At 69.7% G+C, this 43,914-nt stretch carries 3 protein-coding genes; all 3 read left to right on the top strand.

Annotated elements, in window-relative coordinates; translation table 11 throughout:
- Positions 1-2: 2 nt before the first annotated feature.
- Positions 3-17,996, top strand: a complete 17,994-nt coding sequence (locus D7V77_RS10060) for a non-ribosomal peptide synthetase (RefSeq protein WP_147452031.1) — start codon at positions 3-5, stop codon at positions 17,994-17,996.
- Positions 17,997-18,331: 335 nt separating this feature from the next.
- Complete coding sequence (locus tag D7V77_RS10055) at positions 18,332-41,347, top strand: non-ribosomal peptide synthetase (RefSeq protein ID WP_120576047.1); 23,016 nt, start codon at positions 18,332-18,334, stop codon at positions 41,345-41,347.
- Positions 41,348-41,771: 424 nt separating this feature from the next.
- On the top strand, positions 41,772-43,914 hold a 2,143-nt coding region (locus D7V77_RS10050), incomplete at its 3' end, for a condensation domain-containing protein (protein ID WP_147452030.1).

Here is a 43,914-nt window from a genome sequence, read left to right as displayed (position 1 = left end):
TGATGCCCGTGGGCCCGGAGGATTTGGCCTACGTCATCTACACCTCCGGCAGCACCGGACGGCCCAAGGGCGTCGCTGTCCACCACCGCGCGTTGATGAACCTCGTCTCCTGGCACCAGCGCACCTACGCGCTGACGCCCAAGGACTCCACGGCCCTCACCGCGGGCGTCGCCTTCGACGCCTCCACCTGGGAGGTGTGGCCTTCCCTCGCCTCTGGCGCCAGCCTCGTCGTCCCGCCCGACGCCGTGCGTGCGGAGCCATCCCAACTGCTGCAATGGCTGGCACGCGAAGCCATCACCACCTGCTTCATGCCCACGCCTCTGGCCGAGGCCGTGCTGCGTGAGGAGTGGCCTCGCCCCATCGCCCTGCGCGCACTGCTGACGGGCGGAGACGCCCTGCACCACGGGCCACCTCCTTCAGTGCCCGCCGCCCTCTTCAACCACTACGGGCCCACCGAGAGCACTGTCGTCGCCACCTTCACCCCCGTCATGCGCGACGACGGCACGCGGCCCCCCATCGGCCGGCCCATCGCCAACACCCGCACCTACGTCCTCGACGCCAACCTTCAGCCGGTGCCCGTGGGTGTCCCCGGTGAGCTCTTCCTCGCCAGTGAGGGCCTCGCCTGGGGCTATCTGGGCCAGCCTGCGCTGAGCGCTGAGCGCTTCATCCCGCACCCCTTCTCCTCCACGCCGGGTGCCCGCCTCTACCGCACCGGTGACGTCGTGCGCTGGCGCGCCGACGGACAACTGGACTACCTCCAGCGGCTCGACTTCCAGGTGAAGGTGCGTGGTTTCCGAATCGAGCTGGGCGAAATCGAAGCCTCCCTCCTCGCTCACGCTTCCGTGCGCGAAGCCGTCGTCCTCGCTCGTGAGGACGTCCCCGGGGACAAGCGCCTCGTCGCCTATGTCGTAGGTGAGGCGCTCGATGTCTCCGTCCTCCGCGCCCACCTCAAGCAGCACCTGCCCGAGTACATGGTGCCCGCCGCCTTCGTCCCCCTGGACGCGTTGCCTCTCAACGCCAACGGCAAGGTGGATCGCAAGGCCCTCCCCGTCCCGGACGCTTCGCCGCTCGCGGACTTCGTCGCTCCTCGCGACGCCACCGAAGAGAAGCTCGCGGGCGTCTTCGCCCAGGTGCTGCGCGTGGAGCGCGTGGGCATCCACGACGACTTCTTCGCGCTCGGAGGCCACTCCCTGCTGGCCACCCAGCTCGTCTCTCGCATCCGCGCCACCTTCGATGCGGAGCTGCCTCTGCGCTCTCTCTTCGAAGCCCCTACCGTCGCCGCCCTTGCTGAGCGCCTGCGTACCGCCACGTCCGGCTCACGCCTGCCACCGCTCACCCGCGCCACCCACGACGGCCCGCCGCCACTGTCCTTCGCCCAGCAGCGCCTGTGGCTGCTGGACCAACTCCAGCCAGGCAGCGCCGCGTACAACATCCCCGCGGCCCTTCGCCTGAAGGGCCAGGTGGACATCGAATCCCTGCGCCGTGCGTTCGAAGCGCTGGTCGCCCGGCACGAGACGCTGCGCACCACGCTCGTCCAGCATCAGGGCCAGCCCGCGCAGCACATCCACGCGCCCACTGCGTGGACGATGCCTCTGCTCGACGTGTCCTCACTGCCCGAGCCCCAGCGGGAAGAAGAGGCGCGGCGCCTCGCGAACGTGGAGGCCCTGCGGCCCTTCGACCTGGAAGCCGGTCCGCTGCTGCGCACGTCCCTGGTGCACCTGGGCGATGCGGAGCACCTGCTCCTCGTGACGATGCACCACATCGTCTCTGACGGCTGGTCCATGGGCGTCCTCGTTCGTGAGCTCACGGCGCTCTATGCGGCGTTCGACGCGGATCAGGTGCCTGCCCTCGCGCCGTTGCCCGTGCAGTACGCGGACTTCGCCGTCTGGCAGCAGGCATGGCTCCAGGGCGAAACACTGGAGGCCCAGCTCGCCTACTGGAAGGAGAAACTCGCGGGTGCTCCCGCCGCGCTGGAGCTGCCCACGGACCGTCCGCGTCCGCCCGTGCAGTCGCATCGGGGTTCGACGGTCCCCTTGCGGCTCGCACGGCCCGTGTCCGATGCGCTCAAGGTCCTGGCCCAGCGTGAAGGCGCTACCCCCTTCATGCTGCTGCTGGCCGCCTTCCAGGTGCTCCTGTCGCGCTACTCCGGACAGGACGACATCAGCGTGGGCACGCCCATCGCCGGCCGCACGCAGGCGGAGACCGAAGGCCTCATCGGCTTCTTCATCAACACGCTGGTGTTGCGCGCCCGCGTCCAGCCGGAATCCACCTTCCGCGAGCTGCTGGCCCAGGTGCGAGGCACCACACTCGCCGCCTACGAGCACCAGCATCTGCCCTTCGAGAAGCTCGTCGAAGCGGTGCAGCCCGTGCGCGACCTGAGCCGCAGCGCGCTCTTCCAGGCGATGTTCGTCTTGCAGAACGCGCCCACCGAAGCCCTGAGCGTGCCGGGACTGTCGTTCGAACAGCTCCCGCTCGAATCGGCTTCGGCGAAGTTCGACCTGACGCTGACGCTGCAGGAGTCGCCCCAGGGCTTCATGGGCGTCCTGGAGTACAGCAGCGATCTCTTCGACGCATCGACCGCCCAGCGCATGGTGGGCCACTTCGGCGTCCTGCTGGAGGCCATTGCCGCTCAGCCGGGCTCGACACTCTCTCGCCTGCCGCTGCTCACCGCTCCGGAGCGACAGCAACTGCTCGTCGATTGGAACAGGACGGACGCGGAGTTCCCGCGCGACACCTGCTTCCACGAGGCCTTCACGGCCCAGGCCCTTCGCACGCCTGCGGCCCTGGCCGTCGTCTGCCTCGACCAGCAGCTCACCTTCCAGGAGCTGGACGCGCGCTCCAACCAACTGGCGCACCGGCTGGTGAAGCTGGGCGTCGGCCCCGACGTGCGCGTGGTGCTGTGCGTGGAGCGCTCCGTGGAGGCCCTCATCGGCATCCTTGGCATCCTCAAGGCCGGCGGCGCGTACGTGCCGCTCGACTCCCGCTATCCGCGCGAGTGGCTCGCCCACGTCCTCACGGATACCGGCGCGCCCGTGGTGCTCACCCAGCAGCGCTTGCGCGACGCCCTGCCGCCGCACACGGCGCACGTCGTCTGCCTTGACCTGGACGTGGCGGACTTCGACGGGGAATCCCGCGAAGCGCCCGGCGTGGCCGTGTCTTCCGAGCAACTCGCCTACGTCATCTACACGTCCGGCAGCACCGGCCGCCCCAAGGGCGTGATGATCCAGCACCGCTCCGTGATGAACCTGCGGCAGGGGCTGGCCACCACCGTGCACCAGGGCCGAAGCACGGCGGAGCGGGTCAGCGTCAACGCCCCGCTGTCCTTCGACGCCTCCGTCCAACAGCTCGTGCAGGTGCTCGACGGCCACACCCTCTGCATCGTCCCCGACGAGGCCCGCGCCGACGCCAGTGAGCTGGTGAAGCGCATCGGTCACGACGCGCTGGACGTCCTCGACTGCTCTCCCGCGCACCTGCGCCTGCTGGTGGATGAAGGCCTGTTGGAGAAGGACACCCTCCCCCGGCGCGCGCTGGTGGGCGGCGAGGCGGTGGATCCCGGCACCTGGAGCCGCCTGGCCCAGCACCCGCGTCTGCGCGCCTTCAACGTCTACGGCCCCACCGAGTGCACCGTCGACGCCACCGCCTGCGCCTTCGACGCCTCTCCCATTCCCACCATCGGCCGGCCCCTGCCCAACGTCCGTGCGTACGTGTTGGACAAGTCCCTGCGCCCGGTGCCCGTGGGCGTCGCGGGTGAGCTCTTCCTCGGCGGTGAAGGCGTGGCGCGCGGCTACCTCAACCGCCCCGACCTGACCGCGGACCGCTTCATTCCGGATGCCTTCACCTCCACGCCCGGTGCACGCCTCTACCGCACGGGCGACGTGGTGCGCTGGCGCGTGGACGGGATGCTCGACTACCTGGGCCGCGCCGACTTCCAGGTGAAGGTCCGCGGCTTCCGCATCGAGCTGGGTGAAATCGAGTCCACGCTCCTCAAGCATCCCCAGGTGCATGCCGCCGTGGTTCTGGCCCGCGAGGACATCCCCGGCGACAAGCGGCTCGTGGCCTACGTGGTGCCTGCGGAAGGCACGGACTCCGCACTGACGGCGGACGTCCTCAAGGACTGGCTCAAGCAGTTCCTGCCGGAGCACATGCGGCCCTCCACCTTCCTGGTGCTGGAGGCCCTGCCGCTCAACCCCAACGGCAAGGTGGACCGCAAGGCCCTGCCCGCGCCCCAGGGCACCGCGCTCGCCTCCACCTACGTCGCGCCGCGCACCGCCGCCGAGGAGCAGCTCGCCGCCCTCTTCACGCAGGTGCTGCGCGTGGAGCGCGTGGGCATCCACGACGACTTCTTCGCGCTCGGAGGCCACTCCCTGCTGGCCACCCAGCTCGTCTCTCGCATCCGCGCCGCCTTTCGCACGGAGCTGCCGTTGAGGGCCCTCTTCGAGGCCCCCACGGTCGCCGCGCTCGCCCAGCGCCTCCAGGTCCAGACGCCGAGTCTCCGCCTGCCCCCACTCACCCGGACGGCCGAAGAGGGGCCGCGGCCGCTGTCCTTCGCCCAGCAGCGCCTCTGGTTCCTGGATCAGCTCACTCCAGGAGATGCGTCGTACAACCTCCCGACGGCGCTCCGGCTGACGGGCCAGGTGGACGTGGAGTCCTTGCGCCGCGCCTTCGAGGCGCTCGTCACCCGTCACGACTCCCTGCGCACCACCTTCCGCGAGCACCAGGGACAGACCGTCCAGCACGTCCATGCGCCCGCTACGTGGGGCTTGCCGCTCGTGGACCTGTCCGCGCTGCCCGAGGCCCAGCGGGAAGCCGAAGCCCGGCGGAAGGTCGAAGAGGATGCGCACCAACCCTTCCACCTGGAAGCGGGGCCGCTGCTGCGCACCGCCCTCGTGCGGCTGGCGGCCGAGGAACACCTGCTCCTGGTGACGATGCATCACATCGTCTCCGACGGCTGGTCCATGGGCGTGCTCGTCCGGGAGCTGGTGACGTTCTACGAGGCCTTCACCCAGGGCATCGCGCCGGACCTGTCACCGCTGCCCGTGCAGTACGCGGACTTCGCGGCGTGGCAGCGCCAGTGGCTCCAGGGCGAAACGCTGGGGACCCAGCTCGCCTACTGGAAGCAGCAGCTCGCGGGGGCGCCCTCCGCGCTGGAATTGCTGACGGATCATCCGCGTCCGTCCATCCAGTCGCATGAAGGCGCGGCCCTCTCCATCCAGATTCCGAGGGAGACGTCCGAAGCCCTCAAGGCGCTGGCCGGACGCGAAGGCGCCACGCCCTTCATGGTTCTGCTCGCGGCGTACCAGGTCTTCCTGTCGCGCTACGCCGGCCAGGATGACATCAGCGTGGGTTCCCCCATCGCCGGACGCACCCAGGCGGAGACCGAGGGCCTCATCGGCTTCTTCGTCAACACGCTCGTCCTGCGCGCACGCGTGGAGCCGATGGCGACCTTCCGCGAGCTGCTGGCCCAGGTGCGAGGCACCACGCTCGCCGCCTACGAGCACCAGCACCTGCCCTTCGAGAAGCTCGTCGAAGCCGTGCAGCCCGCGCGCGACGCGAGCCGCAGCCCGCTGTTCCAGGTGATGTTCGCGCTGCAGAACGCGCCCACGGAGGAGCTGCGCGTCCCGGGCCTCGCCTTCCGGCAGGTGGCCGCAGAGGCGCGCTCCGCCAAGTTCGACCTCACCCTGACGTTGCAGGACTCGGCGCAGGGGTTCGTCGGGTGGCTGGAGTACAGTACCGCGTTGTTCAAGCAGGGCACGGTGGAGCGGATGGCCCGCCACCTGCGCACCCTGCTGGAGGCCGTGGCCTCAAGGCCCGAGCAGTCCGTGGCCGAGCTGACGCTGCTCTCTCGCGAGGAACGCCAGCGCATCCTCGTGGACTGGAACGACACGACCGCCGCCAGTCCCACGGACGTGCCCGTCCACGTCCACTTCGCCCGGCAGGTCCAACGCACTCCTGACGCAGTGGCCCTCGAACAGGGTGACGCCACGCTGACGTACGCGCAGCTCGAAGCCCGTGCCAACCAGCTCGCCCATCACCTGCGCGCGCTGGGCATCGTCCCGGGTGCGCGCGTCGGCGTCGCCATCGAGCGCTCGTTCGAGCTGGTGACGGCGCTCCTCGCCATCCTCAAGGCGGGCGCCGCCTTCGTGCCCGTGGACCGCAATGCGCCCGTGGAGCGCATCGCCACCTTGCTGGAGGACGCGGACGTCGGCGTCGTCCTCACCCACCAGCCCTTCGCCTCCAAGCTGCCCGCTTCCGGCACTCGCGTCTGGCTGGACGCGCAGCAGGACGTCATCGCCGCACGGCCCACGCATGCGCTCGACGTCTCCGTGGAGGGAGAGTCTCTCGCCTACGTCATGTTCACCTCGGGCTCCACGGGGCGTCCCAAGGGCGTCTGCGTGCCGCACCGGGGCATCACCCGACTGGTGCTCGGCAGCACCTTCATGCGCTTCGGGCCGGATGAGGTCTGGCTCCAGTTCGCGCCCGTCGCCTTCGACGCCTCCACGCTGGAGATGTGGGGCGCGCTGCTGCATGGCGCGAAGCTCGTCCTCGCTCCGCCCCATGCGCTCTCCCTGGAGGAACTGGCCACGCAGCTTCGCCGCCACCGGGTGTCGGCGTTGTTCCTCACGACCGCGTTGTTCGAACAGATGGCCCTGCACCAGGGTGAAGTGCTCGCGGGCGTGAGTCAGCTGCTCACCGGCGGTGAGCTGATGCCCTGGGCTCGCTTGCGCGACCACCTGGCGCGGCTCCCCGATGACGCGACGCTGATGCACGCGTACGGCCCGACGGAGAACACGACCTTCTCCACCACGCTGCCGTTGCATCGGGGAGCGGTGGTGGAAGGTCCGGTGTCCATCGGCCGGCCCATCCCCAACTCCACCGCCTACGTCCTGGATGCCCACCTGCACCCGGTGCCCGTGGGCGTCGCGGGCGAGGTGTACGTCGGTGGCCCGGGCCTCGCCTGGGGCTACCTGCACCGCCCCGACCTGACCGCGGAGCGTTTCGTCCCCCACCCCTTCACTTCCATTCCGGGCGAGCGGCTCTACCGCACGGGCGACAAGGCCCGCTGGTTGGAAGACGGCACGCTCGACTTCCTGGGCCGCGTCGACTTCCAGGTGAAGGTGCGCGGCTTCCGCATCGAGCCAGGCGAAATCGAGACCGCCCTTCACGCGGCGCCAGGCGTCAACGAGGCGGTGGTCGTCGTCCGAGGTGTCGACACGGACAAGCGCCTCGTCGGCTACGTCACCGCGCACGACGGGCACGCCCTGGAGGCGGATGACCTCAAGGCCCACCTGCGCCGGCACCTGCCCGAGTACATGGTGCCGTCGGCCCTCGTGGTCCTGGAGGCCCTGCCCCTCAACGTCAACGGCAAGGTGGACCGCAAGGCCCTGCCCGAGCCGGAAGACACGTCGCGCTCTGTCGGATTCGTCGCGCCGCGCACCGCCACCGAGGAGCAGCTCGCGGCCCTCTTCGCCGAAGTGCTCCGCGTGGAGCGAGTGGGCATCCAGGACGACTTCTTCGCGCTCGGAGGCCACTCCCTGCTGGCCACGCAGCTCGTCTCACGCGTGCGGGCCACGTTCGCCGTGGAACTGCCCCTGCGAGCCCTCTTCGAAGCACCGACCGTCGAGGGCCTCGCGCCGAAGCTGGACGGAGACGGGGCCGCGACGCTCCGCGCACCGCCGCTGCGGCCCGTCGCGCGTGAAGGAGCCATTCCGCTCTCCTTCGCCCAGCAGCGCCTCTGGCTGTTGGATCAGCTCCAGCCGGGTGATGCGTCTTACAACATCCCCACGGCGCTGCGGCTGACGGGCCAGGTGGACGTGGAGTCGTTGCGCCGCGCCTTCGAGGCACTCGTCGCCCGCCACGAGTCCCTGCGCACCACGCTCTCCGCTGCGCACGAAGAGCCGTCGCAATGCATCCAGCCGCCCTCTGGCTGGGAGCTGCCCGTCATCGACCTGACGTCCCTCCCCGAATCGCAGCGTGAGGAGGAGGCCCGGCGCGCGGCGGCGACGGAGGCCCATCGTTCCTTCCGGCTCGCCACGGGCCCGCTGCTGCGCAGCACGTTGGTGCGGCTGAATGAAGCGGAGCACCTGCTGCTGGTGACGATGCATCACATCGTCTCCGACGGCTGGTCCATGGGTGTCCTCGTCCGCGAGCTGGCGGCCTTCTACGAAGCCTTCAGCGAGGGGAAGGCGCCCTCGCTCGCGCCGCTGCCGGTGCAGTACGCGGACTTCGCGATGTGGCAGCGCCAGTGGCTCCAGGGTGAAGCGCTGGACGCACAGCTGGGTTACTGGAAGCAGCAGCTCTCCGGGGCCCCCGCCGCGCTGGACCTGCCCACGGATCGCTCGCGGCCGCCCGTGCAGTCACACCGCGGTGCCACGCTGGACGTGCGCATCCCCACCCAGCTCTCCGAGTCCCTCAAGGCCCTGGCCCAACGCGAAGGCGCCACGCCCTTCATGCTGCTGCTGGCGGCCTTCCAGGTGCTCCTGTCGCGCTACTCGGCGCAGGACGACATCAGCGTGGGTTCGCCCATCGCGGGCCGCACCCAGGCGGAGACCGAAGGCCTCATCGGCTTCTTCGTCAACACCCTGGTCCTGCGCGCCCAGATGGATCCGCGCGCGACGTTCCGCGAGCTGCTGGCCCAGGTGCGAGGCACGACGCTCGCGGCCTACGACCATCAGCACCTGCCGTTCGAAAAGCTCGTGGAAGCCGTGCAGCCCACGCGCGACCTGAGCCGCAGCCCTCTGTTCCAGGCCATGTTCGTCCTGCAGAACACGCCCACCGAGACACTGCGTCTGCCGGGATTGTCCTTCCAGACCCTGCCGCTGGAGTCCCACTTCGCGAAGTTCGATCTCTCCCTCGGTCTGCGTGAAAACCGGAACGGATTCGCCGGCACGCTGGATTACGCAACGGACCTGTTCGACGCGGCGACCGTCCAGCGGATGGCCGGACACTTCGGTGTGTTGCTGGAAACCATCGCGAAGCAGCCGGACACGCGACTGGGCGACTTGCCGCTGCTCACGGACGCTGAGCGCCAGCAACTCCTCATCGAATGGAACCCGCCTGCCTCGCAGGTGCCTCGGGAGTCCAGCATCCCCGCGATGGTGGAAGCGCAGGTGCATCGCAGTCCGGATGGACTGGCCGTCATCACGCCGGAGCGGCAGCTGACGTACCGGGAGCTGGACGCGAAGGCGAACCAGCTCGCGCACCGGCTGCGCGGCCTGGGCGTCGGGCCCGAAGTCCGTGTCGGCCTCTGCGTCGATCGCACCGAGGACCTTGTCATCGGAGCACTCGGCATCCTCAAGGCTGGCGGCGCCTACGTGCCGCTGGACCCCAGCTACCCGCGTGAGCGCTTGGGCTGGCTGCTGGAGGACGCCCAGGGCCCTGCACTCGTCGCGCACTCCCATCTGCTTTCCGCTCTGCCCGAGACCACCGCCACGCCGGTGTGCCTCGACTCGGACGCGGAGCTACCCACGCAGCCGACGACGTCTCCGCTTGTGGACATCCACGCCGGCCACCTCGCCTACCTGATCTACACTTCCGGCAGCACCGGCCGTCCCAAGGGCGTCGCCATCTCCCACGGCAACGCCGTCTCCTTCCTCCACTGGGCCTTGGAGACCTTCTCGCCGGAGGAGTTGAAGGGGACGCTCGCTGCGACGAGCCTCAACTTCGACCTCTCCGTCTTCGAGCTCTTCGCGCCGCTCTCCAGTGGTGGTGCGGTGGTCGTGGCACGCAACGCCTTGCACCTGGCGGAGCTGCCTACGGCCTCCCACGTCACCCTCGTCAACACCGTACCCTCCGCCATGGCTCAGCTGCTGCGTCTGGGCGCGGTGCCGCCGAGCGTGCGCGTCATCAACCTCGCCGGTGAAGCCCTGCCGGAGACGCTGGCGAAGCAGGTCTACGCAGTGCCCACGGTTGAGAAGCTCTTCAACCTCTACGGGCCTTCCGAGGACACCACCTACTCCACTGCCTCCCTCGTCGGTCGGGACGAAGTGCCACTCATTGGCCGCCCGCTCCCCGCGACGCGTGCCTACGTGTTGGACGCGTCTCTCCAGCCGGTGCCCGTGGGTGTCGCAGGTGAGCTGTACCTCGCGGGTGAAGGCCAGGCTCGTGGCTACCTGCTTCGCCCGGAGCTCACCGCGGAGCGCTTCGTCCCCGAGCTCTTCGGGCCTCCCGGCGGCCGCATGTACCGCACGGGCGACCGCGTCCGTTACCGCCTCGACGGGCGCCTGGAGTACCTGGGCCGCATCGACTTCCAGGTGAAGGTGCGCGGCTTCCGCATCGAGCTGGGCGAAATCGAAGCCGCGCTCCGCCGCGCCCCGGGACTCAAGGACGTTGTCGTCGTCGCCAAGGGTGAGGCCGCCGACAAGCGCCTCGTCGCCTACGTCACGCCCAAGGCCGAGGCCTCCCTGGAGGTCGAGTCCCTCAGGGCCCACCTGCGCCAGTGCCTCCCCGAGTACATGGTGCCCGCCGCCTTCGTCGTCCTTCTCTCCCTGCCCCTCAACTCCAATGGCAAGGTGGACCGCAAGGCCCTGCCGGAGCCGGAGGCGCAGCAGGCAGGCAGCACCTACGAAGCACCGCGCACGCTCACCGAGGAGCAGCTCGCGAACCTCTTCGCCGAAGTCCTCCGCATGGAGCGAGTCGGTGTGCGGGACGACTTCTTCGCCATGGGAGGCCACTCCCTGCTGGCCACCCAGCTCGTCTCGCGCGTGCGGGCCACGTTCGAGGTAGAGCTGCCGCTGCGGGCCCTCTTTGAAGCCCCCACCGTTGAAGCGCTCGCACCGAAGCTCGCGGGCGCCCGGTCCGCCGCGCTCCGTGCACCTCCGCTGCAGCCTTCGCCGCGCGAAGGCGTCATTCCGCTGTCCTTCGCCCAGCAGCGACTCTGGCTGTTGGATCAACTCCAGCCGGGAGACATCTCCTACAACATCCCCACCGCCCTGCGGCTGACGGGACAGGTGGACCTGGAGTCCTTGCGCCGCGCATTCGAGGCGTTGGTGGACCGCCACGAATCGCTGCGCACCACGCTCTCCGCGGCGCACGAAGAGCCGTCGCAATGCATCCAGCCTCCCTCCGGTTGGGAGCTGCCCGTCATCGACCTGACGTCCCTCCCCGAGTCGCAGCGTGAGGAGGAGGCCCAGCGCGCTGCGGCCACGGAAGCCCTGCGTGCCTTCGACCTCTCCACGGGCCCGTTGCTGCGCAGCACGCTGGTGCGGCTGGGACAGGATTCGCACCTGTTGCTGGTGACGATGCACCACATCGTCTCCGACGGCTGGTCCTTGGGCGTCCTCGTCCGGGAAGTGGCGGCCTGCTACGAAGCCTTCAGCACCGGCCGCGCTCCCGTCCTCCCGCCACTGCCCGTGCAGTACGCGGACTTCGCCATGTGGCAGCGAGGCTGGCTCCAGGGTGAGTCCCTGGACGCGCAGCTGGGCTACTGGAAGCAGCAGCTCGCGGAGGCTCCGTCCGCGCTGGACCTGCCCACGGACCACCCGCGTCCGCCGGTGCAGTCTCGTCGGGGCGCCACGGTGGACGTGCGCATCCCGTTGGAGGTCTCCCAGGCCCTGAAGGCCCTGGCCCGGGATGAAGGCGCCACGCCCTTCATGCTGCTGCTCGCGGCCTGGCAGCTGCTCCTGTCTCGCTACTCCACGCAGGACGACATCAGCGTGGGCACGCCCATCGCGGGCCGCACGCAGGCGGAGACCGAGGGCCTCATCGGCTTCTTCGTCAACACGCTGGTGCTACGCGCCCACGTGCAGCCGCAGGACTCGTTCCGACAGCTGCTCTCCCAGGTGCGCGGTACGACGCTCGCGGCCTACGAGCACCAGCACCTGCCCTTCGAGAAGCTGGTGGAGGTCCTCCAGCCCGCGCGAGACCTGAGCCGTAGCGCGCTCTTCCAGGCGATGTTCTCCCTGCAGAACACGCCCATGGAGACGCTCCGACTGCCTGGACTCTCCTTCCAGACCGTCCCGGTGGACACGCGGTCCTCCAAGTTCGACCTCACGCTGACGTTGCAGGAGTCGCCCCAGGGCTTCGGCGGAACATTGACGTACGCCACGGACCTCTTCGATGCGTCCACCATTCAGCGCATGGCGGGCCACCTGGGCGTGTTGCTGGAGGCCATCGCCGCCCAGCCGGACGCGACGCTCGCGAGCCTGCCGCTACTCACCGCTCCGGAGCGGCAGCGGCTCCTCGTGGATTGGAATGGCCCCAGCGCTGAGTTCCCTCGCGACCTCTGCCTCCATGACGCCTTCAGCGCCCAGGCACTCCGCACGCCTGACGCGCTGGCCGTCATCTGCCGCGAGGAACAGCTCACCTTCCGTGAGTTGGACACGCGCGCCAATCAGCTTGCGCACCGGCTGGTGAAGCTGGGCGTCGGCCCCGACGTGCGCGTCGTGCTCTGCGTGGAGCGCTCCGTGGAGGCCCTCGTCGGCATCCTCGGCACTCTCAAGGCCGGTGGCGCCTACGTCCCCATCGACCCCAGCTACCCGCGTGACTGGCTCGCCCACGTCCTCCAGGACACCGGCGCTCCCGTCGTCCTCACCCAGCAGCGCCTGCGCGACTCGCTTCCTCCTCACTCCGCGCACACCCTCTGCCTGGACTCCGACTCCGCGGACCTCTCACGTGAGCCCGCGCACGCGCCTGTGACGCATGTCACGCCGGAGCACCTCGCCTACATCATCTACACCTCCGGCAGCACCGGCCGCCCCAAGGGCGTGATGATTCAGCACCGCTCCGTGCTCAATCTTCGCGTCGCTCTCGCCGCCACCGTGCACGCGGACGCACGGCCAGGGGAGCGCGTCAGCGTCAACGCGCCGCTGTCCTTCGATGCCTCCGTCAAGCAGCTCATCCAGGTGCTCGACGGCCACACCCTCTGCATCGTCCCAGACGAGGCGCGCGCCGACGTCGGTGAGCTGGTGAAGCGCATCGGTCACGACGCGCTGGACGTCCTCGACTGCTCTCCCGCCCACCTGCGCCTGCTGGTGGATGAAGGCCTGCTTGAGCGCAAGGCCATCCCCCACCGCGTCCTCGTGGGCGGTGAAGCCGTGGACCCCGCCACCTGGCGCCACCTCGCCCAGGCCCCTCGCCCGCGCGTCTTCAACGTCTACGGCCCCACCGAGTGCACCGTCGACGCCACCGCCTGCGCCTTCGATGCGTCTCCGACTCCCACCATCGGCAGGCCCCTGCCCAACGTCCGCGTCTATGTGCTCGACCGCACGTTGCGCCCCGTGCCCGCGGGCGTCGCCGGGGAGCTCTTCATCGGCGGTGAGGGCGTCGCGCGCGGCTACCTCAATCGGCCGGAGCTGACCGCGGACCGCTTCATCCCGGATGCCTTCTCCTCCACGCCCGGTGCACGCCTCTACCGCACGGGCGACGTGGTGCGCTGGCGCGCGGACGGGATGCTCGACTACCTGGGCCGCGCCGACTTCCAGGTGAAGGTGCGTGGCTTCCGCATCGAGCTGGGTGAGGTCGAAGCCGCGCTCCTCAAGCATCCCCAGGTGCACGCCGCCGTGGTGCTGGCGCGCGAGGATGTGCCCGGCGACAAGCGGCTCGTCGCCTACGTGGTGCCTCCGGAAGGCACGGAGTCCGCGCCCACGCCCGAGTCCCTCAAGGACTGGCTCAAGCAGCTCCTGCCCGAGCACATGCGCCCCTCCGCGCTCCTCGTGCTGGAAGCGCTGCCGCTCAACACCAACGGCAAGGTGGACCGCAAGGCCCTGCCCGCCCCCCAGAGCGGCGCACTCGCCTCCAGCTACGTCGCCCCGCGCACTCCCACCGAGGAGAAGCTCGCGTCCATCTGGGCAGGAGTCCTACGCCTGCCTCAGGTGGGCGTGACGGATTCCTTCTTCGAACTGGGCGGGCACTCACTGCTGGCTACCCAGGTCGTGTCGCGCGTGCGCGCCGGGTTCAACGTGGAGCTCCCGCTGCGTGCCCTCTTCGAGTCCCCCACCGTGGAAGCACTCGCGGTTCGCCTCTCGGGACTCACCCGCACGAGCACTTCGCCGCTCACCCGCGTCTCGCATGACGGTCCGCTGCCGCTGTCCTTCGCCCAGCAGCGGATGTGGCTCATTGATCAGCTCGAACCGGGCAGCCCCCTCTACAACATGCCCGTCGCCGTCCGGCTGGAGGGCCACCTGCGCGCGGACATGCTCGATCGCGCGCTGCAGGAAGTCGTGCGCCGACACGACGCCCTGCGCACCACCTTCACCCAGGTGGCCGGAGAGCCGGTCCAGCGCATCCACTCCGACAGTCCGGTGCCCCTGGGGCTCGTGGACCTCTCGGATCTGCCGGAGGCGCAGCGCGAGCCCGAGACGCGGGACCGAGTGGACGCGGAGATGCGCCGGCCCTTCGACCTGCGCACCGGTCCGCTCATCCGCACGCTGCTCTTCAAGCTTTCCGAGCGTGAGCACATCCTCGTCGTCACGATGCATCACATCGTCTCCGACGGCTGGTCGCTGGGTGTGCTCGTGCGGGAAGTCACCGCCCTCTACGCGGCCTTCTCCGCTGGGCTGCCGTCGCCCCTGCCTGCGCTCTCCGTGCAGTACGCGGACTACGCGGACTGGCAGCGCCGCACGCTTTCGGGTGAGACGCTGCGTCAGGAGATGGCCTACTGGGAGGGGAAGCTCTCCGGTGCGCCAGCCGTGCTGGAGTTGCCCACCGACTTCCCCCGCCCGGCCGTCCGGAGCACCGCGGGTGCGACCCTCGGCTTCACCCTGTCGCGTGAGTTGACGGAAGCCCTGCGGAGCCTGGGCCACCGTGAAGGCGGTTCGCTCTTCATGGTGCTGCTCGCCGCCTGGCAGGGCCTGATGTCGCGCTACACGGGCCAGCAGGACCTCAGCGTGGGCTCGCCCATCGCGGGCCGCACGCGCGCGGAGACGGAAGGCCTCATCGGCTTCTTCGTCAACACCCTCGTCCTGCGCGCGAAGGTGGACGAAGGCCAGTCCTTCCAGGCGCTGCTCCAGCAGGTGCGCGCCACGGTGCTGGAGGCCTACGAGCACCAGGAGGTGCCCTTCGAGAAGCTGGTGGAGGTCCTGCAGCCGACGCGCAGCCTCAGCCACACGCCGCTGTTCCAGACGCTGCTCGCGCTCCAGAACGTGCCCACGGAGCACGTGCATCTGCCGGACCTCCGGCTGCGAAGGCTGGAGGCCACCCACTCGACGTCGAAGTTCGACGTGAGCGTCTTCTTCACGGAGACGTCCGAAGGGCTGCTAGGCACGCTGGAGTACAGCACCGCCCTCTTCAAGCAGAGCACCGTGGAGCGGATGGCCCGCCACCTGCGCACGCTGCTGGAGGCCGTGGCCGCGAAGCCCGAGCAGCCCATGGCCCACCTGCCGCTCCTCTCCAACGACGAGCGCCAGCGCCTCCTCGTGGAGTGGAACGACACGGGCGTCACCAGCCCGACGGAGGTTCCCGTCCACGTCCACTTCGCCCGGCATGCCCAGCGCACGCCCGACGCAGTGGCCCTGGTGCTGGGCGACGTGACACTGACGTATGGGCAGCTGGACGCACGCGCGAACCAACTGGCGTGGCACCTGCGCGCCCTGGGCATCGCCCCGGGTGCGCGCGTGGGCCTCGCCGTCGAGCGTTCCTTCGACCTGGTGACGGCGCTCCTCGCCATCCTCAAGGTGGGCGCGGCCTTCGTCCCCGTGGACCGCAATGCTCCCGTGGAACGCATCGCCATGCTGCTGGAGGACGCGGACGTCGGAGTGGTGGTCACGCATCAGCCCTTCGCTTCGTTGCTCCCTGCCACCGGCACCCGCGTCTGGATGGACTCCCAGTCCGAGGAGATCGCCGCGCGGCCCACGCATGCGCCCGACGTTGGCGTGGACGGCGAAGCCCTGGCCTACGTCATGTTCACCTCGGGCTCCACGGGCCGTCCCAAGGGCGTCTGCGTGCCTCACCGGGGCATCACCCGCCTGGTGCTCGGCAACACCTTCATGCGCTTCGCGCCCGACGAAGTCTGGCTCCAGTTCGCACCTGTTGCTTTCGATGCCTCCACGCTCGAAATCTGGGGCGCGCTGCTGCACGGCGCGAAGCTCGTCCTCGCTCCGCCGCACTCCCTCTCCCTGGAGGAACTGGCCGCCCAGCTGCGCCACCACCGCGTGACGTCCCTGTGGCTCACCGCCGCCCTCTTCGAGCAGATGGCCCTGCACCAGGGCGAAGCGCTCGCGGGCGTGCGCCAGGTCCTCGCCGGTGGCGATGTGCTGCCCGCCGCCCGTGTGCGCGAACACCTCGCGCGTCTTTCGGACGGTGCGACGTTCATCAACGGCTACGGCCCAACGGAGAACACCACCTTCTCCACCACCTTCTCCATGCAGCACGGCACGCGCGTGGAAGGAGCCATCCCCATTGGCCGGCCCCTCTCCAACTCCACTGTCTACGTGCTCGACGCGCACCTGCACCCGGTGCCCGTGGGCGTCGCGGGTGAGGTGTACGTCGGAGGCCACGGCCTGGCCTGGGGCTACCTGAATCGTCCCGAGCTGACCGCGGAACGCTTCTTCCCCCACCCCTTCGCGTCCACGCCGGGTGAGCGCCTCTACCGCACGGGCGACCAGGCCCGTTGGAGGGAGGACGGCACCATCGACTTCCTGGGCCGCGTCGACTTCCAGGTGAAGGTGCGTGGCTTCCGCATCGAGCTGGGCGAAGTCGAAGCAGCTCTGCGCTCCGCCGCCGGCGTCAACGAGGCCATCGTCGTGGCTCGGGGCGCCGACGCGGACAAGCGCCTTGTCGCCTACGTCACCGCGAGCGAAGGCCACTCGCTGGAAGCGGACACCCTCAAGGTAAGCCTCAAGCAGCGGCTGCCCGAGTACATGGTGCCGTCGGCCGTCGTGGTGCTGGACGCCCTGCCCCTCAACGCCAACGGCAAGGTGGACCGCAAGGCACTGCCGGAGCCCGACGCCCACGCCGTCGAGGCCCGGGACTTCGTCGCTCCCCGCGACGCGCTTGAAATGCAGCTCGCTCGCATCTGGGAGGACGTCCTCGGCGTCCGCTCCGTCGGCGTCCGCTCCAGCTTCTTCGAACTGGGCGGCCACTCCCTTCTCGCCGTGCGCATGCTCGCGTCCATCCGTGAGCGTCTCGGCCTGAGCCTCCCTCTGTCCGTCCTCTTCCAGCAGCCCACCATCGAGCAGCTCGCGCAGGTGCTCCGCGATGACTCACAGGACTGGACGCCCCTCGTCCCGCTGGAGCGCGGAGAGCCCGGGCACCGGCCGCTCTTCCTTGTCCACCCGGGCGGCGGCAACGTCCTCGCGTACTCGGAACTGGCGCGCCGCCTGGGGCCCTCGCTGCCCGTCTACGGCCTCCAGTCGCGTGGCCTCGACGGACGGCCCGTCGCCGAATCCATCGAGGAGATGGCCACCCTCTACATCGACGCCATCCGCACGGTGCAGCCTCACGGCCCCTACCAACTGGGAGGCTGGTCTCTCGGCGGCGTCATCGCCTACGAGATGGCCCGTCGCCTGCGCGAGGCCGGTGAAGCCGTGGACCTGCTCGCCCTCATCGATGCCCACGTCCACGGCCTGACGAAGCCCACTCAGGAAGCCACGCACCTCGACTCCGAGGCCCGCGCAAGGCTCGCCTTCGCCCATGCCACCGCCACCGCCTTCGGCCAGATGCTCTCCGTCCCGGACGAAGCCCTGGCACAGGGCGACGACGTGATGCTGGACCACCTGCTGCAGGAAGGACTCCGGGCGCGCATCCTCGACGCGCAGTCCGGCCCGGCCCAGCTGCGTGCCCTCTTCAACGTCTTCCGGGCCAACCTCTTCGCCCACGAGAAGTACGTGCCCCAGCCGTACGACGGCACCGCCCTGCTCCTGAGCGCCAGCGAAGCCGCTGCCGATGTCCCGCGTCACCGCGGGTGGGAGCCCCTGGTGCGAGGCGGGCTGGAGGTGCACGACGTCGCCGGTGGCCACCACGAGCTGATGCAGGACCCGCACCTCGGGTCTGTCGTCGAGCGCCTGCGTGAGGCGCTCGCGCGGGTCTCCGGTACCGCGCCCCGGCAGTCCACGGGGAGCTGACTCAGGGGGTTGGAGTGAAGCGAGCCAGGGAGGAGACGCTGGGTGCAGGTCTCACCCCGGAGGACATCTGACGTCCTTCCCTCCCTGGCTTCGGGGAACCAGAACAATCCCGTAAATACTCGAATTCATTCGAGTGGGTGCTTATCCGCCCTCATGACAGGGACGTCTTAGGCGGAATAATCTCACTCATATGAATTTGACCCACCCTCGCGCTTCTTTGGGAAGAGCGGCGCAGGGAGTCAATCCGGCACCAGCAACACGCCCGAGTTTCGCGAGCGCCACGGCCTCCAGTGGTGCTCGTACGCAGTGGCGGCCCCCAGTGCGGAGTACACGAGATGAGCCACGAGCTGTCGAAGCGGATCGCCAACCTCTCACCGGAAAAGCGCGCCGAGTTGCTCAAGAAGGTGGCCGCGCAGAAGGCCATCGCGGGCAACTCCGTCCAAGGCCTCATCCGGGTGCAGGACCGCACGCGCCCGCTGCCGCTGTCCTTCGCGCAGCAGCGCCTCTGGTTCATTGATCAGCTTCAACCCGGCACCTCCCTCTTCAACGTGCCCATGGCGGTGCGTCTGGAGGGTGCGCTCGACGTGGCCGTGCTGGAGCGCGCGCTTCGCGAAGTCGTGCGCCGTCATGAGGTGCTTCGCACCGTCTTCCGCGAGGACGTCTCCGGCCCCGTGCAGGTGGTGTCCCCGGAGCCGATGCTCACCCTGGAGCGCAAGGACCTCACGGGCTCGCCGACGGAAGAAGCGTGGCGACTGGCGCGTGAAGCCGCGGCCCAGCCCTTCGACCTCGCGAAGGGCCCGCTGCTGCGCGCGCTGCTGCTGACGTCGGCACCGGGAGAGCACCTGCTCGTCGTGGTGGTCCACCACATCGTCTCCGACGGTTGGTCCATGACGCTGCTGGTGCGCGAAGTGGCGCTGCTCTACGGCGCGCTCGCGCGAGGACAGGCAGCGCCCCTGCCGCCGCTGGGCATCCAGTACGCGGACTTCGGCGTCTGGCAGCGCGAGTGGATGCAGGGCCCTCGGCTGGAGAAGCAGCTCGACTATTGGAAGCGGCAGCTGGCCGGAGTGCCCTCCGCGCTGGAGTTGCCCACCGACTTCCCCCGCCCCGCCACCCGCGACGGACGAGGCGCCCGGCATGACGTGCTGCTGCCGCGCGAATTGACGGACGCGCTCAAGGCCCTCGCCCAGCAGGAAGGCGCCTCTCTCTACATGGCGCTGCTGACGGGCTGGCAGATGCTGATGGCCCGCTACTCCGGCCAGGAGGACGTCACCGTCGGCTCTCCCATGGCCGGCCGCACGCGCGGGGAGGTGGAGAGCCTCATCGGCCTCTTCGTCAACGCCCAGGTGCTTCGCACGCGGGTGACGGACACGGCGTCCTTCCGCACGCTGCTGCGTCAGGTACGGGAGACGGTGCTGGGGGCGCAGGAGCACCAGGAGTTGCCCATCGAGCGCCTCGTGGAGGAGTTGAAGCCCGAGCGCATCCCGGGCCGTACTCCCTTCTTCCAGGTGATGCTCACCTACCAGGCCTCCTTCCGCGGCTCCGCCTCCGTTGAAGGCGTGAAGCTGGAGGCCCTGGAGCTCGACACCTTCTCCGCCAAGTTCGACCTCACCCTCCAGGTGCTGGAGACCGACGCCGGCCTCAAGGGCTACCTCGAGTACACCACCGACATCTTCACCGCCTCCACCGCCGCACGCATGGCCGAGCACCTGCGTGTGCTCCTTCAGGAGGCCGTCGCTCAGCCGGATCACCGCGTGTCGTCGCTGCAACTGCTCGCGGGAGCAGAGCGCCAGCAGATGCTGGTGGAGTGGAATGCGACGCGGGCACCCTTCCCCGAAGCGTGCATGCACTCGCTCTTCGAGGAGCAGGTGCGCCTCGCTCCGAACGCGGTGGCCGCTGTCTTCGAGGGGACGCAGCTGACGTACGCGCAGCTGGATGCGCGCGCCAATCAGCTTGCCCATGCCCTTCGCCGTCGCGGCGTGGGGCCCGAGGTCCGCGTTGCACTCAGTGTCGAGCGCTCCCTCGATGTCGTCATCGGTCTGCTTGGCATCCTGAGGGCCGGTGGTGCCTGGGTGCCCGTGGATCCGCTCCTGCCTCGTGAGCGTCTGGCCTTCATGCTGGAGGACAGCGCGGCCCAGGTGCTCGTCACTCAGCAGCCGCTCGTGGACCGCTTCCCCGAAGCACTGCATGCGCGCGCTCTCTGCCTGGACACCGAGCGCGAATCGCTGGCCGAGGAGCCGACGGATGCGCCCGTGACGGGCGTGACGCCCGCGAACATGGCGTACCTGCTCTACACCTCGGGCAGCACCGGTACGCCCAAGGGCACGGCGGTGGAGCACCGCAGCGTCGCCAACCTCGTCACCCACGAGGCGGTGGCCTACGGCATCGGTCCCGGCAGCCGCGTGTTGCAGTTCGCCAGCCTCAGCTTCGACCTCTCCGTGGAGGAGATTTTCACCACGCTCTGCAACGGAGCCACGCTGGTGCTCGCGCCGCTGGAGAAGCTGATGCCGGGCGCACCGCTGCCCGTGCTGCTGCGTGAGCAGGAGTTGAGTGTCGTCAGCCTCACCCCAGCGGCACTGGCAGCCACGTCGTCCGAGGGGCTGCCCAAGGTGCGCACCGTCATCTCCGGCGGCGAAGCCCTGCCCGCGGACGTCGTCGCGCGTTGGGCACCAGGACGGCGCCTGCTCAATACCTACGGCCCCACCGAAGCCACCGTCATCGCCACCTTCGGTGAGGTGGTGGCGGATGGTGAAGTGCCGTCCATCGGCAAGCCGCTGGCGAACGTGCGCGTCTATGTGTTGGACCCGCACGGACAGCCGGTGCCCGTGGGCGTGCGCGGTGAGTTGCACATCGGTGGCGTCGGCGTCGCGCGAGGCTATGCGGGACGCCCGGGCCTCACCGCCGAGCGCTTCATTCCGGACGCGTTCTCCTCCACTCCGGGCGCCCGTCTCTACCGCACGGGCGACGTGGTGCGCTGGCGGGCTGACGGACAGCTGGACTTCGTCGGCCGCATTGACGCCCAGGTGAAGGTGCGCGGCTTCCGCATCGAGCTGGGTGAGGTCGAGAACGCCCTGCGGGCCGCTCCCTCCGTGAAGGATGCCGTCGTGCTCGCCCGCGAGGATGCCCCGGGCGACAAGCGGTTGGTGGCCTATGTCGTCGGCGACGCCCTTGATGTCACGGCCCTGCGCGCGCACCTCAAGCAGCACCTGCCCGAGTACATGGTGCCCGCGGCCTTCGTCCCCCTGGAAGCGCTGCCCCTGACGTCCAACGGCAAGGTGGACCGCAAGGCTCTCCCTGCTCCGGACGTGAGCGCGCTTCGGGCTTCGCACGCCTACGAGGCTCCGGCGACCCCGCTGGAGGAGAAGCTCGCGGCTCTCTGGAGCGAAGTGCTTCGCGTGCCCACTGTCGGCCGCACGGACAACTTCTTCGAGCTGGGTGGCCACTCGCTGCTCGCCACGCAGTTGGTGGCCCGCGTGCGTGCGGCACTCGACGTGGAGTTGCCGCTTCGCGCCCTCTTCGAAGCCCCCACCATCGAGGCCCTCGCGCAGCGCCTCCAGCTCACGGCGACCGGCACGCGACTGCCGCCCCTCACCCGCATCGCGCACGAAGGCCCGCCCCCGCTGTCCTTCGCCCAGCAGCGCCTGTGGCTGTTGGATCAGCTCCAGCCAGGCAACGCCGCATACAACATCCCCGCCGCCCTCCGGCTGAAGGGCCACGTGGACGTCGAGTCCCTTCGTCGCGCCTTCGAGACCCTCGTCGCCCGGCATGAAACGCTGCGCACCACCTTTGTCGAGCACCAGGGCCAGCCCGCGCAGTGCATCCACGCGCCTTCGACGTGGACGCTCTCCCTGCTCGATGTGTCCTCGCTGCCCGAGCCTCAACGGCAGGAAGAAGCGCGTCGCCTCGCGAACCTCGAGGCCCACCGTCCCTTCGACCTGGAAGCGGGTCCGCTCCTTCGCACCTCCCTGGTGCGCCTGGGCGACGCGGAGCACCTGCTGCTGGTGACGATGCACCACATCGTCTCGGACGGCTGGTCCATGGGCGTCCTCGTCCGCGAGCTCACCGCCCTGTACGCGGCGCTCCACGCGGAGCAGGCGCCCACGCTCGCACTGCTGCCCGTGCAGTACTCGGATTTCGCCGTGTGGCAGCAGGGATGGCTCCAGGGCGAAACGCTGGAGACCCAGCTCGCCTACTGGAAGCAGCAGCTCGCGGGGGCTCCCGCCACGCTGGAGCTGCTCACGGACCGTCCGCGTCCGCCCGTGCAGTCGCACCGGGGCGCGACGGTTCCCGTGCGGCTCGCCTTGCCGCTGACCGAGGCCCTCAAGACCCTGGCCCGGCAAGAAGGCGCCACGCCTTTCATGCTGCTGCTCTCCGCCTTCCAGGTGCTCCTGTCGCGCTACTCCGGCCAGGACGACATCAGCGTGGGTTCTCCCATCGCCGGCCGCACCCAGGCCGAGACCGAAGGCCTCATCGGCTTCTTCGTCAACACGCTGGTGCTGCGCGCCCACGTGGATCCACGCGCGACCTTCCGGGAGCTGCTGGCGCAGGTGCGCGGCACGACGCTCGCGGCCTATGAGCACCAGCACCTGCCCTTCGAGAAGCTGGTGGAGGTCCTCCAGCCCGTGCGCGACCTGAGTCGCAGCGCGCTCTTCCAGGCGATGTTCACCCTGCAGAACGCGCCCATGGATGCGCTTCGCGTGCCGGGGCTGTCGTTCGAACAGCTCCCGCTCGAATCGAACTCCGCGAAGTTCGACCTGTCCCTGACGCTTCAGGACTCGCCTCAGGGCTTCATGGGCGTGCTGGAATACAGCAGCGACCTCTTCGACGCCGCCACCGTCCAGCGCATGGTGGGCCACCTGGACGTCCTGCTGGAGGCCATCGCCGAGCAGCCGGACTCGACGCTCGCGGGCCTGCCCTTGCTCACGGCTCCAGAGCGCCGGCAGCTCCTCGTGGACTGGACCAGGACGGACGCGGAGTTCCCTCGCGACACCTGCTTCCACGAGGCCTTCACGGCCCAGGCCCTTCGCACGCCTGAAGCCCTGGCCGTCGTCTGCCGCGACCAGCAGCTCACCTTCCAGGAGCTGGACGCGCGCTCCAACCAACTGGCGCACCGGCTGGTGAAGCTGGGCGTCGGCCCCGACGTGCGCGTGGTGCTGTGCGTGGAGCGCTCCGTGGAGGCCCTCGTCGGCATCCTGGGCATCCACAAAGCCGGCGGCGCCTATGTGCCCCTCGACTTCCGCTACCCGGGCGAGTGGCTCGCCCACGTCCTCACGGACACCGGCGCGCCCGTGGTGCTCACCCAGCAGCGCCTGCGCGACGTGCTTCCCCAGCACACCGCCCACGTCGTCCTCCTCGATCCGGATGCGGAGGAGCTCGCGGCCGAGTCCCGCGAAACCCCCGGCGTGGCCGTCTCCGCCGAGCACCTGGCGTACATCATCTACACCTCTGGCAGCACCGGCCGCCCCAAGGGCGTGATGATCCAGCACCGCTCCGTGATGAACCTGCGGCAGGGGCTGGCCACCACCGTGCACCAGGGCCGAAGCACGGCGGAGCGGGTCAGCGTCAACGCCCCACTGTCCTTCGACGCCTCCGTCCAGCAGCTCGTGCAGGTGCTCGACGGCCACACCCTCTGCATCGTCCCGGAAGAGGCCCGCTCGGATGCGGGTGAGCTGGTGAAGCGCATCGGGCAGGACGCGCTGGAGGTCCTCGACTGCTCTCCCGCGCACCTGCGCATGCTGATGGATGAAGGCCTGCTGGAGAAGGACGTCCTCCCCCGGCGCGCGCTGGTGGGCGGCGAGGCGGTGGATCCCGGCACCTGGAGCCGCCTGGCCCAGCATCCGCGTCTGCGCGCCTTCAACGTCTACGGCCCCACCGAGTGCACCGTCGACGCCACCGCCTGCGCCTTCGACGCCTCTGCGTCGCCCACCATCGGCCGGCCCCTGTCCAACGTCCGTGCTTACGTGTTGGACAAGTCCCTTCGCCCGGTGCCCGTGGGCGTCGCGGGTGAGCTCTTCCTCGGCGGTGAAGGCGTGGCCCGCGGCTACCTCAACCGCCCCGACCTGACGGCGGAGCGCTTCATCCCCGATGCCTTCTCCGCCATCCCGGGCGCGCGCCTCTACCGCACGGGCGACGTGGCGCGCTGGCGCGCGGACGGGATGCTCGACTACCTGGGCCGCGCCGACTTCCAGGTGAAGGTGCGTGGCTTCCGCATCGAGCTGGGTGAAGTCGAAGCCGCGCTCCTCAAGCATCCCCAGGTGCACGCCGCCGTGGTGCTGGCGCGCGAGGACATCCCCGGCGACAAGCGGCTCGTCGCCTACGTGGTGCCCACGGAAGGCACGGACTCCGCGCCGACGACGGACGTCCTCAAGGACTGGCTCAAGCAGCTCCTGCCGGAGCACATGCGGCCCTCCACCTTCCTGGTGCTGGAGGCCCTGCCGCTCAACGCCAACGGCAAGGTGGACCGCAAGGCCCTGCCCGCGCCCCAGGGCACCGCGCAGGCTTCCACCTATGTCGCGCCGCGCACTCCCACGGAAGAGCAGCTCGCGGCCCTCTTCGCGCAGGTGCTGCGCGTGGAGCGCGTGGGCATCCACGACGACTTCTTCGCCCTGGGCGGACACTCGCTGCTGGCCACCCAGTTCGTCTCCCGCGTGCGCGCCACCTTCCGCGTGGAGTTACCGCTCCGGGCCCTCTTCGAGGCGCCCACGGTGGCCGCGCTCGCCGAAGGCCTCCGGACACGGACACCCGGCCACCACCTGCCTCCACTCATCCGGGCTTCGGCGGACAGCCCGCGACCGCTGTCCTTTGCCCAGCAGCGCCTCTGGTTCCTGGATCAGCTCACGCCGGGAGACGCGTCGTACAACCTCCCCACGGCGCTGCGGCTGACGGGCCCGGTGGACGTGGAGTCATTGCGCCGCGCCTTCGAAGCGCTCGTCACCCGTCACGACTCCCTGCGCACCACCGTGCACGAAGTCCAGGGACAGGCCACCCAGCACGTCCACGCTCCGGCCACCTGGACCTTGCCGCTCATGGACCTGTCCGCGCTGCCCGACGCGCAGCGTGAAGCCGAAGCCTGGCGCAAGCTCGAGGAGGAGGCGCACCAGCCGTTCCATCTGGAAACGGGCCCGCTGCTGCGCACCGCGCTCGTGCGGCTGGCGGCTGAAGAGCACCTGTTGCTCGTGACGATGCACCACATCATCTCCGACGGCTGGTCCATGGGCGTGCTCGTGCGCGACCTGGTCGCCTTCTATGAAGCGTTCAGCGCCGGCCAGACGCCCGCGCTCGCCCCGCTGCCCGTGCAGTACGCGGACTTCGCGGAGCGGCAGCGCCAGTGGCTCCAGGGCGAAACGCTGGAGACCCAGCTCGCCTACTGGAAGCAGCAGCTCGCGGGGGCACCCGCCACCCTGGCGCTGCCCACGGATCATCCGCGCCCGTCCATCCAGTCACACGCGGGCACGTCCCTCGCAGTCCGCATTCCACGGGAGACGTCCGAAGCCCTCAAGGCGCTGGCCGCGCGAGAGGGGGCCACCCCCTTCATGGTGCTGCTCGCGGCCTGGCAGCTGTTCCTGGCGCGCTACTCCGGCCAGGACGACGTCAGCGTGGGCACGCCCATCGCCGGCCGGACCCAGGCGGAGACCGAGGGCCTCATCGGCTTCTTCGTCAACACGCTCGTCCTGCGCGCCCAGGTGAATCCACGCGCGACCTTCCGCGAGCTGCTCGCGCAGGTGCGCGGAACCACGCTCGCGGCGTTCGAGCATCAGCACCTGCCCTTCGAGAAGCTCGTCGAAGCCGTGCAGCCCGTGCGGGACGCGAGCCGCAGCCCGCTCTTCCAGGTGATGTTCGCGCTGCAGAACGCGCCCCTGGAAGACCTGCGCATCCCAGGCCTCACCTTCCGGCAAGTGGCCGCGGAATCGCGCTCCGCCAAGTTCGACCTCACCCTGACATTGCAGGACTCGGCGCAGGGCTTCGTGGGCTGGCTGGAGTACAGCACCGCCCTCTTCGAACGAAGCACGATGGAGCGGATGGCCAGCCACCTGCGCATCCTTCTGGAGGCCGTGGCCTCAAGGCCCGAGCAGTCCGTGGCCGGGCTGTCGCTGCTCTCCCGCGAGGAGCGACAGCGCATCCTCGTGGACTGGAACGACACCACCGTCGCCAGCCCCCTGGACGTCCCGGTCCACGTCCACTTCGCGCGGCAGGCCCTCAGCACGCCCGACGCGGTGGCCCTGGTGCTGGGGGAGGCGTCGCTGACGTACGCCCAGCTCGATGCCCGCGCCAACCAACTGGCCTGGCATCTGCGCGGCCTCGGCATCGTCCCGGGTGCGCGCGTGGGCCTCGCCATCGAGCGCTCGTTCGAGCTGGTGACGGCGATCCTCGCCATCCTCAAGGCGGGCGCCGCCTTCGTGCCCGTGGACCGCAATGCGCCGGTGGAGCGCATCGCGATGCTGCTGGAGGACGCGGATGTTGGCGTCGTCATCACCCATCAGCCCTTCGCCTCCAAGCTGCCCGCCTCCGGCACCCGCGTCTGGATAGATGCGCAGCAGGACGTCATCGCCGCACGGCCCACGCATGCGCTCGACGTCTCCGTGGAGGGCGAATCTCTCGCCTACGTCATGTTCACCTCGGGCTCCACGGGGCGTCCCAAGGGCGTCTGCGTGCCCCACCGAGGCATCACCCGCCTGGTGCTCGGCAGCACCTTCATGCGCTTCGGGCCGGATGAAGTCTGGCTCCAGTTCGCGCCCGTCGCCTTCGACGCCTCAACGCTCGAAATCTGGGGCGCGCTGCTGCACGGTGCGAAGCTCGTCCTCGCTCCGCCGCACTCCCTCTCCCTGGAGGAGCTGGTCGAGCAGCTTCGCCGCCACCGGGTGACGTCGCTGTGGCTCACCACCGCCCTCTTCGAGCAGATGGCCCTGCACCAGAGCGAAGCCTTGGCGGAGGTGCGCCAGGTCCTCACGGGCGGTGAGCTGATGCCCTGGGCGCGTCTGCGCGACCACCTGGCGCGGCTCCCCGAAGGCGCGACGCTGGTGCACGCCTACGGCCCGACGGAGAACACGACCTTCTCCACCACGCTGCCGTTGCATCGGGGGGCAGTGGTGGAAGGTCCGGTGTCCATCGGCCGGCCCATCCCCAACTCCACCGCCTACGTCCTGGATGCCCACCTGCACCCGGTGCCCGTGGGCGTCGCGGGCGAGGTGTACGTCGGGGGCCCGGGCCTCGCCTGGGGCTACCTGCACCGCTCCGACCTGACCGCGGAGCGCTTCGTCCCCCACCCCTTCGCCTCCATTCCGGGCGAGCGTCTCTACCGCACGGGCGACAAGGCCCGCTGGTTGGAGGACGGCACGCTCGACTTCCTGGGCCGCGTCGACTTCCAGGTGAAGGTGCGTGGCTTCCGCATCGAGCCAGGCGAAATCGAGACCGCCCTGCACGCGGCGCCAGGCGTCAACGAGGCGGTGGTCGTCGTCCGAGGTGTCGACACGGACAAGCGCCTCGTCGGCTACGTCACCGCGCACGAAGGGCACGCCCTGGAGGCGGATGACCTCAAGGCCCACCTGCGCCGGCACCTGCCCGAGTACATGGTGCCGTCGGCCCTCGTGGTCCTGGAGGCCCTGCCCCTCAACGTCAACGGCAAGGTGGACCGCAAGGCCCTGCCCGAGCCGGAAGACACGTCGCGCTCTGTCGGATTCGTCGCGCCGCGCAATGCAACCGAAGAGCAGCTCACGGCCCTCTTCGCCGAAGTGCTCCGCGTGGAGCGGGTGGGCATCCAGGACGACTTCTTCGCGCTCGGAGGCCACTCCCTGCTGGCCACGCAGCTCGTCTCGCGCGTACGCGCCGCGTTCGGCGTGGAGTTGCCGCTCCGCGGGTTCTTCGAAGCGCCCACGGTGGAGGCGCTCGCGGCGAAGTTCGACAGCGCCCATGGCTCCGGGCATTACCTGCCGCCGCTGCGGCCCGTCGCGCATGAAGGTGCCGTGCCGCTCTCGTTCGCGCAGCAGCGGCTCTGGTTCCTGGATCAGCTCACCCCGGGCGATGCGTCGTACAACATCCCCACGGCGCTGCGGCTGACGGGCCGCGTGGACGTGGAGTCCCTGCGCCGCGCCTTCGAAGCGCTGGTCGCCCGCCACGACTCCCTGCGCACCACCTTCCAGGAGCATCAGGGCCAGGCCACCCAGCACATCCATGCCCCCGGAGCATGGGCCCTGCCGCTCATGGACGTGTCCAGCCTGCCGGAAGCGCAGCGCGAAGCCGAGGCCCGGCGCCGGGTCGCGGAGGATGCCCGTCAGCCGTTCCGCCTGGAACACGGACCGCTCCTGCGCACGGCGCTCGTCCGGCTGGGCGAAGAGGAGCACCTGCTGCTGGTGACGATGCACCACATCGTCTCCGACGGCTGGTCCATGGGCGTGCTCGTGCGCGAGCTCGTGACGTTCTACGCGGCATTCACCCAGGGCACGGCGCCGGCCCTCAGCCCCCTGCCGGTGCAGTACGCGGACTTCGCGGCGTGGCAGCGTCAGTGGCTCCAGGGCGAAACGCTCGACGCGCAGCTGCGCTACTGGAAGCAGCAGCTCGCGGGCGCGCCCGCCGCGCTGGAGCTGCTGACGGATCATCCGCGTCCGTCCATCCAGTCCCACGCGGGCGCGGCCCTCACCGTCCAGCTTCCGCCCGAAACCAGCCAGGCCCTCAAGGCGCTGGCCCGGCGCGAGGGGGCCACCCCCTTCATGGTGCTGCTCGCGGGCTTCCAGCTCCTGTTGTCACGCTACGCAGGCCAGGACGACGTCAGCGTAGGCACGCCCATCGCAGGCCGCACCCAGGCGGAGACCGAGGGCCTCATCGGCTTCTTCGTCAACACGCTCGTCCTGCGCGCCCAGGTGAATCCACGCGCGACCTTCCGCGAGCTGCTCGCGCAGGTGCGCGGAACCACGCTCGCGGCGTTCGAGCATCAGCACCTGCCATTCGAGAAGCTCGTCGAAGCCGTGCAGTCCGTGCGGGACGCGAGCCGCAGCCCGCTCTTCCAGGTGATGTTCGCGCTGCAGAACGCGCCCACCGGGGACCTGCGAATCCCGGGCCTCACCTTCCAGCAGGTGGCCGCCGAAGCACGCTCCGCCAAGTTCGACCTCACCCTGACGTTGCAGGACTCGGCGCAGGGCTTCGTGGGCTGGCTGGAGTACAGCACCGCCCTCTTCGAACGAAGCACGATGGAGCGGATGGCCAGCCACCTGCGCATCCTGCTGGAGGCCGTGGCCTCAAGGCCCGAGCAGTCCGTGGCCGGGCTGTCGCTGCTCTCCCGTGAGGAGCGACAGCGCATCCTCGTGGACTGGAACGACACCACCGTCGCCAGCCCCCTGGACGTCCCGGTCCACGTCCACTTCGCGCGGCAGGCCCTCAGCACGCCCGACGCGGTGGCCCTGGTGCTGGGGGAGGCGTCGCTGACGTACGCCCAGCTCGATGCCCGCGCCAACCAACTGGCCTGGCATCTGCGCGGCCTCGGCATCGTGCCCGGCGCGCGCGTGGGCCTCGCCATCGAGCGCTCGTTCGAGATGGTGACGGCGCTCCTCGCCATCCTCAAGGCTGGCGCCGCCTTCGTTCCCGTGGACCGCAATGCGCCGGTGGAGCGCATCGCGATGCTGCTGGAGGACGCGGACGTTGGCGTCGTCCTCACCCACCAGCCCTTCGCCTCCAAGCTGCCCGCTTCCGGCACCCGCGTCTGGCTGGATGCGCAGCAGGACGTCATCGCCGCACGGCCCACGCATGCGCTCGACGTCTCCGTGGAGGGAGAGTCTCTCGCCTACGTCATGTTCACCTCGGGCTCCACGGGGCGTCCCAAGGGCGTCTGCGTGCCGCACCGGGGCATCACCCGCCTGGTGCTCGGCAGCACCTTCATGCGCTTCGGGCCGGATGAAGTCTGGCTCCAGGCTGCCCCGGTTGCCTTCGACGCCTCAACGCTCGAAATCTGGGGCGCGCTGCTGCACGGTGCGAAGCTCGTCCTCGCTCCGCCGCACGCACTCTCCCTGGAGGAGCTGGCCACGCAGCTTCGCCGCCACCGGGTGACGTCGCTGTGGCTCACCACCGCTCTCTTCGAGCAGATGGCCCTGCACCAGGGCGAAGCCTTGGCGGAGGTGCGCCAGGTCCTCACGGGCGGAGACGTGATGCCCTGGTCGCGCCTGCGCGCTCATCTCCCCCGCCTCGCCGAAGGGGCGACGCTGGTGCACGCCTACGGCCCGACGGAGAACACGACCTTCTCCACCACGCTGCCGTTGCACCGCCACACGCGCGTGGAGGGTCCCGTCTCCATTGGCCGTCCCATCCCGAACTCCACCGCCTATGTGTTCGATGCGAACCTCCATCCAGTGCCCGTGGGCGTCGCGGGCGAGGTGTACGTCGGTGGCCCGGGCCTCGCCTGGGGCTACCTGCACCGCCCCGACCTGACCGCGGAGCGCTTCGTCCCCCATCCCTTCGCTTCCATTCCGGGAGAGCGCCTCTACCGCACGGGCGACAAGGCCCGCTGGAGGGAGGACGGCACGCTCGACTTCCTGGGCCGCGTCGACTTCCAGGTGAAGGTGCGCGGCTTCCGCATCGAGCTGGGTGAAATCGAAGCCGCCCTGCGCGCATTCCCGGGCGTCAACGAGGCCGTCGTCATGGCCCGGGGCTCGGACGCGGACAAGCGCCTCATCGGCTATCTCACCGCGCACGAAGGCCACACCTTGGACGTGGAGGCGCTGCGGGCCCACCTGCGGCAGCGGCTGCCGGAGTACATGGTGCCTGCCTCGCTCCTGGTCCTGGAGGCCCTGCCCCTCAACGCCAACGGCAAGGTGGACCGCAAGGCCCTGCCCGAACCGGGGGACGCACCGCGCGCGGCCTCCTTCGTCGCGCCGCGCACCGCCACCGAAGAGCAGCTCGCGGCCCTCTTCGCGGAGGTGCTGCGCGTGGAGCGCGTGGGCCTCCACGACGACTTCTTCGCCCTCGGTGGCCACTCGCTGCTGGCCACCCAGCTCGTCTCGCGCGTGCGCGCCGCGTTCGGCGTGGAGCTGCCGCTGCGAGCCCTGTTCGGAGCGCCCACCGTCGAAGCCCTCGCGCCGAAGCTCGACGAGGCCCCGTCCTCCGCGCTTCGTGCTCCGCCGCTGAGGCCCGTGTCCCGCGAGGGGGCCCTGCCGCTCTCCTTCGCCCAGCAGCGCCTGTGGCTGTTGGATCAGCTCCAGCCGGGTGATTCGTCATACAACGTCCCCACCGCGCTGCGGCTGTCGGGCCGGGTGGACGTGGCGGCACTGCGAGGCGCCTTCGAGGCGCTCATCGCCCGCCACGAGTCCCTGCGCACCACGCTCGCCGCGTCCCACGAGGCGCCGTCGCAGCGAGTCCACACCTCCGTGGCGTGGGAGCTGCCCGTCGTCGACCTGAGCGCGCTGCCCCAGGAGCAGCGCGAGGAAGAAGCCTGGCGCATCGTGGCCGAGGAGGCCCGCCGTCCGTTCCAGCTCGCCACGGGACCGCTGCTGCGCGGGCTGCTGGTGCGCCTGGGAGCGGAGGAGCACGTGCTGCTGGTGACCATGCACCACGTCATCTCCGACGGCTGGTCCATGGGCGTCCTCGTGCGCGAGATGGCCGCCTTCTACGAGGCCTTCAGCACGGGCAGCACGCCGGCCCTCCCGCCGCTGCCGGTGCAGTACGCGGACTTCGCGACGTGGCAGCGCGACTGGCTCCAGGGAGAGGTCCTGGACGCGCAGCTGGCTCACTGGAAGCGGCGGTTGGCGGGTGTGCCGGCGGCGCTGGAGCTGCCCACGGACCGTCCCCGTCCGCCCGTGCAGACGCACCGGGGTGCCACGGTGGAGGTGCGGATTCCCGCCCCCCTCGTGGAGGCCCTCAAGGCCCTGGCCCAGCAGGAAGGCGCCACGCCCTTCATGGTGCTGCTGGCGGCCTACCAGGTGCTCCTGTCGCGCTACTCCGCGCAGGATGACATCAGCGTGGGTTCCCCCATCGCGGGCCGAACCCAGGCGGAGACCGAGGGCCTCATCGGCTTCTTCGTCAACACGCTCGTCCTGCGCGCCCACGTGGATCCGCGCAAGACGTTCCGGGCGCTGCTGGTCCAGGTGCGCGACACCACGCTCGCCGCCTTCGAGCACCAGCACCTGCCCTTCGAGAAGCTCGTGGAGGCCGTGCAGCCCACGCGCGACCTGAGCCGCAATCCGTTGTTCCAGGCCATGTTCGTCCTGCAGAACATGCCGGGCGAGGTGCTGCGCGTGCCGGGGCTGTCCATGCGGACGCTGCCGCTGGAGACCCGCTCCGCGAAGTTCGATCTCTCCCTGGGACTGAGGGAGGCCCCCACGGGCATCACGGGCACGCTGGAGTACGCGACGGACCTGTTCGACGCGGCGACCATCCAACGCATGGCCGGACACTTCGGCGTACTGCTGGAGGCCATCGCATCAGAGCCGAACACGAGGCTTGGCGACCTGCCCCTGCTCACCGACACGGAGCGCCAGCAGCTCCTCGTCGAGTGGAATCCGCCTGCCTCGCAGGCGCCGCGGGAGTCCAGCATCCCCGCGATGGTGGAGGCCCAGGTGCGCCGCACGCCGGATGCGCTGGCCGTCATCACGCCCGAGCGGCAGCTGACGTACCGGGAGCTGGACGCGAAGGCGAACCAGCTCGCGCACCGTCTGCGCGGACTTGGCGTCGGGCCCGAAGTCCGCGTCGGCCTGTGCGTCGAGCGCACCGAGGACCTTGTCATCGGAGCACTCGGCATCCTCAAGGCTGGCGGCGCCTACGTGCCGCTGGACCCCAGCTACCCGCGTGAGCGCTTGGGCTGGCTGCTGGAGGACGCCCAGGGCCCTGCACTCGTCGCGCACTCCCATCTGCTCTCGGCGTTGCCCGAAACCAGTGCCACGCCGGTGTGCCTCGACTCGGACGTGGAGCTGGCGAAGCAGCCGACGACGTCTCCGCTTGTGGACATCCACGCCGGACACCTCGCCTACCTCATCTACACTTCTGGCAGTACCGGCCGTCCCAAGGGCGTTGCCATCTCCCATGGCAACGCCGTCTCCTTCCTCCACTGGGCCTTGGAGACCTTCTCGCCGGAGGAGTTGAAGGGCACCCTCGCCGCGACGAGCCTCAACTTCGACCTCTCCGTCTTCGAGCTCTTCGCTCCGTTGAGCAGTGGTGGCGCAGTGGTGGTGGCACGCAACGCCTTGCACCTGGCGGAGCTGCCTACGGCCTCTCACGTCACCCTCGTCAACACCGTGCCCTCCGCCATGGCTCAGCTGCTGCGTCTGGGCGCGGTGCCGCCGAGCGTGCGCGTCATCAACCTCGCCGGTGAAGCCCTGCCGGAGACGCTGGCGAAGCAGGTCTACGCCGTCCCCACGGTGCAGAAGCTCTTCAACCTCTACGGGCCTTCCGAGGACACCACCTACTCCACCGCCTCTCTCGTCGGCCGTGACGAAGTGCCCCTCATCGGCCGCCCGCTACCCGCGACGCGCGCCTACGTGCTGGACGCCTCATTGCAGCCGGTGCCCGTGGGTGTCGCAGGTGAGCTGTACCTCGCGGGCGAAGGCCAGGCGCGCGGCTACCTGCTGCGCCCGGAACTCACCGCGGAGCGCTTCGTACCGGAGCCCTTCGGTCCTCCCGGCGGCCGCATGTACCGCACGGGCGACCGCGTCCGTTACCGCCTCGACGGGCGCCTGGAGTACCTGGGCCGCATCGATTTCCAGGTGAAGGTGCGTGGCTTCCGCATCGAGCTGGGCGAAATCGAAGCCGCGCTCCGCCGCGCCCCGGGACTCAAGGACGCCGTCGTCGTCGCCAAGGGTGAGGCCGCCGACAAGCGCCTCGTCGCCTACGTCACTCCCAAGGTGAATGCGTCGCTGGAGGTAGAAGCCCTCAAAACGCATCTGCGTCAGGGCCTCCCCGAGTACATGGTGCCCGCCACCTTCGTGGTGATGGACGCCCTGCCCCTCAACTCCAACGGCAAGGTCGACCGCAAGGCCCTGCCGGAGCCGGAGGCGCCCCAGTCCGGCAACACCTACGAAGCGCCTCGCACGGAAGCCGAAGCGAGGCTGGCCTCCATCTGGGCGGAAGTCCTGCGCCTGCCCCAGGTGGGCGTGAAGGACTCCTTCTTCGAGCTGGGCGGGCACTCGCTGCTGGCCACCCAGGTGGTGTCGCGCGTCCGCGCGGAGTTCAACGTGGAACTCCCCCTGCGCGCGCTCTTCGAGTCCCCCACGGTGGAGGCGCTCGCCGGGCGGCTGCACGGGACCGCCACCTCCCAGGCTCCGAAGCTCACCCGCGTCTCGCATGACGGTCCGCTGCCGCTGTCCTTCGCGCAGCAGCGACTGTGGCTGTTGGATCAGCTCCAGCCCGGGGACGCGTCGTACAACATCCCCACGGCGCTCCAGCTCTCGGGACACCTGGACATCGAGGCCCTGCGCCGTGCCTTCGAGGCGCTCGTCGCCCGTCACGACGCACTGCGCACCACCTTCCACGAGCATCAGGACCAGCCCATCCAGACCGTCCGCGCGCCCAGCGGTTGGACGCTGCCGCTCGTGGACCTCTCAACCCGGCCTGAGACGCTGCGGGAAGACGAGGCGCGCAGGCTGGCCAACGCGGAAGCGCGGAAGCCGTTCGACCTCGCCAGGGGACCGCTGCTGCGCAGCACGTTGGTGCGGCTGACCGAGGACTCACATCTGTTGCTCGTGACGATGCACCACATCGTCTCCGACGGCTGGTCCATGGGTGTGCTCGTCCGCGAGCTCATCTCGCTGTACGCCGCGTTCCATGACGGCAAGGAGACTTTCCTCACGCCGCTGCCCGTGCAGTACGCGGACTTCGCGGCCTGGCAACGGAACTGGCTCCAGGGTGAGGCACTGGACGCGCAGATCCACTACTGGAAGCAGCAGCTCTCCGGAGCTCCCGCCGCGCTGGAGCTGCCCACGGACCGCCCGCGACCGCCCGTGCAGTCCCACCGGGGCGCAACGGTGGACGTGCGCATCCCCTCAGAGGTCTCTCACGCGCTCAAGGCCCTGGCACAGCGGGAAGGTGCCACGCCGTTCATGACGTTGCTCGCGGCGTTCCAGGTGCTCCTGTCGCGCTACTCCGCGCAGGATGACATCAGCGTGGGTTCCCCCATCGCGGGCCGCACCCAGGCGGAGACCGAAGGCCTCATCGGCTTCTTCGTCAACACGCTCGTCTTGCGCGCCCACTTGAGCCCGCGCGCGACGTTCCGCGAGCTGTTGGCCCAGGTGCGAGGCACGACCTTCGCGGCCTTCGAACACCAGCACCTGCCCTTCGAGAAGCTCGTGGAGGCCGTGCAGCCCACGCGCGACCTGAGCCGCAGCCCGCTCTTCCAGGCCATGTTCGTCCTGCAGAACACGCCCACCGAGGCGCTGCGTCTGCCGGGACTGTCCTTCCAGGCCCTGCCGCTGGAAGCACACTTCGCCAAGTTCGACCTCTCCTTGGGTCTGCGTGAAGGCCGGGACGGATTCGTCGGTTCATTCGACTTCGCGACGGACCTGTTCGATGCCGAGACCATCCAGCGCATGGCCGGGCACTTCGGCGTGTTGCTGGAGGCCATCGCGAAGAAGCCGGACACCCGACTGGTTGACCTGCCTCTGCTCAAGGATGCTGAGCGCCAGCAACTCCTCGTCGAGTGGAATCCGCCTGCCTCGCAGGTGCCGCGCGAACTCAGCATCCCCGCGATGGTGGAGGCCCAGGTGCGTCGCACGCCGGATGCGCTGGCCGTCATCACGCCCGAGCGGCAGTTGACGTACCGGGAGCTGGACGCGAAGGCGAACCAGCTCGCGCACCGTCTGCGCGGACTTGGCGTCGGGCCCGAAGTCCGCGTCGGCCTGTGCGTCGAGCGCACCGAGGACCTCGTCATCGGCGCTCTCGGCATCCTCAAGGCCGGTGGCGCCTACGTGCCGCTGGACCCCAGCTACCCGCGTGAGCGCCTGGGCTGGCTGCTGGAGGACGCCCAGGGCCCTGCACTCGTCGCGCACTCCCATCTGCTCTCAGCGCTTCCGGAGACATCCGCCACGCCGGTGTGCCTCGACTCGGACGCGGAGCTGGCGAAACAGCCGACGACGGCTCCGCTTGTGGACATCCACGCCGGACACCTCGCCTACCTCATCTACACCTCCGGCAGCACAGGCCGTCCCAAGGGCGTCGCCATCTCCCATGGCAACGCCGTCTCCTTCCTCCACTGGGCCTTGACTACATTCTCGCCGGAGGAGTTGAAGGGCACCCTCGCCGCGACGAGCCTCAACTTCGACCTCTCCGTCTTCGAGCTCTTCGCGCCGCTCTCCAGTGGTGGCGCGGTGGTCGTGGCACGCAACGCACTCCACCTGGCGGAGCTGCCCACCGCTTCCCACGTCACCCTCGTCAACACCGTGCCCTCCGCCATGGCGCAGCTGCTGCGCCTGGGCGCGGTGCCGCCTTCCGTGCGCGTCGTCAACCTCGCCGGTGAAGCCCTCCCGGAGACGTTGGCGAAGCAGGTCTACGCAGTGCCCACGGTGCAGAAGCTCTTCAACCTCTACGGCCCGTCCGAGGACACCACCTACTCCACCGCCTCTCTCGTCGGTCGTGACGAGGTGCCCCTCATCGGCCGCCCGCTACCCGCGACACGGGCCTACGTGCTGGACGCTTCGCTGCAACCGGTGCCCGTGGGCGTCGCAGGCGAGCTGTACCTCGCGGGCGAAGGCCAGGCTCGTGGCTACCTGCTGCGTCCGGAGCTCACCGCGGAGCGCTTCCTGCCCGAGCCTTACGGTCCTCCCGGCGGCCGCATGTACCGTACGGGCGACCGCGTCCGTTATCGCCTCGACGGGCGCCTGGAGTACCTCGGCCGCATCGACTTCCAGGTGAAGGTGCGCGGCTTCCGCATCGAACTGGGCGAAATCGAAGCCGCGCTCCGCCGCGCCCCGGGCCTCAAGGACGCCGTCGTCGTCGCGAAGGGTGAGGCCGCCGACAAGCGCCTCGTCGCCTACGTCACTCCCAAGGCTGAGACCTCCCTGGAAGTGGAGGCCCTCAAGGCCCATCTGCGTCAGGGACTCCCCGAGTACATGGTGCCCGCCACCTTCGTGGTGCTCGACGCCCTGCCCCTCAACTCCAACGGCAAGGTCGACCGCAAGGCCCTGCCGGAGCCGGAGGCTCCTCAGTCCGGCAACACCTACGAAGCGCCTCGCACGGAAGCCGAAGCGAAGCTGGCCTCCATCTGGGCGGAAGTCCTGCGCCTGCCCCAGGTGGGCGTGAAAGACTCCTTCTTCGAACTGGGCGGGCACTCGCTGCTGGCCACCCAGGTGGTGTCGCGCGTGCGCACGGACCTGGGCGTGGAGCTGCCCCTCCGCGCCCTCTTCGAGTCCCCCACGGTGGAAGCCCTGGCCGCGCGGCTGCACGGAAGCGCCACCTCCCAGGCTCCGAAGCTCACCCGAACCCCGCACGACGGCCCGCTGCCTCTGTCCTTCGCGCAGCAGCGGCTGTGGTTGCTGGATCAGCTCCAGCCCGAGGATGCGTCCTACAATCTCCCGGTCGCGCTCCAGCTCTCGGGCCACCTGGACGTGGAAGCCCTGCGCCGTGCCTTCGAGGCACTCGTCGCCCGTCACGAGGCCCTGCGCACCACCTTCCATGAACATCAGGGGCAGCCCACGCAGCGGATCCAGGCTCCGGCGGCATGGACGCTGCCGCTCATGGACCTCTCTTCGTTGCCCGAAGAGGAGCGGGAGAAGGAGGCTCGGAAGCTGGCCGACGAGGAGGCCCGGCGACCCTTCCGCCTCGCCACGGGTCCCCTGCTGCGCAGTGCGCTGGTGCGGCTGACCGAGGACTCACATCTGTTGCTCGTGACGATGCATCACATCGTCTCCGACGGCTGGTCCATGGGCGTGCTCGTCCGCGAACTCATCTCGCTGTACTCCGCGTTCCATGACGGCAAGGAGCCCGGCCTCACGCCGCTGCCCGTGCAGTACGCGGACTTCGCCGCCTGGCAGCGGAACTGGCTCCAGGGCGAGGCACTGGACGCGCAGATCCACTACTGGAAGCAGCAGCTCTCCGGAGTTCCCGCCGCGCTGGAGCTGCCCACGGACCGTCCGCGGCCGCCCGTGCAGTCCCACCGGGGCGCCACGATGGAGGTTCGCATCCCCGGGGACGTCGCCCGTGCGCTCAAGGCGCTCGCGGGACGCGAGGGGGCCACGCCCTTCATGGTGCTGCTCGCCGCGTTCCAGGTGCTCCTGTCGCGCTACTCCGCGCAGGAAGACATCAGCGTGGGTTCACCCATCGCCGGCCGCACCCAGGCGGAGACCGAAGGCCTCATCGGCTTCTTCGTCAACACGCTCGTCTTGCGCGCCCACTTGAGCCCGCGCGCGACGTTCCGCGAGCTGTTGGCCCAGGTGCGAGGCACGACCTTCGCCGCCTTCGAGCACCAGCACCTGCCCTTCGAGAAGCTCGTGGAGGCCGTGCAGCCCACGCGCGACCTGAGCCGCAGCCCCCTGTTCCAGGCCATGTTCGTCCTGCAGAACACGCCCACCGAGGCGCTGCGTCTGCCGGGACTGTCCTTCCAGTCCCTGCCGCTGGAAGCACACTTCGCCAAGTTCGATCTCTCCCTCGCCCTGCAAGAGGTCCAGGGGGAGCTGGTCGGTTCGCTGGAGTACGCAACGGACCTGTTCGACGCCGCGACCGTCCAGCGCATGGCCGGACACTTCGGCGTGTTGCTGGAGGCCATCGCGAAGAAGCCTGAGTCACGACTCGGGGACCTGCCGCTGCTCACCGGCTCCGAGCGCCAGCAGCTCCTCGTCGAGTGGAATCCTCCTGCCTCGCAGGTGCCGCGCGAACTCAGCATCCCCGCGATGGTGGAGGCCCAGGTGCGTCGCACGCCGGATGCGCTGGCCGTCATCACGCCCGAGCGGCGGTTGACGTACCGGGAGCTGGACGCGAAGGCCAATCAACTCGCGCACCGCCTGCGCGGCCTGGGTGTCGGGCCCGAAGTCCGCGTCGGCCTCTGTGTCGAGCGCACCGAGGACCTCGTCATCGGCGCCCTCGGCATCCTCAAGGCTGGCGGCGCCTACGTGCCGCTGGACCCCAGCTACCCGCGTGAGCGTCTGGGCTGGCTGCTGGAGGACGCTCAGGGTCCTGCCCTTGTCGCTCACTCCCATCTGCTCTCAGCGCTACCGGAGACATCCGCCACGCCGGTGTGCCTCGACTCGGACGTGGAGCTGGCGAAGCAGCCGACGACGTCTCCGCTCGTGGACATCCACTCGGGCCACCTCGCCTACCTCATCTACACCTCCGGCAGCACCGGCCGTCCCAAGGGTGTCGCCATCTCCCATGGCAACGCCGTCTCCTTCCTCCACTGGGCCTTGGAGACCTTCTCGCCGGAGGAACTGAAGGGCACCCTCGCCGCGACGAGCCTCAACTTCGACCTCTCCGTCTTCGAACTCTTCGCGCCGTTGAGCAGTGGCGGTGCGGTGGTCGTGGCACGCAACGCCCTGCACCTGGCGGAACTGAGCACCGCCTCCCACGTCACCCTCGTCAACACCGTGCCCTCCGCCATGGCGCAGCTGCTGCGTCTTGGCGCGGTGCCGCCTTCAGTACGTGTCATCAACCTCGCCGGTGAAGCCCTGCCGGAGACGCTGGCGAAGCAGGTCTACGCCGTCCCGACGGTGCAGAAGCTCTTCAACCTCTACGGCCCGTCCGAGGACACCACCTACTCCACCGCCTCCCTCGTCGGTCGTGACGAAGTGCCCCTCATCGGCCGCCCGCTACCCGCGACGCGGGCCTACGTGCTGGACGCTTCGCTGCAACCGGTGCCCGTGGGTGTCGCAGGCGAGCTGTACCTCGCGGGTGAAGGCCAGGCGCGTGGCTACCTGCTGCGCCCGGAGCTCACCGCGGAGCGCTTCGTCCCTGAGCCTTACGGTCCTCCCGGCGGCCGCATGTACCGCACGGGCGACCGCGTCCGTTACCGCCTCGACGGGCGCCTGGAGTACCTCGGCCGCATCGACTTCCAGGTGAAGGTGCGCGGCTTCCGCATCGAACTGGGCGAAATCGAAGCAGCCCTTCGTCGCGCTCCAGGTCTCAAGGACGCCGTCGTCGTCGCGAAGGGTGAGGCCGCCGACAAGCGCCTCGTCGCCTACGTCACGCCCAAGGCCGGGGCCTCGCTGGAGGTGGAAGCCCTCAAGGCGCACCTGCGTCAGGGCCTCCCTGAGTACATGGTGCCCGCCACCTTCGTGGTGATGGACGCCCTGCCCCTCAACTCCAACGGCAAGGTCGACCGCAAGGCGCTGCCCGAACCCGATGCCCACGCCATCGAGGCCCGGGACTTCGTCGCTCCCCGCGATGCGCTCGAAATGCAGCTCGCTCGCATCTGGGAGGACGTCCTCGGCGTCCGCTCCGTCGGCGTCCGCTCCAGCTTCTTCGAACTGGGTGGCCACTCCCTGCTCGCCGTGCGCATGCTCGCGTCCATCCGTGAGCGTCTCGGCCTCAGCCTCCCTCTCTCCGTCCTCTTCCAGCAGCCCACCGTCGAGCAACTCGCGCAGGTGCTCCGCGACGACTCACGGGCCTGGACGCCCCTCGTTCCCCTGGAGCGCGGAGAGCCTGGTCACCGGCCCCTCTTCCTTGTCCATCCTGGTGGCGGCAACGTCCTGGCCTACTCGGAGCTGGCGCGCAGGCTCGGGCCTTCACTGCCCGTCTTCGGTCTCCAGTCTCGCGGCCTCGACGGGCGCCCCGTCGTCGAGTCCATCGAGGAGATGGCCACCCTCTACATCGAAGCGATCCGCACCGTGCAGCCGCAGGGCCCCTACCAGTTGGGAGGTTGGTCCCTGGGCGGCGTCATCGCCTACGAGATGGCTCGCCGCCTGCGCGAGGCGGGTGAAGCCGTGGACCTGCTCGCACTCATCGACGCCCATGCGCCCGGCATCACGCCGCCTTCCGAAACAGAGCCCCACTTCTCTTCCGAAGCCCGAGTGAGGATCGCCTTCGCCCAGACCACGGCCACCGCCTTCGGGCAGGAGCTCGCCGTCTCGGCCGAAGCGCTGGCACAAGGCGACGACGACGCGATGCTGGACCACCTGCTCCAGGAAGGGATCCGGGCGAGCATCCTCGACGCGCACTCCGGGGCCGCCCAGCTGCGCGCCCTCTTCCGCGTCTTCCAGGCCAACCTCTTCGCGCAGGAGAAGTACGTGCCCCGGCCGTACGACGGCACCGCCCTGCTGCTGAGCGCCAGCGAGGCCGCGGCCGGGCTTCCACGTCACCGCGGCTGGGAGCCTCTCGTCCGTGGCGGCCTGGAGGTGCACGACGTCCCCGGCAGCCATCATGAGCTGCTGCAGGACACGCACCTCGAGCCCATCGTGGAGCGACTGCGGCTGATCCTCGCCCGTGCGTCAGGCGGCGAGTCGCGCGCACCCACGGGAAGTTGAAGTCCGTCCGCCCCGCGCCAGCCTGTTCAGGCGCGGGGCTTCAGCTCCAGGAAGCCAGGCGCGCCGCACGGATCACTCCGCCGGGTTCGTTGGCGTCCAGAATTCGCGGGCCCCCGAACCTGAGATCCGGCTTTTGCGGTCGAGCGGTCACGCCGGCGTCAGAGCCGCCTCCTATGGTGGGGTCTGTAAACACAGGGATTTATTCATCCCCAGGGTGTGCCTCAGGAGCGCAGGGCCGGCCTCATGACACGCCATGTCGTTACCGAATAATGTAACCACCGCGAATTTGCCCACTGCCGCGCTTCCCCCGTGAGCGCGGTTCAGGACGGCAATCCAGCAACAGCAGCAGTCTGAGATCTCACGAGGGCCACCGTCCCGGGTGGTCCTCGTGCGCCATGGCATCCCCCAGTGCGGAGTACACGAGATGAGCCAGGATCTGTCGAAGCGGATCGCCAACCTCTCACCGGAAAAGCGCGCCGAGTTGCTCAAGAAGATGGCCGCGCAAAAGGCCACGGCTGGCAACTCCGTCCAAGGCCTCATCCCGGTGCAGGACCGAACGCGTCCGCTGCCGCTGTCCTTCGCGCAGCAGCGCCTCTGGTTCATTGATCAGCTTCAACCCGGCACCTCCCTCTTCAACGTGCCCATGGCGGTGCGCCTGGAGGGTGCGCTCGACGTGGCCGTGCTGGAGCGCGCGCTGCGAGAAGTCGTGCGCCGTCATGAGGTGCTGCGCACCACCTTCCGCGAGGACGTCTCCGGCCCCGTTCAGGTGGTGTCGCAGGAGCCGGTGCTCACCCTGGAGCGCAAGGACCTCACGGGCTCACCGCCGGAAGAAGCGTGGCGCCTGGCGCGTGACGCCGCGGCCCAGCCCTTCGACCTCGCGAAGGGCCCGCTGCTGCGCGCGTTGCTGCTGACGTCAGCACCGGGAGAGCACCTGCTCGTCGTGGTGGTCCACCACATCGTCTCCGACGGCTGGTCCATGACGCTGCTGGTGCGCGAGGTGGCGCTGCTCTACGGCGCGCTCGCGCGAGGACAGGCAGCGCCCCTGCCGCCGCTGGGCATCCAGTACGCCGACTTCGGCGTCTGGCAGCGCGAGTGGATGCAGGGCCCTCGGCTGGAGAAGCAGCTCGATTACTGGAAGCGGCAGCTGGTCGGAGTGCCCTCCGCGCTGGAGTTGCCCACCGACTTCCCCCGCCCCGCCACCCGCGACGGCCGAGGCGCCCGGCATGACGTGCTGCTGCCGCGCGAGTTGACGGACGCGCTCAAGGCCCTCGCCCAGCAGGAAGGCGCCTCCCTCTACATGGCGCTGCTGACGGGCTGGCAGATGCTGATGGCCCGCTACTCCGGCCAGGAGGACGTCACCGTCGGCTCCCCCATGGCCGGCCGCACGCGTGGTGAGGTGGAGAGCCTCATCGGACTCTTCGTCAACGCCCAGGTGCTTCGCACGCGGGTGACGGACACGGCGTCCTTCCGCACGCTGCTGCGTCAGGTTCGAGAGACGGTGCTGGGGGCACAGGAGCACCAGGAGTTGCCCATCGAGCGCCTCGTGGAGGAGTTGAAGCCCGAGCGCATCCCGGGACGCACTCCCTTCTTCCAGGTGATGCTCACCTACCAGGCCTCCTTCCGCGGCTCCGCCTCCGTTGAAGGCGTGAAGCTGGAGGCCCTGGAGCTCGACACCTTCTCCGCCAAGTTCGACCTCACCCTCCAGGTGCTGGAGACCGACGCCGGCCTCAAGGGCTACCTCGAGTACACCACCGACATCTTCACCGCCTCCACCGCCGCACGCATGGCCGAGCACCTGCGTGTGCTCCTTCAGGAGGCCGTTGCTCAGCCGAATGAGTCAGTCGCCCGATTGCCGCTACTGACCACCGTTGAGCGGCGCGAAATGCTGGTGGAGTGGAACGCCACGCGCGCGCCGTTCCCCGAAGCGTGCATGCATTCGCTCTTCGAGGCGCAGGTGCGCCTCGCTCCGAACGCGGTGGCCGCTGTGTTCGAGGGGACGCAGCTGACGTACGCACAGCTGGATGCGCGCGCCAATCAGCTCGCCCATGCCCTTCGCCATCGTGGCGTGGGTCCCGAGGTCCGCGTCGCGCTCAGTGTCGAGCGCTCCCTCGATATCGCCATCGGTCTGCTTGGCATCCTGAAGGCCGGTGGTGCCTGGGTGCCCGTGGATCCGCTCCTGCCCCGTGAGCGTCTTGCCTTCATGCTGGAAGACAGCGCGGCCCATGTGCTCGTTACCCAGCAGCCACTGGTGGACCGCTTCCCCGAAGCACTGCATGCACGCGCGCTCTGCCTGGATACGGAGCGCGAGTCGCTGGCCGAGGAGCCGACGGATGCGCCCGTGACGGGCGTGACGCCCGCGAACATGGCGTACCTGCTCTACACCTCGGGCAGCACCGGTACGCCCAAGGGCACGGCGGTGGAGCACCGCAGCGTCGCCAACCTCGTCACCCACGAGGCGGTGGCCTACGGCATCGGTCCCGGCAGCCGAGTGTTGCAGTTCGCCAGCCTCAGCTTCGACCTCTCCGTGGAGGAGATTTTCACCACGCTCTGCAACGGCGCCACGCTGG

This window comes from Corallococcus sp. CA041A (assembly GCF_003612075.1).
Taxonomy (GTDB): Bacteria; Myxococcota; Myxococcia; order Myxococcales; family Myxococcaceae; genus Corallococcus; species Corallococcus exiguus.
Note: the sequence above shows the minus strand (reverse complement) of the source record. Positions and strands in the feature narration are given on the sequence as shown.

Coding starts and splice junctions, on each gene's coding strand:
- D7V77_RS10055 (WP_120576047.1), top strand. CDS start 18,332: ATGAGCCACGAGCTGTCGAAGCGGATCGCCAACCTCTCACCGGAAAAG.
- D7V77_RS10060 (WP_147452031.1), top strand. CDS start 3: ATGCCCGTGGGCCCGGAGGATTTGGCCTACGTCATCTACACCTCCGGC.